The organism is Ruegeria sp. CRTD044, from assembly GCF_059613485.1.
This window is the reverse complement of record NZ_JBXWSP010000004.1, coordinates 170,029-225,959: the sequence shown is the minus strand read 5'-3', so window position 1 is coordinate 225,959 and position 55,931 is coordinate 170,029. Positions and strand designations below refer to the sequence as shown.

Here is a 55,931-nt window from a genome sequence, read left to right as displayed (position 1 = left end):
CAGGTGCGGGTGGCGGTGGCTATCAGGTCACCGTCGGCCTTGTTCACAAGGATCATGTCGGCCATCTCCATGATGCCGCGCTTGACGCCCTGCAGCTCGTCGCCGCCGGCCGGCGCCAGCAGCAGCAGGAACAGGTCGGACATTTCCGATACCACGGTCTCCGACTGGCCCACGCCCACCGTTTCGATCAGAACCACGTCGAACTCGGCCGCCTCGCACAGGGCGATGGCCTCGCGCGTACGGCGGGCGACGCCGCCCAGATGGCTCTGGCTGGGCGAGGGGCGGATGAAGGCGTTCGGCTCGCGGCTGAGGCGTTCCATCCGGGTCTTGTCGCCCAGGATCGAGCCGCCCGACCGGGCCGAGCTGGGATCGACCGCAAGAACCGCCACCCGCAGCCCCTGCCCGATCAGCATCATGCCGAAACTCTCGATGAAGGTTGATTTGCCCACCCCCGGCGTTCCCGACAGGCCGATGCGCAGAGCCTGCCGCCCGGCGCCTGACAGCGCGTCGAGCAGCTGTGCCGTCTGGGCGCGGTGATCGGCGCGGGTGCTTTCGACAAGGGTGATCGCGCGGGCCAACGCCCGGCGGTCGCCCTTGAGGATCCTGGCGGCAAGCTCGGCTGTGGTCATGGGCGGGGTCCTTCGTCGAAATCTGCCCTAGATGACGGGGATGGGCCGGGTTTGTCCAGTACCGCTACGCGCGGGATTTGACGCAGGCGTTCTGGACCTTGGCCGGAGCTTTGGCGATAAGGCGGCATGACCCGTCTACCGATCGACGATGCCCTGCCCGACCTGATCGCCGCGCTGCGCGCGCGCGGCCGCGCCGTGCTGCAGGCTCCGCCCGGCGCCGGCAAGACCACGCGCGTGCCGCTGGCTATGCGCGACGCCGGCCTGTGCGACGGGCGGATCGTGATGCTGGAACCGCGGCGGCTGGCTGCCCGCGCCGCTGCCGAACGCATGGCCGAGACACTGGGCGAACGTGCGGGCGAGACCGTCGGCTATCGCGTGCGGGGCGAGGCGAAAGTGTCGAAAGCCACCCAGATCGAGGTGGTGACCGAAGGCATCCTGACCCGGATGCTGCAATCCGAACCCGACCTGCCCGGTGTGGGTGCGGTGATCTTCGACGAATTCCACGAACGCTCTTTGAACGCCGATCTGGGGCTGGCCCTGTGCCTTGAGGTCGCCGGTGCGCTGCGCGACGACCTGATCCTGCTGGCGATGTCGGCCACGCTGGATGCCAATCCGGTGGCCCGGTTGATGGACGCGCCGCTGGTGACATCCGAGGGGCGCAGTTTTCCGGTTCAGACCCGCTGGCTGGACCGCCCGCTGGGCCCGCAGGCGCGGCGGCTGGACGCGTTGGTCGACCTGGTGGTTCAGGCCGAGCGCGAGACCCGCGCCACCGGCGGCGGCATTCTGGTGTTCCTGCCGGGCGAGGGCGAGATCCGCCGGGCCGAGGCCGCGCTGGCCGGCCGGCTGCCCGGCGATTGCGCGATCCGGCCGCTGTTCGGCGCCCTGCCCTTCGCCGCCCAGCGCGCCGCCCTTGCGCCGGCCGAGGCCGGGCGCAAGGTGGTGCTGGCCACCTCGATCGCCGAGACCTCGCTGACCATTCCGGACATCCGGGTGGTGGTGGACATGGGTCAGGCCCGCCGCGCGCGGTTCGATCCGGGCTCGGGCATGTCGCGGCTGGTGACCGAGCGCGTCACCCGCGCCGAGGCGACCCAGCGCGCGGGCCGCGCGGGCCGCGTGGCCGAAGGGCTATGCTATCGCCTGTGGTCGAAGGGTGAGGAAGGCGCCCTACCCGCCTTTCCACCCGCCGAGATCGAGGCCGCCGACCTGACCGGACTTGCGCTGGAACTGGCCCTGTGGGGGGCCGAGCCACAGGATCTGGCCTTTCTGACACCGCCGCCCGAGGGGGCGCTGGCCGAGGCGCGCGCGCTGCTGCGGATGCTGGGCGCGCTGGACGGCAAGGGCCGGATCACCGAACATGGCTGCACACTGGCTGGTCTGCCGCTGCATCCGCGGCTGGGGCACATGCTGGTCACGGCAGGCGCGCAGGCCGCCCCGCTTGCCGCGCTGATGGCCGAGCGCGACCCGCTGAAGGGCGCGCCGGTTGACCTGTCGCTGCGGCTCGAGGCGCTGCGCGATCCGCGCACTTATCAGCGCAACCGGGTCTGGCCCGCTAATCCCGGTGTTCTGGACCGAATCCGGTCTGAGGCGAAACGGCTGCGCGGCCAGATCAAGACCGAAGGCGACCCGCTGAGCCCGGCGGCGATGGCCGCGCTGGCCTATCCCGACCGGGTCGGCCAGCGGCGCAAGGGCGACGCGCCGCGCTATGTGCTGTCGGGCGGCAAGGGTGTGGTGATGGACCCCGGCGATCCGCTGGCCGCGGCGCCGTATCTGGTGGCCATCGATACTTACGGCAACCCGCGCGAGGCCCGGCTGCGCATGGCCGCGCAGATCACCGAGGCCGAGATCCGCGCGCTGTTCGCCGACCAGATCGAATGGGTTGAGACCTGCGCCTGGTCGAAACGGGACCGCCGGGTGGTGGCCCGGCGGCAGGAACGGTTCGGTGCGCTGGTGCTGGATGACCGCATCTGGAAGGACGTGCCCGACGAGTCCGTGGCCCGCGCGATGCTGGACGGCGTGCGCGATCTGGGCTTGCGGCTGGAGGGCAAAGCGGCGCGACTGGCAGCGCGGGTCGAGCTGGTGCGGGCGGCGGGCGTCGACCTGCCTGATTTCTCGGACAGCGGGCTGATGGACACGCTTGAGGATTGGCTGCTGCCGATGCTGACGGGCGTGCGCAGTGCCGAGGATTGGAAGCGGTTCGACCTGCTGCCCGCCCTTCAGGCGCGGCTGAGTTGGGACCAGATGCAGGAACTGGACCGCCGCGCGCCCCCGGCCTTCGTCACGCCGCTGGGGCGCAAAGTCCCGATCGACTATGGCAAGGCGGTGCCCGAAATCGCCGTTCGCCTTCAGGAGATGTTCGGGGTCACGCGGCACCCGATGGTGGGCGGCGAGCCGCTGAAGATCACCCTTCTGTCCCCCGCGCAACGCCCGATCCAGATCACCCGCGACCTGCCGGGGTTCTGGGCCGGGTCCTATGCCGATGTGCGCAAGGACATGCGCGCGCAATATCCCAAGCACCCCTGGCCCGAGGACCCGACCCAGGCCGACCCGACCCTGCGGGCCAAACGCAGGGGTGCTTGAATACCGTCTGTCAGATTGATATCTCTCGCCGTCTGGAAGGCAGAACAACAAAAAACGGCAGGCACCCGCAATGACATGGCTGCACAAATTCTGGGAGGGGGTTCTGAAACCCCTATTTCAGCGTCCGCGCCTCGTGCAGTTCGCGGCTCTGTGTACCCGTGGCGATGGCCCCGATACGCAGGTGCTGCTGGTTACCAGCCGTGACACCGGGCGGTGGATCATCCCCAAGGGCTGGCCGATTGACGGGCTGAACGGGGCCGAGGCGGCAGCGCAGGAGGCTTGGGAAGAGGCCGGCGTGCGCAAAGCCGAGGTCGATCCAGAGCCGGTCGGCAGCTACTGCTACGGCAAGGTCCGCAAAAGCGGCGCGATCGATCCGGTCTGCACCACGGTCTATCGGCTGCGGGTGACCGACCTGGCCGATGAGTTTCCCGAAATTCACGAACGCACCCGCGAGTGGGTCTCGCCGCAAGAGGCGTCTGAACGCGTCCACGAACCAGAGCTGAAAAAGCTGCTGTTGCGGATCTAACCGCCGGGACCGTGCAGCCCTGCGCGGATCTGATCAGGAGACAGCGGACCCGTCTCGCCCTGCGTGATCAGCGCTGCCACCCGGTCGCAGATAGGGGTCGGTGTGCCGGTTTCGCGGCCCAGACGGATGATCTCGCCCTGCAGGCTGTCGATTTCGGTCGGGCGGCCGGCATCCAGATCATAGGCCATCGAGGTCCGCGCGGCGGGGTCAATCGTCAGCATCCGCGCCGCGATGCGCGAAAACAGCGGCGTGGGCAGGCGCAGGATATGCGGCGTCATCCAGGCCGGCAGCGGCGTGGTCGAGGCCACGGGGCGTCCGGAGGCGGCCAGAACCGCCAGCGCCTCGGCCATCTGATCGGCCATCAGACGGCGCCAGTCGCGGTTCAAAAGCTGGTCGCGCAGGGTCAGGCCCGACAGCGCGTTCAGCGCATTGTTGAGGTTGATGACCAGCTTGCCCCATTGCACCGCCTCGATCCCGTCGGTTTCGGTGACGGGCAGATCGGGCAAGGACAGGCGGCGGGCCAGCGCGCCGGGTCCGGACTGGATCACGATGTCGCCGGATGTCGCGCGATGCCAGGTGGCCGGACCGGCAGGCACCACGTTGAACGGCACCATCCCGGCGCGCACGTCCCGCCCGGGCAGCGCGGTACGCAGAGTGCGGGCGTTTTCCATTCCGTTCTGCCACGAAATGACCGGGGCCGCGGCCGGGGCGTGCGCGGCGATCAGGCGGGCCATCTCGGCGGTGGCGCCGGTTTTCACCGCGACCAGGACCAGATCGGCGTTGGACAGGCAGGCAGGATCTTCAGACAGGGTCAGACGGTCGGCGGGGATCGTTTTGCGCATGCCGGAATAGTCGGTGACGGTCAGCACGTTCTGCCGCATCGGGTCCAGCACCCGCGCCCGGCCCAGCAGCGTGACCTCGTGACCGGCATCGGCCAGTACCCCCCCACAATAGCATCCGATGCTGCCCGCGCCAGCGATCACGAGTTTCATGCCGTCCCCTTCCCGTTTGCCACCAAGGATCGCCGGGATCGCGCGGGTGGGCAAGCCGGGCGGGCGCTGACGTCGCGTTCAGCGCGCGCGCCGGGGCTTGGTGCGTTCCAGCTCCGGGGTGATCGGAATGAACTCGTCCTCGTCCCCCGGCGGCAGGTGGAAGGCGCCGTTGGCCCAATCGGCGGATTTCCATTCGCGGATCGCGGTTTCGATCTTGTCCTTCGAAGACGAGACGAAGTTCCACCAGATATACCGATCCTCATTCATGGTGGCCCCGCCCAGCAGCATCAGCCGCGCACCCGCCGGCCCGGCGGTCACCGACAGGCGGTCACCCGGGCGGAAGACCATCATGCGGCCTTCCTCAAACCGGTCACCTGCGATCTCGACCGAGCCCTGAGTGACGTAGACGCCCCGATCCTCGTGATCGTCGGGCAACGGGAAGGCGGTGCCGGGGTCCAGTTGCACGTCCAGATAGAAGGTTTCCGACAGCATCGTGACCGGACTGGTTTCCCCATAGGCCGAGCCGAGGATCAGCCGGGCGCTGACACCGGCATCCTGAATATGCGGCAGTGCGGTCTGCTTGTGATGTTCGAAATCGGGGGCCATGTCTTCGTGCGCTTCGGGCAGCGCAATCCAGGTCTGGATACCGAACAGGCTGTGCCGCTTGGCGCGGGTTTCGGCGCTGGTGCGTTCGGAATGGGTAACGCCGCGGCCCGCGACCATCCAGTTGACCTCACCGGGATAGATCATCTGATGGGTGCCGAGGCTGTCGCGATGTTCAAATTCGCCTTGGTACAGGTAGGTGACCGTGCCCAGCCCGATATGCGGATGCGGGCGTACGTCGATGCCGCCATCGGTGATGAACTCGGCCGGTCCCATCTGGTCGAAGAAGATGAAGGGCCCCACCAACTGGCGCTTGACCGAGGGCAGCGCGCGCCGCACCTCGAACCCGCCCAGATCGCGGGCGCGCGGGATGATCAGGGTTTCCAGCGCCGCACCTTCGGTGACGCATTCGGGGCTGTGGGTGGGGTTCCAGCTCATGTCGGCCTCCAATCCGGTGCGGCGGGATGTTCACTCCTGTCAATCTAGCGCAAAATACCGGCGGACAAAGTGCATCTGCGCACAGAAAGGCTGCGGCCCGGATCAGCCCTGTGCACGGGGCCAGAGCTGCGGGAAAAACGGGCCGGCGATCCGGTCGCCCTCGGCATAGCCGGCGGCCCCGAATTGCGCCCGTTCCTCCTTGGCCCAATCGCCGCGATACCGGATCACCCCGTCCGGCCCGGTCATGCGCAGGGTGAAGCGGCGCACGGTTTCCGTGGGCGTGACCGAGGACAGCCCCCCGTGCAGCGTGCGCATGTCGAAATAGATGCAGTCGCCCAGATCCATATCCCATTGCAGCAGGTCATAGGTGCCGGGGTCGGCATTCACGTCCGGTGGCGGGTGATAGGTGCGGCCTGCAACCTGCGTGGGTTCATAGCTGGGGTGCCCGTCGGCGAACCGCACCCGCATGAACAGCTTGTCCCACAGGTGCGAGCCGCGCACGAAGGCGATCCCGTTGTCCTTGCTGACCGGTTCAAGCGGTAGCCACAGCACGCACATCGAGCCTTCGAAATCGAAATAGGACAGGTCCTGATGGAATGGCGGGCGCGAGGTCGATCCGGCCTCGCGCAGGAACCAGTTGTCCATCACCAGATTGATCGACGCGGCGCCCAGCAATTCGGAAGCGATTGGCGCACAGGGCGAGTTGCGAACGAATTCCTCGAACTGGGGGATCTTGCTCCAGGCCCAGTAGTCCTCGAGATAGGCCGGCGCGTCCGGGTCCTTGGTGTGGCGGGTGAAGTTCTCGGTCGGGGCCCGCAGATCGGCGTCGATGCCCGCGCGCAGCAACTCGAGCCAGTCGGCGCTGAATTTCTGGCGCAGCACCACCGCACCATCGCGGCGGAAGGCGGAGATTTCATCCTTGGTCAGCAGGCTGGCATCTGTCATCGGCTCCCCCCTTGGTGACGCAGGGAAAAGGATCGCACCCGAATGGCGCAGGCGTCAAAGACTTTTGCGGCCCCGGTACGTTTCACGCGCTTTTGTCCGCAGGTCGGCCGGATTTTGCCCGGAACGCTCGGAATGAACCGCGATCGTGCTATTCTTCCACAGTGGCGGTTGGAACAGCTGCCGGGTCAGCACAGGAGAGGTTTCGATGCCCGGAGATTCACTGAACCGAAGAACCCTTTTGGTGACCGGCACCGCGCTGGTGGCCACGGCCGGCAGCGGGCTGATCCTGCCCGCGCGGGCCAGTGGGTTGGCGCCGACCCCGTCGATGCGCGGCGGATCGAACAACTACCGCCCGGGCGCGCCGATCGTCGACCGGATCGGCGGCGGCGGCTTCTGGATGACCGGCACAGTACGGCGGGCCGGCGACGGCGCGCCCCTGCCCGGTCAGCGCATCCAGGTCTGGGCGCACACAACCGAAGGCCACGAGCGCGACCCGCAAAGCCACGGTGCCACCCTGACCGATGCGAACGGAGAATTCCGGCTGGAGATGCCGCAGATCGTGCCGGCCTTTGGTCAGCCGCACGGACATCTGGCCTATGACAGCGGCGAATTCGAGACCGTTTTCCTGCGGCCGATCATGTCCAGTGCGCGCGACAAGACCCTCGCCGCGCATTTCGTTCTGCAACCGGTCTGAACCACGTGCCGCGCCCGGGCGTCCTTGCGGTCTGGCTGGCGCTGATCGCGGCCATCGCGGTGCCCGTGGTGGTGGCGGGGTTCAGCCCGTATCTGGCCTGGCGCAGCCCGATCTATATCGCTGCAGGCTTCGCCGGGATCATCGGGTTGGGATTGCTGCTGATACAGCCGCTGCTGGCTGCGCGCGTGTTGCCGGGACTGACCGCGATGAACAACCGTATAGTGCACCGCTGGGTCGGGATCACCCTGACAGCCATGATTGTCCTACATGTGGGCGGACTGTGGATCACCAGCCCCCCGGATGTGGTGGATGCCCTGCTGTTCCGGTCCCCTACCCCCTTTTCTGCCTGGGGCGTGGTGGCCATGTGGGCAGCGTTCGCCGCCGTGGCACTGGCCGCACTGCGCAGCCGGCTGGTTTGGCGGTTCCGCCTTTGGCGTTTGGCCCATGCCAGTCTTGCGCTGGTGACCATTCTGGGCACCGTCGTACATGCCCTGCTGATCGAGGGCGCAATGGAAACCGTCACCAAGGCCGCATTGTGTGGGCTTGTATTGTTCGCCTGCGTCGGGGCCTTGATCAGATTGCAGGTCTGGGACGTGAAACCGCGGGGCTAGGCGACGGGCGCACGTCAGGTCGCCAGGCGCTTGGCATAAGTGGCGCGGTTCATCTCTACATCCCGCACGGTGATGCTGCCGACCGCCGGCGCAGCGGCGGCCAGAACATCCAGAATGATCGCGTTCAGCTCGGCTCGCGTCCGTTCATCCCGTCCCTGCATCAGCAACAGTGAGGCATGGATGAAGGTCTGCGGCTCGGTCCCGATGAAGGAATACGGGATCGACATCGCGCGGATTTTCAGCGTTGGTGCGTCAAATTCCTCATGCACGTCGAGGACCGTATAGAGTTCTTCGCATATGGCTTGAAAATCGTGCGATTGCTCAAGCCCGGCGGAAAATTCCAGAACGACGTGCGGCATGGGAGCCTCCAAGAATGAAAGAGAACCAGAGGCTCCCATTGAATTTCTGAGGGGGCGTCAGACCCCTAAACACCAACGCATCACCGCCTTCTGTGCGTGCAGGCGGTTTTCGGCCTCGTCAAAGATCACCGAGTTCGGCCCGTCCATAACTTCGGAGGTCGCTTCCTCCTCGCGGTGGGCGGGCAGGCAGTGCATGAACAGGGCGTCGGGCTTGGCATGGGCCATCAGTTCGGCGTTGACCTGATAGGGCCGCAGCAGGTTGTGCCGACGCTCTTTCGCGGATTGGGAATCGTGCATCGAAACCCAGGTGTCGGCCACAACCAGATCAGCGCCGTCGACGGCCTTGTACGGGTCGCGTTCGACCACGATCTTCGAGCCCTTCTGGCGGGCGAAGCCCATGAACTCTTCCTCGGGGTCGAACTGGGCGGGGCCGGTAAAGGTCAGGTCAAAACCGAACTGACCCGCCGCATGCAGGAACGAGGCGCAGACATTGTTGCCGTCACCCGTCCAGACCACCTTTTTTCCGGCGATGGGGCCGCGGTGTTCCTCGTAGGTCAGCACGTCGGCCATTATCTGGCAGGGATGGGTGCGGTCGGTCAGGCCGTTGATCACCGGCACGTCCGAGTATTCGGCCATCTCGGTCAGGATGGTTTCGTCGAATGTGCGGATCATGATCATGTCGACATAGCGCGACAGCACGCGGGCGGTGTCAGCGATGGTTTCGCCATGGCCCAGCTGCATGTCCTTGCCCGACAGCACCATGGTCTGACCGCCCATCTGGCGCACGCCCACATCGAACGAAACGCGGGTCCGGGTCGAGGGTTTTTCGAAGATCAGCGCAACCATGCGGCCGGCCAGCGGCTGTTCATCGTCGGGTGCGGCCTTGGGACGGCCCAACCGGGCCTGCTTCATAGCGCCGGCCTGGTCGATCATCGACCGCAGCGCGGCGGCGTCGGTTTTGTGGATATCAAGGAAATGGTTCATGTCGGTTCACTTTTTTCACTGTCGGTTGCCGGAGAGCCTCCGGCGCATTCGGGAATAGGGGGCGTCAGGCCGAGGCGAGTTGGCCTTGAACCTGCTGGGCGGCTTTCTCGAGACGGATCTGGGCCTGGGCGATGTCATCCTCGGTCAGGGTCAGCGGCGGCAGCAGGCGAATCACGTTGTCGGCCGCGGGCACTGTGATGACTTCGTTGTCATAACCGGCCGCGACCACGTCGGCGTTGGGCGCCTTGCATTTCAGGCCCAGCATCAGGCCAGATCCGCGGACCTCTTCGAAAACGTCGGGGTGATCGGCGACTAGGCCCTCGAGCTTTTGGCGCAGCAGTCCCGCCTTGCGGTTGACGCCGTCCAGGAAGGCCGGGGTTGCCACATGGTCCAGGACCGCGCAGCCCACTGCGCAGCCCAGCGGGTTGCCGCCATAGGTCGACCCATGGGTGCCCGCGGTCATGCCGCTGGCGGCCGCTTCGGTGGCCAGCACCGCACCCAGAGGAAAGCCCCCGCCGATGCCCTTGGCCACCATCATGATGTCGGGCGTAATGCCCGCCCATTCGTGGGCGAAGAGTTTCCCGGTCCGGCCGACGCCGCACTGCACCTCGTCGAGGATCAGCAGCAGCCCGTTGTCGTCGCAGATCTGGCGCAGAGCCTTGAGCTCGACATCGGGGACGGGGCGGATGCCGCCCTCGCCTTGGATCGGCTCGATCATGATCGCGGCGGTCTTGTCGCTGATCGCGTTGGTCACACCGTCCAGATCGCCGAATGCGACATGCACGAACCCGGGTAGAAGCGGGCCGAACCCCTTGGTCATCTTCTCGGACCCGGCAGCGGCGATGCCCGCCGATGAGCGCCCGTGGAATGACCCATCAAACGTGATGATCTCTACCCGCTCGGGTTGCCCCTGATCGTAGAAGTATTTGCGGGCCATCTTGACCGCCAATTCGCAGGACTCGGTTCCGGAATTGGTGAAGAACACCGTGTCGGCAAAGGTCAGATCCACCAGCTTGTCGGCCAGCGCCTGCTGCTGCGGAATATGGTACAGGTTCGAAACATGCCACAGCGCGTGCGCCTGTTCGGTCAAGGCGCCGACCAGTGCCGGGTGTGCATGGCCCAGCGCATTCACCGCGATACCCGCGCCCAGATCAAGGAAACGTCGGCCGTCCGCCTCGGTCAGCCAGGCGCCCTCGCCCTTCACGAAGGTCAGCGGAGCACGATTGTAGGTCGGCAGAACGGACGGGATCATCGGATCATCCTTTTTGGAAAACTTGAACCCAGTGACTGAAACACTGAGACAGGGTTCGTCAACAGATTTGGTGAGAGATGCGCGGATTTGGTTCGCGCGCACAGGATCAAACGGGCCGGTTACGCAATGATGCGTCGACGTCGGAGCGGCAGGATATGCACGAGTTTGATCATGGGCGCCCGTATAGCGGGGCAAGCCCAGTGTGGAAAGGCAAAATGCGTCCGCCCATGGATTTTTTGCGGGCGCGGGTCGGACCCCTTGCAATTCGGGCTTGTCATTTCTCTTACGCTGGCGCACCGATGGCCCATGTTCTCACCACAAGCCCACAACCCTGCCCTGGCAGCCGTGCTTATCTTCTGCGCCAGCGCTTTCATCGCGGGCACGACATTGCTGGCCAAAGCTCTGGGCACCGAGACACTGGGCCCGCCCCTGCACCCGATGCAGATCAGCCATGGCCGGTTCCTGTTCGCATTTGTGGTCATCGTGGCAGCGGTTGGCGTTCTGCGTCCCCAACTCCGGCATCCGCATTGGGGTCTGCATATCGGACGCACCAGTTTCGGGTGGACTGGCATTACTCTGATGTTCGCGTCGGTCGCCTATATCCCAATAGCCGATGCCACGGCGATATCGTTTCTGAACCCTGTTTTCGCGATGGTTCTGGCCATTCCTCTGCTGAAAGAGACCGTGGGGCCTTGGCGCTGGCTCGCTGCGGCGGTCGCTTTGACTGGGGCGATCATCCTGCTGCGTCCCACACCCGACAGCTTTCAACCTGCGGCCCTGCTGGCCTTGGCGGCGGCGGCGGTGATCGGGATGGAACTGATCTTCATCAAAAAGCTGTCCGGCCGCGAGAGCCCCATCCAGATCCTGCTCATCAACAATGCCATGGGCTTGACGATTGCCAGCATTGCGGTCGCAACCGTCTGGCAGCCACCATCGCCCGCTCAGTGGGCGGCTTTGGCCGGCATTGGTTTTCTGATGGCTTGCGCGCAGGCCTGCTTCGTCAATGGAATGGCCCGGGCAGATGCCTCGTTCGTAGCGCCAATCAGCTATGCAACGCTGATATTCGCAGCGCTTTATGACTATGGGGTGTTCCGGGTCGTTCCGGATTGGGTCAGTCTGCTGGGCTCAGGGGTCATTCTGACCGGAGCGCTGATCCTTGTCTGGCGCGAGGCCCGGGCCAGACGCCGCTAGGATTTTTTTCTACGGCCTTGTCCGCAGGCGACCCCGATGTCGCAAACTCTCATGAAACCGACACCGCATGACGCACCCTGAACGCGGTTGGTTAGAGAGATTGCCCGATGCACGAACGCCGAATCCCGGAATGGGTCCGTCATGCGCCCGCGCCCTCCGTTCGCAAGTTCGGAGTACTAGCCGGGTTCGAGGCTGTCGTTCGCGGCATCCTGATTTCCGTATTCCCCTTGGTGATGTACCGCGCCATGGGCGACGCCGGGTCCGTCTCGCTCGTTTACTTTCTGGTCGGCCTCGTTTCGTTATTGGCCGGACTGATGGTGCCGTTCCTGATCCGATATGTCCCGCGGCGATGGGCTTACACCGCTGGCTGCGTTATGTTCATCACCGGCGCTCTGCTGGCCATCGACGGCAGCCCCAAGGCCGTGATCGGCGCACTTGCGCTGAACACCGTGGCCGCGGTGGTGACTTTCATCTGCTTCAACGCCTACGTTTTGGACTACATCAGCAAGATCGAGCTCGGCCGCTGCGAAACGAGCCGGATGTTCTACAGCGCGCTGGGTTGGACAGCGGGGCCGATGGCAGGCGTGATGCTGATGGAATTATGGGCCCCTGCCCCTTTCGTCATCAGCGCGGCCGCCGCCACTGGGATGCTGATCATGTTCTGGGCCATGCGTCTGGGCAACGGCAAACTGATTACCAAGGCCAGAGGTGCGACGAAGAATCCGCTGTCATTTCTGCGACGGTTCTTTGCCCAACCGCGGCTGGTGGCCGGGTATCTGTTTGCCATGATCCGGTCCTGTGGCTGGTGGATCTATGTGGTCTACCTTCCGATTTTCGCCATCGAAAACGGGTTGGGTGAGCAATTGGGCGGCACGCTTTTGTCCGCCACGAACGCCATGCTGTTTGCTGCCCCCCTGATTCTGCGCTGGGTCCAGAACCGGTCACTGCGCAGCGCCGTGCGAACAGGCTTTGCCGCCTGCGCCACATGTTTTCTGTTGGCTGCATTTCTCTCGGGCTGGCCGGTGGCATCGGTCGTCGCACTGGTCATGGGGTCAATCTGGTTGATCGTGCTGGACATTTGTGCCGGTCTGCCATTCCTGATGGCGGTGAAGCCGTCCGAGCGGACAGAGATGTCTGCAATCTATTCCAGCTATCGCGATGTTTCGGGAATTCTGACACCGGGCGTTGCCGCCTTGGTGTTGCTGGCGACACCGGTGGCTGGTGTTTTTGCGGCAGGTGGGCTTGCAATGCTGGGAGCCTGGTCCGTGGCCGCACGACTGCACCCGCGGCTGGGACGCCCTCGCGTACCGCTGCAGCCCGGTTCGTTGTCCGAAGCAGCCTAGGCCTTCAGACGGTAACCGGTCCGCAGCATTTGCCAGATGACGGCGCAGATCAGCAGGGTCGACAGCAAACAGACGGCCATCCCCAACATCGGGTTGCTGTCCGACACACCGATCATGCCGTATCGCAATCCGTCGATCAGGTAGAAAACGGGGTTCACGTGACTGATCCTGTTCAGCAACGGCGGCAACGCGTCGACCGAGTAGAAGGTGCCGGACAGAAACGCCAGCGGGGTAACGATGAAGTTGGTGATTGCGGCCATCTGATCGAACTTGTTGGCAAAAACCCCTGCCAGCAGGCCCAGCGCGCCCATGAACGCACCCCCAAGAATGACAAAAACCAAGGCCAGCACGGGATGCTGCGGCATCAGCCCCAAGCCAAGCGCCAGCGCAGCGGCCAGCATCAACGCGATCAGCACACCCCGTGCGATGCCGCCCGCCAGATAGCCCAGCAAGATCTCGAGTGGGGACAACGGCGGCATCAGCGTGTCCACGATGTTGCCCTGCACTTTCGAGATCACCATCGAGGACGAAGTGTTGGCAAAGGCGTTCTGAATCACCGTCATCATCATGATCCCGGGCGCCAGGAATGTCAGGAAGGGCACGCCCATCACATCCGGTCGCCCTGGGCCGACGGCGATGTTGAAGATCAGCAGGAACAGGCCCGCCGTAACCAGAGGCGCCAGCAGGGTCTGCGTCCAGACCGCCAGAAAGCGCAGGGTTTCGCGCTGGGCCAGTGTCCACAGCCCCATCCAGTTGACCGCTCCGAAACGGCGCATGTCCTGATCCGCGAGATTCTGCATTCCTGCCCCCAATCTGATTCGATGACCGCTTGTAACTCGGCCCGCAGTGATTAGAATAGGGCGCTGAGACGAATTCCGAAGGCGGCCCGTGACCGAGGCCGCTTTCCCGCTTTTGAAAGGCTACCCATGTCCTGGACAGACGAGCGCGTAGAACTGCTCAAGAAAATGTGGGGCGAAGGCCAGTCGGCCAGCCAGATCGCCAAGGAACTGGGCGGGGTCACCCGCAATGCGGTGATCGGCAAGGTCCATCGCCTGGGCCTGTCGAACCGGACCACCGGCGCCGCTCCGGCCAAGGCCGAGCCCAAGGAAAAACCGGCCCCCGCACCCAAGGCCGAGGCCAAGCCCAAACCCGCCCCCAAGACAGAACCGGCCCGCCCTGCAGCAGCCGCACCGGCCGCCGAGGCAAAGCCGGCCACGCCGCCGCGCCGCCAGATCATTCCGGCTGGCCAGCCGCTGCCGCCGCAGCCTTCGGCCAATGAGATTAGCCCCGAGGCGCTGGCCAAGGTCAACGAGGTCGAGAAGAAGGCCAAGAAGCTGACCCTGATGGAACTGACCGAGAAGACCTGCAAATGGCCCGTGGGCGATCCGGCCACGGATGATTTCTGGTTCTGCGGTCTGCCGGCCGAGCCGGGCAAACCCTATTGCGAGGCGCATGTGGGCGTCGCCTTCCAACCCATGAGCTCGCGCCGCGACCGGCGTCGCTGAGGCCCATGCGCCAGGATCCGACAGCGATGGAGGATACCTGGCTGGCCCGGGCCAAACGGCTTTTGGCGCTGGCCGAAACCGGCCAGCATTTCACCACCGATCCGTTCGACCGCGAACGCTATGACGAGATCGTCGGAATGGCCCGCGCGATGCTGTCCGATCTGGGTCGGGTGCCTTTGTCACAGATCGAAATGACGATGCCTGCCCATACGGGCGGATACGCAACACCCAGCATCGACATCCGCGCCGCCGTAATTCGCAACGGCGGTATCCTGCTGGTACGGGAACGCAGCGACGGGTTGTGGGCGATGCCTGGCGGTTTTGCCGATATCGGCAGCTCTCCGGCGGAGAACATCGAACGCGAAGTCTTGGAGGAAGCCGGTCTGCGTGTCACGGCGCAGACACTCTATTCCGTACGCCACAAGGCACAGCATCCCTACCCGGCAGATCCACGGGACTTCTACAAACTGTTCTTCCTGTGTAGCTCTCTGGATGCCGCCACCCCGACCCCGGGCACCGAAACCAGTGAAGCGGTGTTTTTCGCCCCGGATGCGTTGCCGGACCTGTCCCTGACACGCAATCTGGAAAAAGACATCCACGATGCGTTTCAAGCGAACGCCAAGTCACCCAGCCCGGCGATGTTTGACTGACCGTTACTGCGCCGGATGTGAATGCGGCCCTGCCGGCAAATGAACCCATTTGGGCAGTTCGCTGGGCGAAACCGAGACATGCAGGCGTTCGGACGGGTCCTGACCTACGGTGCGATGCTTGCGTAGCAGGAAGATCTTGCCCCAACCCCGCCACGTCCCGACTGATGGCGCATGCGGATCAGTGGGAAAGCGGGTGCGCCAATCTTCAGGCAGCGGCAGACCATGCAACTCGGCCTTGTCGAGTATCCACACCAGCGAAATATTGGCCAGCGGTCGCGCGGGCTCGAATCCGCTGAGTTGCCCCCCGACGTCACCATGCGTGCCGCGGAACCAGACCTGTTCGCAATGGCCGCGGAAATCCGCTGGGGTCGCCCAAAGGACTGGCGTGAAGACCTCTCGCGTTTCATCCAGCGCCAGCGCATGATACCCGTGCCGGGCGGACGGCCCAAGGTGGTGGTTGTGAAATGAATGCCGCTCTTCGGCCATGCGCCACAGTAATGGCAGGCGCAGTCCCAATGCCTTTACAGTGTCCCAGACGCCGATCATCTCAACTTCGACGCCTTCGTGGCAGAAGTTCCGGCGAAAGTCCTGTGCGGCCTGCCCGCCCGGATTGCACTCATAATGTCGGTAGGCCTGCTTGATGTTGCGCTCGGTGGCATGCTCGGCACGCAACAGCCCGATCATATCGATGACGCCGGCAAGGCTGCGTACACCATAAGCGCCGCGGGAATAGCCGATGAAGTAGATCCGATCGCCGGGCTTGTACCGCGAGGCAAGGTAGCCGTAGGCCCTGCGGATCTGGCGGTTGATCCCCCGCCCCATCATCACATCCAGCGTGGATTTCCAGCTCTCCCATTGCACGCCCGCTTCATAGAAGACCGAGACCTGATTGCCCATTTCACAGCACAACCGAAAGGTTTGGCCAGCATGGGTCTCGAAGCCGGGCTCCAGGGTAGACATCGTTCCGTCCAGGATGATGACATGACTGATGGGTTCGCGGTGGCGCGTTTCGGCAGAATGCTCCGACCGCAGGGGGCGGCCGAGCCATCCAAGTATCTTTTTACCGAACCGCGACAGTACCATTCGACAACAATTCCCAAACCTTGACCGGAGTGAACGGCATGTCCGCCTGCCGCACCCCATGATCCCAGAGCGCATCCTGCACCGCATTTGCAACCGCGGCCAATGCGCCAACGGTGCCTGCCTCGCCGCATCCTTTCATTCCCATGGGGTTGGCGGTCGACGGAACCGGCGCCGAGGTAAACCTAATCATGGGTATGTCAGCGGCGCGCGGCAAGGCGTAATCCATGAACGTTGCCGTGAGCAACTGCCCCTCACCATCATGCACCACGTGCTCGCACAGCGCCTGGCCGATACCCTGAGCCACCCCGCCATGCACCTGCCCTTCGGCCAGCATGGGGTTGATGAGATTGCCGAAATCATCGACGACCGTATAGCGGTCGACCGTCGTCGTGCCGGTTTCCGGGTCGATCACGATCTCGGCAACATGGGCGCCGTTGGGATAGCTGCGCGCCTCAAGCCGCGTGCGGGCCTCGTGCTGCAGCAGGTCGGTGCGGGCATCCGCGCGGGCCATCTCGGCCGCTTCGATCAGCGTGGGCGTCAGGTTCGACCCCGGCGCGCGAAAGGTTTCATGGTCGAAGGTCACATTACTTTCCTCGACCCCCATTTTATCCGCCAGATAGGGCGTGAATGCGGCAATCATCTGGTCAATCGTGACCAGCGTCGCCGCGCTTTGTACCGTGACCGAGCGCGACCCGCCGGTACCGCCGCCCTGCGCCAGACGGTCGCTGTCACCCTGTACGACACGGATCCGGTCGGCCGGAATTCCCGTCTGGTCCGACAGGAACTGGGCATAGACCGTCTCATGCCCCTGCCCGTTCGATTGCGTCCCAACATAAAGGTTCACGGTGCCATCCTGACCGAATTCGATTTTTGCGCCTTCGGAAGGGTCGCCCAGAATGCTTTCGATATAGTAACAAAGCCCCTGCCCCCGGATCAGGCCGCGTTCGGCGTCGGCGGCCTTGCGCGCGGCGAAACCATCGGTCTGTTCGGCGGCGCGGGACAGGACCATTCCGAAATCGCCCACGTCATAGGTTTCACCGGTCGCCGAGACATAGGGAAAGGCCTCGGGCCGGATGAAGTTGCGGCGGCGCAGCTCCCACGGGTCGACGCCCAGCTCGCGCGCGGCGCGGTCCATCGCGCGTTCCAGCACATATATCGCCTCGGGGCGGCCGGCACCGCGATAGGCATCGACCTGAGTGGTGTTGGTATAAAACCCCTCGACCCGCAGATAGGTTTTCTGCACGTCATAGACGCCGGGCAGCACGCATTTGAACAGTTTGGTCTGGATCGCCTGGCCGAAATGGCTGTTGTAGGCGCCCAGGTTGCAGCGGCTGTGGACCCGGTAGGCGGTGATGCGAAGATCCTCGTCAAAGGCCAGTTCGGCCAGCGAGGTCAGGTCGCGCCCGTGGTGGTCGGACAGCATCGCCTCGGTCCGGTCCGATATCCAGTGCACGGGCTGGCCCAGTTGCATCGCCGCCACCGCGACCGAGAAATACTCGGGATACGGCATCGCCTTCATGCCGAACCCGCCGCCCACATCGGGCGTGGTGACATGGACGGCCTGCGGATCCAGCCGCAGCTTGTCGGCCAGCTGCGCCTTCATCCCCCAGACACCCTGACCGCCATAGCTGAAATGCAGCCGCCCATCGGACCAGACCGCATTGCAGCCGCGCGGCTCGATCGAGTTCACGATCACCCGGTTGTCGGCCAACTGCAGCGACACGACATGGGCGGCGGCGTCAAAGGCGGCCCGGGTCGCGGCCTCGTCGCCCACGGCCCAGTCAAAGGCGCGGTTGTCGGGGGCCTCGGAGTGCAGCGGCTCGCCACCCGGCGCAAGGTCCAGCTTGGCGGGGCGGTCGGCGGTGTCCATCCAGATCAGCTCGGCGGCGTCACGGGCCTGCGCCAGGGTCTCTGCCACGACCATCGCCACCGGCTCGCCGACGAAGCGCACCCGGTCGCGGGCCAGCATGTGGCGCGGGGGATTGGCGGCGCGGGTGCCGTCGCGGTTGACAAGGATCGTGGCGCTCAGCACCGGGTCGATTCCGGCGGCGATCAGGTCATCGATGGTCAGCACCAGCCGCACGCCGGGCGCGGCGCGGGCAGCGTTGAGGTCCAGCCCGGTGATGTCTCCATGCGCCACCGGGCTGCGAAAGAACACCGCATGCAGCGCGCCGGGTGGCACCGTATCGTCCATGTAGCGCCCATGCCCGGTCAGGAACCGCTGATCCTCGGTCCGGGTGACCGGTTGGCTCTTGCCGAACTTTTCCATGACGCGCCCCTTTCACTGCCTCAGACCGCGACCCTAGCCTTGATGCGGCGGATGTCCAGTGCGCGGGGTGCTTGGCCCTTTCCCTTCCCGCCGCCATTCGCTATTGCAGGCGCTGACCCAAGATCGATGACGCAGGACGCACCCGATGGCGATGGACAAGACATTCAACGCGGCCGAGGCCGAGGCCCGGATCTACAAGGCCTGGGAACAGGCCGGAGCCTTCAAGGCAGGCGCGAACAAGTCGCGCGACGAGAGCTTTTGCATCATGATCCCGCCGCCAAACGTTACCGGCGCGCTGCATGTAGGCCATGCGTTCAACAACACCCTGCAGGACATCCTGACGCGCTGGCACCGGATGCGCGGGTTCGACACGTTGTGGCAGCCTGGGCAGGACCATGCCGGCATCGCCACGCAGATGCAGGTCGAGAAGATGCTCGCCGCCACGCAACAACCCAGCCGGAACGAACTGGGCCGTGAGAAGTTTCTCGAGAAGGTCTGGGAGTGGAAGGGCGAATACGGCGGCACCATCATCGAGCAGCTGAAACGCCTCGGCTCTTCGTGCGACTGGTCGCGCAACGCCTTCACCATGGCCGGTGCGGCCGGCGACCCGCGCACGGGCCACGAAAACAGCCCCAACTTCCATGACGCGGTCATCAAGGTCTTTGTCGACATGTACGACAAGGGCCTGATCTACCGCGGCAAGCGGCTGGTCAACTGGGACCCGCATTTCGAGACCGCGATTTCGGACCTCGAGGTCGAGAATATCGAGGTCGCCGGCCATATGTGGCACTTCAAGTACCCGCTGGCCGGGGGCGAGACTTACACCTACGTCGAAAAGGACGAGGACGGGAACGTCATCCTCGAGGAAGAGCGCGACTACATCTCGATCGCCACGACCCGCCCCGAAACCATGCTGGGCGACGGCGCGGTTGCGGTGCACCCGTCGGACGAACGCTATGCGCCCATCGTCGGCAAGCTGTGCGAAATCCCGGTGGGCCCGAAAGAGCATCGCCGCCAGATCCCGATCATCACCGACGAATACCCCGACCCGAATTTTGGCTCGGGCGCGGTGAAGATCACCGGCGCGCATGACTTCAACGATTACCAAGTGGCCAAGCGCGGCAAGATCCCGATGTACCGCCTGATGGACACGCGCGGCCACATGCGGGCCGACGGCGCGCCCTACGCAGACGAAGCCGCCAAGGCCCAGGAATATGCCCGCGGGCGCGAATTCACCGAGAACGAGATCGACGCGATCAACCTGGTGCCCGACCATCTGCGCGGCCTGGACCGGTTCGAGGCGCGCGCCAAGGTGGTCGAAGAGATCACCGCCGAAGGCCTGGCCGTGATGACCCGCGCGGATGACCCGCGCCTGGGATCGACCGCGCTGAAACCCGATGCCGAGGGCGCCGACGCGCTGGTGCCGCTGGTCGAGAGCAAACCGATCATGCAGCCCTTCGGCGACCGCTCGAAGGTAGTGATCGAACCGATGCTGACCGACCAGTGGTTCGTCGAGACGTCAAAGATCGTGGGTCCCGCGCTGGACGCGGTACGCGATGGCCGGGTCAAGATCATCCCGGAATCGGGTGAAAAGACCTATTACCACTGGCTGGAAAACATCGAGCCCTGGTGCATCAGCCGCCAGCTGTGGTGGGGCCATCAGATTCCGGTCTGGTACGGGCTGGACCTGTCCGCCGAGGATTTCAAGGATGACGAAAACGACGGCGAGCTGGACCTGGTCGAACTGGGCCGGCTGCTGAACGAAGGCGGCATGCTGCACCGGGGCGCGGTCATGGAGTGCGCCGCCAGCTTCGAGGACGTCACCGGGAAGTTCCTGGATGACAATGCCGACATTCCCAGCCCGCTCAGCCACGCCACGGTTATCGAGGTGGCCGACAAGCACGAGGCGATCCACCGGTTCGCCGAAAGCCTGGCACAATACGCCATCGACCGCGACCCGACCAAGCTGGTCTATCCAGTCTGGCGTGACCCGGATGTGCTGGACACCTGGTTCTCGTCCGGCCTGTGGCCCATCGGCACGCTGGGCTGGCCCGAACAGACCGAGGAGTTGCAGCGCTACTTCCCCACCGATGTCCTGATCACCGGGTTCGACATCCTGTTCTTCTGGATCGCCCGGATGATGATGATGCAGCTGGCCGTGGTGAACGAAATCCCATTCCACACCGTCTATCTGCACCAGCTCGTCCGCGACGAGAAGGGCAAGAAGATGTCCAAGACCACCGGCAACGTCATCGACCCGCTGGAAATCGTGGACGAGTTCGGCGCCGACGCGCTGCGCTTTACCAACGCCTCGATGGCGGCGATCGGCGGCGTGCTGAAACTGTCGCGCGAGCGGATCACCGGTTATCGCAACTTTGGCACCAAGCTGTGGAACGCCGTCCGCTTTGCCGAAATGAACGAGGTCTTCACCGACGCCGTCCCGCAACTGGACGTGGCCGACCTGCAGCCCAAGGCCGCCGTGAACCGCTGGATCATCGGCGAAACCGCCCGCGTGCGCGAAGAGGTCGACGCGGCGCTGGAGAGCTATCGCTTCAATGACGCGGCCAATGCGCTTTATGCCTTCGTCTGGGGCAAGGTCTGTGACTGGTACGTGGAACTGTCCAAACCGCTGCTGCAGGGCGACGATGCCGAGGCCCAGGCCGAGACCCGCGCCACCATGCGCTGGGTTCTGGACCAGTGCCTGATCCTGCTGCACCCGATCATGCCCTTCATCACCGAAGAGCTGTGGGGCCTAACCGGCACCCGCGCCAAGATGCTGGTGCATGCCGACTGGCCAACCTATGCCGCCGCCGATCTGGTCGATGCCGACGCGGACCGCGAAATGAACTGGGTGATCTCGGTGATCGAGAACACCCGCTCGGCCCGCGCCCAGATGCGCGTTCCGGCGGGCCTGTACGTGCCGATGCTGGTGACCGAGATCGACGCCCACGGCCAGGCCGCCTGGGACCGGAACGAGGCACTGATCAAGCGGCTGGCGCGGATTGACAGCCTGACCAAGACCGACACGCTGCCCAAGGGCACGATCTCGATCGCGGCGCCCGGCGCGTCCTTTGGCCTGCCGCTGGCCGACATCATCGACATCGGCGCCGAAAAGGAACGGCTGGAAAAAGCCAAGGGCAAACTGGCCAAGGAACTGGGCGGTCTGCGCGGGCGTCTCAACAACCCCAAATTCGTGGCCTCGGCCCCGGAAGAGGTGGTGGAAGAGGCCAAGGCAAACCTCGCCGCCCGTGAAGAGGAAGAGGCCCGCATCAACGAGGCGCTGGCCCGACTGGCCGAGATCGCCTGATCCGTCAGCCCCTCGCACACGCTTGACGAAACCCCGCCGCGCACGCCCGGCGGGGTTTTTTGCACCCGGCCCTGTTCACCGGGCCAAACGGTTGCTAGCAATCTCGGGACCAATCCACCGAGGCCCCCATGTCCAGACCCTTTCCGCCGATGCAGACCGTTTCAACCGGGCTGGTCGTGGCCGTAGTCGGCTTTTTCAGCTCGTTTCCGATTGTCCTGCAGGGGCTGGACGCCATGGGCGCCTCGGGGCCGCAGGCGGCATCGGGGCTGATGATGGCCGCCCTTGCCATGGGGCTGGCGGCGATCGTGCTCAGCCTGTGGTACCGCCAACCGATCAGCGTGGCCTGGTCCACGCCCGGCGCGGCGCTGCTGGCGGTTTCGGCCGCGCCGGCTGCGGGATTCTCGGGTGCCATCGGCGCGTTCCTGTTTGCGGGTGCGCTGACCGTGCTGGCCGGTATGTGGCGCCCGCTGGGGCGGTTGGCGGCGGCGATTCCCACCACGCTGGCACAGGCGATGCTGGGCGGAGTGCTGCTGCCGCTGTGCATCATCCCGTTTCAGGCCGCGGTCGAGATCCCCTGGCAGGCCCTGCCGGTGATCCTGACCTGGTTCATCGCCGGACGTGTACACAGACTGCTGGCCGTCCCCGCCGCCGTGCTGGCCGCCGCGCTGGTCGTCGTTCTGTTCTCTGACGGCCCGTCGGTCCGCCCCGACCACCTGCTGGCCGCGCCGGTCTGGACCACTCCCACCTTTTCGGTGCCGTCGATGATCGGCATCGGGGTGCCGCTGTTCGTGGTCACGATGGCCACTCAGAACATCCCTGGCATCGCGGTCATGCGCAGCTTTGGCTATGCCCCGATCGCAGGACGGCTGTTCTCGGCCGTGGGCGGGGCCAGCATCCTGTCGGCCCCCTTCGGCGCGCCGGCGACCTGCCTCGCGGCCATCACCGCCGCCATGTGCTCGAACGAGGACAGCCACCCCGACCGGGATCAGCGCTATTGGTCTGCGGTCATGGCCGGGGTGTTCTATTGCCTGTTCGGGGTGTTCGCCGTGGCCATCACCGGGTTTGCCGCCCATGCCGATCCGATGCTGATGGGCACGTTGACCGGTGTGGCGCTGATCGGGGTCATGGCCAATGCCACCTTCGCCGCTCTCGAGGTTCCGGCCGAGCGCGAAGCCGCGATCCTGACCTTTGCCATCACCGCCTCGGGCATCACCGTGTTCGGCCTGGGCGCGGCGGTCTGGGGCCTGCTGGCCGGCGGCATCGCCTATGGGGTGACGACGCGCCTGCGGGGCTGAGATCGATCTGGCCGCTGCCCGCGAGGTTTACTTGAACTCGGGCTTGCGGCCCTGCATCTGGGCCATCACCACTTCCATCTGGTCGGGTTTGCCGATCAGCTGGACCTGTTCGGCGGACTCTGCCAACAGAACCTCGGCGCGCGACTTGGATTCGGCCACCTCAATCAGACGTTTCGCGGCGCGGATGGCCGAGGGGCTCTTGCCCGCAATATCCTCGGCCAGTGCGATGGCTTCGGTCAGCGGATCATCCGACAGGCTGGTGACCAACCCCCAGTCGGCGGCCTGGGCGGCACCGATGGGCCGCGCGGTATAGGTCAACATGCGCAGCACGTCGGACCGCACCAGTTTCGGCAACAGGACCATGCCGCCCATGTCGGGGATGATGCCCCATTTCATCTCCATCACGGCCAGCTTGGCGTCGGGATTGGCAATGCGGATATCGGCGCCCAGCGCGATCTGCAGGCCACCGCCATAGGCCACGCCCTGAATGGCGCAGATCACCGGCACCTGCACGCGGCGCCAGATCAGCGCCAGTTCCTGCATCTCATTCGCGTCGTCATGGCTGCGGGTCATTAGCCACTCGGTCGGGTCCTTGTGCGCCATGGCCGCGAAACTGGCCATGTCGAGCCCCGCGCAGAAGCTTTTGCCCTCGCCCGACAGCACCACGGCACGGGCGTCCGAGGCGGCGACCTCTTGCCCCGCCGCCAGGATCGCCTTGATCATCGCATCGTCCAGCGCGTTCATCTTGTCGCCGCGGGTCAGGGTGACATGGGCGATGTGGTTCCTGTATTCGACTGATACGCGCGCCATCTGGGCCTCCGGGTTTGATGTTTCGGGCAAACAATGCCCCGAAACCCGCAGCCGACGCCAGCCCGACGTGAGGGCAGATCGGTGCGGACGCCCCGGCCCCATGCAAGGCTTGCCCCGGCCATGCCCTTGGGATTATCTGCGCCCATGACCGGACCCAGATACACCCCGCTTACCCAATCCCTGCCCGCAACCGTGCCCTTCGTCGGCCCCGAGACGCAGGAGCGCCAGCGCGGCGCGCCCTTCGTGGCCCGGCTGGGCGCAAACGAGAGCGTGTTCGGCCCCTCGCCCCGCGCGATCGAGGCGATGCGGCAGGCCGCTGACGGCATCTGGATGTATGGCGACCCCGAGAACCACGATCTGCGCCATGCGCTGGCCGATCATCACGGGATCAGCCCCGACAACATCGTGGTCGGCGAAGGCATCGACGGGCTGCTGGGCTACCTGGTGCGCCTGATGGTCGGTCCGGGCGATGCGGTCGTGACCTCGGACGGGGCCTATCCCACCTTCAACTACCACGTCGCGGGCTATGGCGGGGCGGTCCACAAGGTGCCTTATACCAACGATCTCGAGGACCCGGCCGCCCTGTTCGCCAAGGCGGCCGAGGTCGGGGCCAAGCTGGTCTATCTGGCCAATCCGGACAACCCGATGGGCAGCTGGCATCGCGGCGCGGACATCGTCGCGGCGCTGGACGCCCTGCCGGACGGCTGTTTGCTGGTTTTGGACGAGGCTTACGTGGAATGTGCACCCGACGGCACCGCTGCGCCGGTCGCGGCGGATGATCCGCGCGTGATCCGGATGCGCACCTTTTCCAAGGTTTACGGCATGGCCGGCGCGCGGGTCGGCTATGCGATCGGAGCGCCCGAGCTGATCTCGGCCTTCAACAAGGTGCGCAACCATTTCGGCATGAACCGCATGGCGCAAGCCGGGGCGCTGGCCGCCCTGCTCGATAAGGACTGGCTTGCGCAGGTACAGACACAGATCGCCTCGGCCCGCGACCGGATCGGCGCGATTGCGCGTGACAACGGGCTGAGCCCGCTGCCCTCGGCCACCAATTTCGTGGCGATCAACTGTGGGCGCGACGGGGCGTTTGCCAAGGCGGTGCTGGAGGCGCTGGTGGCGCAGGGGATCTTCGTGCGGATGCCCTTTGCAGCCCCGCAGAACCGCTGCATCCGTGTCAGTTGCGGCACCGAAGCCGACCTGAACGCCTTTGCCGCCGCCCTGCCGCAGGCGCTGGCGGCAGCACGCAGCGCTTAACCCGCCAGAACCGCCGCCGCAGCCTCGAGCGCGCCGGACCCGCGCGGGATCTCCAACGCGGCCATGGCGGTTTCGATGCCGCCCAGCAGACCCATGACCATGTGCCCGTTCAGATGGCCCATGTGGCCCAGCCGGAAGCACGACTCCTCGTCCGCCATGCCCAGCCCGATGCCAAGGGTCAGGCCCAGGTGCCGCTCGGTATAGCTGCGCAGGGGAGTGCCGCGACCTCCGGTTAGACGCAGGGCGGTGACGGCATGGCTGCGATGCGCGCGATCACCGACGTTCAGGTGCAGCGCCCTGCCCTCGGCCCACTTCTCGCAGGCGGCCCAGACGGCCCGGGCCAGCCGCGCATGGCGGGTCCAGACATGCTCAATCCCCTCGGCATGGATCAAGTCCAGGGCGGCGCGCAGACCATACAGGTGGTGCGTCGGCGCGGTGCCGCCGAAATACTGATAGAACCAGTCGGGCTCTGATCGCGGCAGCCAGTCCCAATAGGCCGAAACCCGCGGCATCGCGGCCCGTTTGGCCTTGGCCCGGTCGTTGAAGAACACGAAGGACATGCCCGCCGGGGTCATCAGCCCCTTCTGGCAGGCGGTGACCATGACATCGACGCCCCAGTCATCCATCTCGAACCGGTCGCAGCCCAGCGAGGCGATGCAATCCGCCATCAGCAATGCCGGGTGGTTCAGATCGTCCAGCAGCGCCCGCAGCGCCGGAATGTCGTTACGGATCGAGCTGGACGTGTCCACATGCACCGCAAGAACCGCCTTGATCCGGTGATCGGCATCAGCCCGCAGGGCCTGCGCGATCCGATCCATGTCCCACGGGTCGGACGGGCCGAAATCGATCAGCTCGACCTTCACGCCCAGACGCTCGGCCATTTCCGCCCAGCCATGGGTGAACCGCCCCGAAGCCGGAGCCAGCACGGTTTCCCCCGGCGCCAGAACGTTGGACAGCGCCGCCTCCCACGCGCCGTGGCCGTTGGCGATGTAGATCGCCACCTCGTGCCGTGTACGGGCCACGCGGCGCAGGTCGGCCGTCAGGTCGGGCATCATCTCGACCAGTTCACCGGCATAGATATTGGGCGACGGGCGGTGCATGGCCTGCAGCACCGCGTCCGGAATCACGGAAGGGCCCGGAATGGCCAGATAATTTCGCCCTTGGGCGAGGGACATATTGTCTGTCATGTGGATCAACCTGCCTGTAATGGCGCCCACCCTAGCGCCCAGTTAGGCGAGGTCAATCCATCAGGGCGGCGGCCTCACGCGCGAGGGTTTCGATCCCCGCCCAGTTACCCTGTGTAACCATCTGTTTCGGCGCAACCCAGCTGCCGCCCGCGCAGATCACGTTGGGCAGGGACAGGTAGTCGCGCGCGTTGGCGGGCGACACACCGCCAGTCGGGCAGAAGGTGATCTGCGGCAGCGGCGCGCCGATCGCCTTGAGCGCAGGCGCCCCGCCCGAGGCTTCGGCCGGGAAGAATTTCAGCATGTCATAGCCCTGCTCAAGCAGGCGCATCGCCTCGGTCGCAGTGGCCGCGCCGGGCAGCAGCGGCAGGCCCTCGGCCTCGCAGGCGGCGATCAGGGCGTCGGTGGCACCGGGCGATACCCCGAATTGCGCGCCCGCCTCTTTTGCGGCGCGGACATCGTCGGGCGTGACCAGCGTGCCGGCCCCCACGACCCCGCCGGGCACCTGCGCCATGGCGCGGATCGCGTCCAGCGCCGCGGGCGTGCGCAAGGTGACCTCGAGCGCGGGCAGACCACCGGCCACCAGTGCCTCGGCCAGCGGGCGGGCATGGGTGGCGTCATCGACGACCAGAACCGGGACGATAGGCGCCAATTCGCAGATCTCGCGGGTGCGTTGGGTTTTTGCGGACATAGGCTCAGGCTCCGAAAATGCTGGCACCGGCATCGGCCGAGCCGACGGCGTTGCGGAACGTGGTAAACAGGTCGCGGCCGACCCCGTATTGATGCGCCGAAAGATCGGCGGTGGTGGCGGGGCGGTCCAGCACGCCGGGGGTCAGGATTTCAAGTTGACCCCGCACCGCGTCGACGCGCAGCAGGTCGCCATCGCGCAGCTTGGCGATCGGGCCGCCGTCCAGCGCCTCGGGGCAGACATGGATCGCCGCGGGCACTTTGCCCGAGGCCCCCGACATGCGGCCATCGGTCACCAACGCCACCTTCTGCCCGCGCCCCTGCAGGATCGACAGCAGCGGCGTCAGCGAGTGCAGTTCGGGCATGCCGTTGGCCTTGGGCCCCTGAAAACGGACCACGACGATGACATCGTCGGTGAACTCGCCCGCCTTGAACGCGGCCTTGACCTCGTCCTGGTCGTGGAAGACGCGCACCGGGGCCTCGACCACCTGGTGTTCGGGCGCCACGGCCGAGACCTTCATTACTCCTGTACCCAGGTTGCCGCTCAGCCGCGACAGGCCTCCGGTGGGCTGGAACGGGTCACAGGCCGGGCGCAGGATTTTTTCGTTCAGACTGTGGCCGGCGCCGTCCTCCCAGACCAGCGCGCCATCGATCAGCTTGGGCTCCTGCGTATAGTGGTGCAGCCCCTGCCCCGCCACGGTCAGCGTATCGGGATGCAGCAAGCCTTCATCCAGCAGCGTGCCGATGGTATACCCCAGACCGCCCGCGGCGTGGAAATGGTTCACGTCGGCCAAACCGTTGGGATAGACCCGCGCGACCAGGGGCACAACGCCCGAGATTTCCGAGAAGTCCTGCCAGTCCAGCACGATGCCCCCGGCACGGGCCATGGCGATCAGGTGGATCAGCAGGTTAGTCGACCCGCCCGTGGCCATCAGCCCCACGATACCGTTCACGAAAGCCCGCTCGTCGAGGATCTGGCACACTGGCGTGTAGTTGTTGCCCAGCGCGCTGAGCGACAGGGCACGGCGGGCGCCTTCCTCGGTCAACGCATCGCGCAGCGGCGTGTTGGGGTTGACGAAGCTGGAGCCCGGCAGGTGCAGGCCCATGAACTCCATCAACATCTGGTTGGTGTTGGCGGTGCCGTAGAAGGTGCAAGTGCCCGGCCCGTGATAGGCGGCCATCTCGGCGGCCATCAGTTCTTCGCGCGTGGCTTCGCCGGCGGCGAATTTCTGGCGCACCTTGGCCTTTTCGTCGTTGGGCAGGCCGCTGGTCATGGGACCGGCGGGCAGGAACACCGCCGGCAGGTGGCCAAAACTCTGCGCTGCGATCACCAGCCCCGGCACGATCTTGTCGCAGACCCCCAGGAACACCGCTGCGTCAAAGGTATTGTGGCTGAGCGCCACCGCCGCCGCCAGCGCGATCACGTCGCGCGAGAACAGCGACAGCTCCATCCCGGCCTCACCTTGCGTGACCCCGTCGCACATGGCCGGCACCCCGCCCGCCACCTGCGCGGTGCCGCCCGCGGCACGGGCCGCGCGACGGATCAGTTCGGGATAGCGCTCGAACGGCTGATGCGCCGACAGCATGTCGTTATAGGCGGTGACGATGCCCAGATTGCCCACGCTGGTCGTGGCCATCGTTTGCTGATCGGCCCCTGCACCGGCATAGGCATGGGCCTGGCCGCTGCACGACAAGTGCGCGCGCGCCGGCCCTTCGGACCGGGCCTGCTCCATCCGCTGCAGATAGGTGCGGCGGGGATCGGCGCTTCGCTCGATTATCCTTTGGGTGACATCGGTGATGACGTTGTGAACCATCTCAACCTCCGATCTGGCGCCAGCGGCGTCCGTCGCGATGCATCAGCATCAATGCGTCTTCTGGGCCGGAACTGCCCTGATCATAGCGCGAAGGACGGTCGCCGCGCTCTTCCCAGCCCTTGATGATGGGATCGACCCAGGCCCATGCGGCCTCGACCTCGTCGCCGCGCATGAACAGAGTCTGGTCGCCACGGATCACGTCCATCACCAGCCGTTCATATGCGTCCTGCGCGCGCACATCGGCACCCAGTGCCTCGGCAAAGCTCATGTCCAGCGCCACGTCCGTCAGGCGGAAGCCGCCCGGGCCGGGGTCCTTGATCGTGGTGCGCAGTGTGATGCCCTCGTCGGGCTGCAGGCGGATCACCAGAACGTTGCCGTGCAGCGGGCCGACATTGGGAAAGATCGTGTGCGGCGGGTCGCGGAAAAACACCGCGATTTCGGATTCACGCGCGCGCAAACGCTTGCCCGTGCGCAGATAGAACGGAACCCCCGACCAGCGCCAGTTGCCCACGCGCACCTTCAGCGCGATGTAGCTTTCGGTCAGGCTGTCGGGGTTGCCCACATGATCAACATAGCCGTCGCCGCCCTTGTCCGCCCGGTACTGGCCGCGGGCGATGTCGGTCGGGGCGACAGGTTCCAGTGCCTCGATCACCTTAACCTTTTCACTGCGCACCGCGTTGGGCGAGAAGGTCGAAGGCGGCTCCATCGCGGTCAGGCACAAAAGCTGCACCAGGTGGTTCTGCACCATGTCCCGCATCGCGCCGGACTGGTCGTAATAGGCGCCGCGCCCTTCGACCCCGACGGTTTCGGCCACGGTGATCTGGACATGATCCACATGGGTCGCGTTCCACAGCGGCTCGAACAGCGAGTTGGCGAAGCGCAGCGCCATCAGATTCTGCACCGTTTCCTTGCCCAGGTAATGGTCGATCCGATAGATCTGATGCTCTTCGAAACAGGCGCGCAGACCTTCGTTCAGCGCCTTGGCCGAGGCCAGATCATGGCCGAAGGGTTTCTCGACCACGATGCGGCTGTCGGGGGTGGCAAGCCCGTGATCATGCAGGCGCTGCGCGATGCCGGGAAACAGTTTCGGACCAACCGACAAATAAAAGGCGCGCACCACGTCAGGGCGCAGCGATTTGGCCAGCTTGTCCCAGCCGTTTTCGCCCAGCGCATCCACAGGCACGTACTCGACCCGGGCCAGAAACCGATCCAGCACGTCCTTTTTGAAGGACGGCGCGAATTCCTTCATCGACTTGCGCACCTGTGCGCGGAACCCGTCATCGTCCATATCCGACCGCGCGGTCCCGATGATGCGCGCAGCTTCGGGCACCTGCCCCACTTCAAAGCGATGGTAGAGGCCCGGCAGGATCTTGCGCTGGGCCAGATCTCCGGTCGCGCCGAACAGGACCAGATCGAACGGATCTACCGGGATTACGCGTGAAACCATGGCTGGCTCCCTTCTTCGGACAATCCGGCGCGGTCTGCAGCCAGACATCCTGTTACCGCTAACATTCGTGGCTTGGATAGAAAGACCAAGCCCAAAAAGCAAGCCCGGATTTCGGAATCGGGCCTTTTTTCGCGGTCACGCAGGCCTCAGCCGTTGTCGCGCAGATACTCCATGATCGCCGGACGCACCGATTGTTCGCCGCGATGACGGGCGTCGGCGATGATCTTGCGGACATCCTGCAGGTTTGACCGCAACAGCAGGCTTTTGACCGGGCCGATCGAGGCCGGGCGCATCGACAAGGTGCGGATGCCCATCGCCGCCAGGCACAGCGCCTCGATCGGGCGGCCGGCATCCTCGCCGCAGAAACTCAGCGGCGTGTCGGAAATTCCGCACCGTTCGACGATGCGCTCGATCAGGCTGAGGAAGCTGACATTCAAGGTGTCATAGCGGCGGCGCACCAGCTCGTTCTCTCGGTCGGCGGCGAAGAAGAACTGTTTCAGGTCGTTGCCACCGATCGAGATGAAATCGACCTCGTCAAAGAACTTCTGGGGGGCAAAGGCCAATGACGGTGTTTCCAGCATCGCCCCAACTTCCAGCGTTTCTGGCAGGACATGACCCAAGCGCTTTTCGCGCTCCAGCGTCTTGTTCACTTCCCATCGGGCCTCGCGGTATTCGTCGGCCTGGGCGACAAACGGGAACATGACCGTCAGAGGGCGGCCATCCGCCGCGCGCAACAGGGCCTGCAGCTGCATGCGCATGACTCCGCGCTTGTCCAGGCCCACACGAATGGCGCGCCAGCCCAGCGCCGGATTGGGCTCGGCGACATGCTTCATATAGGGTAGAACTTTGTCCGAACCGATATCCAGCGTACGGAAAACCACGCGCTTGCCATCGGCAGAATCGAGAACGCGTTTGTACTGCGCTACCAGTTCGGACCGCTTGGGCATCTGGTTGCGGATCAGGAACTGCAATTCGGTGCGGAACAGTCCCACGCCCTCGGCCCCCGACGTCTTGAGCGACGGCAAGTCGGCCATCAGGCCGGCATTCATCACCAGATTGATCCGCTCGCCATCCTTGGTCACCGTCGGGGTTTCACGGATCGAGGCATAGCGTTTCTGCGCCTCGGCCTGCATGGCCATCTTGTCGCGGAAGGCGCTGACGACGGTATCCTCGGGGCGCAGATGCACGACACCCTCATCCCCGTCGACCAGAATATGGTCGCCGTTCAGCGCCTCGGTCGTGATCCGTCCGACATGCACCACCAGCGGTATCGCCAACGCCCGCGCGACGATGGTCGCATGACTGCCGACCGAGCCTTCCTCGAGCACGACACCTTTCAGCGAACGGCCATACTCCAGCAGGTCACCCGGGCCGATATTGCGCGCCACAAGGATCGGATCGGGCGGCAGCTCTTTACCGTTCGACCCGCCCTGCCCGGTCAGGATGCGCAGCAGACGGTTGGACAGATCGTCCAGATCCGCCAGACGCTCGCGCAAATAGGGATCCGTAACCTGGCTCATCCGGGCGCGGGCCTGCGACTGTTCCTTTTCCACCGCCGCTTCGGCGCTGAGACCGCGGGCGATGTCCTCTTCCATCCGGCGCATCCAGCCCTTGGAATTGGCGAACATCCGGTAGGCTTCCAGAACCTGCAGCTGTTCGGTGTCACCGCCCCGCGAGATTTCAAGCATCTTGTCGACGCCCACGCGCAGCTCTTCGACCGCCTCGTTCAGCCGCTCCAGCTCGCGATGCGGATCGTCGGCGATCGGGTTGGTGACGACGACGCGCGGCTCGTGCAGCCAGACATGCCCCTCGGCCGAGCCCTCCTGTGCCGGGCCACCGCGCAGCAAAATGGATTGCTGATGCAACGGTGAAAGGGCGGCACCTTCGCCCACAAACGCACCCAACTCGGCCATTTCCGCAAGGACCATTGCCACAACTTCAAGCGCATAGACCTCATCCGCGGAAAACTCGCGTTGAGCGCGGGACTGGACCACAAGAACCCCAAGCTTCTGCCCCAGCCGCTGAATGGGCACACCCAAGAACGACGAAAAACGCTCCTCGCCCGTTTCCGGCATGTACCGAAAACCTTTCTCGGAGGGCGCATCGGCGGCGTTGACGACCTTGCCGAACTTGGCCACCCGGCCAACAAGACCTTCGCCCAGACGCATCCGGGTCTGGTGAACGGCCTCGGGAGCAAGACCTTCGGTGGCACACAGCTCCAGGGTTTCGTCGTCGCGGAACAGGTAGATCGAACATACCTCGCACCGCATGCTGTCGGCGATCAGATGCGTGATCCGGTCAAGACGCTCCTGACCGGCCGCCTCGCTTGCCATCTCCTCGCGCAGCCGCCCCAGCAGCTTGCGGGATTCTGTTTCCATTCCGTCTGCCATCGCCCGATCTACTCTGCGGTGTCAGGCGGGACCTTGGCCGAGATGCTCAGGCCGCCTTTTCCAGTTCAAAGGCATCATGCAGCGCCTGAACGGCAAGTTCCATGTATTTCCGGTCGACGAGGACGGAAATTTTGATCTCGGAGGTTGTAATGACCTTGATGTTGATCCCCTCATCCGAGAGTATCTTGAACATCTTGGCCGCCACGCCCGACTGCGAGCGCATGCCGATGCCCACCACCGAAACCTTGGCCACATCGGTGTCGGCGACCAGCTCGGCATAGTTCAACTCGCCACGCTCCTTGACTGCCAACAGCGCCTTTTCGGCGCGCGCCACCTGGTTGGTGGGGCAGGAAAAGGTCATGTCCGTGCGCCCCTCGTCCGAGATGTTCTGCACGATCATGTCGACGTTGATCCCCTCATCGCTGAGCGCGTTGAAGATGATCGCGGCGATGCCGGGGCGGTCGGCAACCGACACGACGGTCATCTTGGCCTCGTCCCGCGAATAGGCCACACCCGAGACTACATTGGATTCCATGATTTCCTCCTCGTCGACGACCAGGGTTCCGGCCTCGTCGGACTGTTCCTCGAAGCTCGAGAGAACACGCAGTTTCACCTTGTACCGCATCGCCAGCTCGACCGAGCGGGTTTGCAGCACCTTGGCCCCCAACGAGGCCAGTTCGAGCATTTCCTCGAACGAGATCTTGTCCAGCTTACGCGCCTTCTCGCAGATGCGCGGATCGGTGGTATAGACGCCGTCCACATCCGTATAGATGTCGCAGCGCTCGGCGTCGAAGGCGGCGGCAAAGGCCACGGCAGTGGTGTCCGAACCGCCGCGGCCCAAAGTGGTGATCCGCCCTTCGGGGCTGAGGCCCTGAAAGCCTGCCACCACGGCGACCTTCATCCCCTCGCCGAACTTCTGGTTGATGTTGTCGGTCGGGATATCCTGGATCCGCGCCGCCGAATGGGCGCCATCGGTCAGCAGCGGTACCTGCCAGCCCTGCCAGCTGCGGGCGGGAATGTCCATTTCCTGCAGCGTCAGTGCCATCAGACCGGCGGTGACATTCTCGCCCGAGGATACCACGGCATCATATTCGCGTGCGTCGTACAGCGGCGAGATCTCGTCGACCCAACCCACCAGTTCGTTGGTCTTGCCTGACATGGCCGACACGATGACGATGACGTCATAACCCTTGGCCACTTCGACGCCGATGCGCTTGGCCGCGCGGCGGATGCGGTCGAGGTTGGCGACGGATGTGCCGCCGAATTTCATCACGAGTACGGGCATGGGGGCAAATGTCTCCGCGCCTTGGATTTCCGGTCCCGTGCGTCTTATGCGAGGCAACACGCAAGAGCAAGGGTACATAGAAAGTCGGGACACTGCAGCGCAACGCTTTACAAGGACCGGCAGCAATGTCAGCGTATCGTCAAGGATTTAAACCATGAGGAAAACCATGCTGCGTTTTGTTTTCGCCTGTGTGCTGATGTCCGGCCCGGCTATGGCCCAGGTGGCTTCACTGTCCGGAACGGACGGCCAGAACGCGTTGGGAACGGTCCCCTGCGCCGCGTTGGCGGGCCAGCCGTTGAAAAATTGCCCTGCCGAGTTGCGGCGCAAGGATGATGGCACTGCAACTTTGGCGGTTCAGTTGGATACTGGGGAGGTACGCCGCATCTATTTCACCGATGGAAAGCCGGATTCCAGCAGCTCGACGTCGAAGATCACTTCGGAAACGCGGGGCGAAATTCTGGTGATTTTCATCGATCCCGGTGAAGTCTACGAGATCCCCAAGGCAGCGCTAGCCGCTCAGTAAGGATGTGCCTGCCCGTCCCAGGTTTCAAAGCAGCCGGTGGAGTCCAAACTCAGCGCATCGAAACGCTCGGTCAACCCGGCAACGGCCTGTGACACGGTGATATCGGCGGCCTGGCCGCCCATGTCCGTCTGCACCCATCCCGGGTGATAAATCCCGACGGCGATGCCATCGTCCTTGAGATCCACCGCGAGGTTGCGCCCAAGGTTCAGCACAGCCGCCTTGGAGGCCCGATAGATATAGCTGCCCCCGGGCGCCCGCGTGTGCGAGGCCATCTGCGACGAGATGATCGCGATCTTGCCGCGCGCCGCACGCAAGTTGGGCAACAAGGCCTGAATGGTTAGAAACACCCCGGTGACGTTGGCAGAAAAGGTCTGGCCCCACATCTCGGCCGGGTAGCCATCGATTGTCTGGCCTTTGTCCAGATAGACACCTGCGTTGCAGATCAACAGATCTACAGGCTGGCCATCCAACTTGCGCGCCATCTGCGCCTGTTGCGCCGGGTCGGTAACGTCCAGACGAATATCGGCGGAATCGTCCCGTGCGGTGCGGGTGACAGTATCGCCTCGGCCACGATAGCATTCAGCAAGAGCACGCCCAATGCCGCGATTGGCGCCGGTTATGACAAGATGCACGGTTCAGTTCGTCTTTCGGCTTGGAATGAACGGTAGAGGGGCCACCGGAACGCCGTCTTCGATCAGGGCCTTGGCCTCTTCCGGCTTGGCCTCGCCATAGATGGCACGCTCCGGGGCCTCGCCCAGATGTATCTTGCGGGCCTCGCGCGCAAATTCGCGGCCGACATAGTCGGAATTCGCCTCGACTTTGGCGCGCAAGGCGTTGAGAACACGCTCTATCTCGGCCTTGGTCGGTTGGCGCTGGGCTTCGGGTCGATCACTGTTCTCCGTGCGCGGCATTGCAGCAGACGAGCGCGCAGACTGGACCCGCGGCGTCATGATCGCCTTTTCGACCTGGGTGCTGCCGCAAGTCGCGCAAGAGACCATTCCAGCCTTGGACAGCTTGTCGTAAGCGTCCGCAGACTGGAACCAACTGTCAAACGCATGACCATTGCAGCATTTCAGTGAATATTGAATCATCTGTCGCCCAAAATGTCGGTGGGCCAATAGATACTGACAGACATGGCAATATCAAGTCTTTACAGAGGCGGTTCAATGAGGATTGAGCGCATTTGACCGCAACAGCCCGGAAAGCCCGCCGATCGAAACCGCTTGTGCTGCTTTTTCCGGCAGCATCCATCTACGCCGCCGCTCGGCAACTTCGGGGAACCGATCCGCCGTCTTGGTAACAAGCAACGGGTAGACATCAACGACACATGTCACCCGCCCCAGATCCCGGTGATGTTTGTCGAAAGAGAACTGCCCGATACTGCGCGTCTCACAGCGGCCCGTCACACCGGCCTCTTCCCAGGCCTCCTGTGCTGCGGTCTCAGACCCGCTTAGGCCGTCGATCATGCGGCCTTTGGGGATGATCCACCGCCCCGACCCCCGGGTCGTGATCAACAATATCTCAGGCACCCCGCGCCGAAGCCGGTAGCATAGAGCCGCAGATTGCGGCAGAACCGGAAATGCCCCGGTTTCGGACAGAATGTCTGGTGACAGCCCTGCGCTTTTCACGCTGCCCCGCCTCTTGTTTTGTTCTTCTTGCCTGTTTTCGGCCACTTATCTTGCGGGCCGATTAGGTGCAGGATACCACATTCTGCGGTTCTGTCCAATTTTGAAACTGAGGATCAGGCCAACATGCGACGTTGCAGACGCTGCACAAGCTCGTCATGCGGAATATCGGCATCGATCGCCAGACGCCGCAGGCCGAAATGCACACGGGCAATCTGCTGATAGTACCGGGCGTAGAGGTAGTTCGCGCCGCCTCCGGCCAAGGCCCCCAATACCGGAACGGTCTGTGCCGCCAGCTTCTGCCCCAAAACGACCGACAACCTCGGAGCGACGGCAGCAATGATCTTTTGCAGAGCGGGGCCCGTCACGGTCAGTCGGACCGAAAAGAACCCCATGTCTGCGCCGTCGTCATGCGCCAAGGGACCTGCCGCCGACAAAACACGGATGCAATCGAACTGCACGTTCCTTGCCGAGGGGTCAAAACCTTCACGCGATGCGGCCCCTTGGATTGCCCGCAACAACATGGCCGTGGTCGCCGGAAGCTCGATCAACGCCGTCGTCAGGCCGCCAGCCCCACCTGCGGCGCCCATCGTGGTCGATATGGCGGTGTTGACCCACGGTTTCTGGTCGGGAACCGCGCGGCGCGATCCGTCAGCGGCACGAACTGCAAGCCACAAGGCCTGCTCGGTTGCACCGGTCAGCCCATCGCGCACCGAACCGGGCAGCTGTTCCAGCAGCGACTCAGCCGATCCACCCAGACGATTGAGCAACCGGATGCCGCAGCCGCACGCGCTGCGGTAGTGGCTTGCCAACCGGTCCAACTCAGCGTCGGGATCAATTTTTCCGACGAGAACGACGTCATTCATTCGGTGTCCTCCTGACCCTGAAACATTGGCATTTCACAACGCCGTTTCAATAGATCAGCGCGTCCAGCGGGTCACCAAACCACTCACTCCGTGCCATGCGCCGGGGGTCAAATCCAGCCCGAGAACCCGATCCGGGTTGGTTGGCGGCGGCATCTCTACCCCCTCGAGCCGGGCAAACCCAAAGCGTGAATAATAGGGCGCATCACCAACCAGCATGACCCGGTCCCACCCTTTAGCCCGCCCGGCTTCGATACCTTCGTGGATCAGAAAACCACCCAACCCTTCCCCCTGGTGGGTCGGGTGAACCGCAACGGGCCCCAGCAAGAGCGCATCGTGTGCGCCAACATGAACCGGCCAAAATCGGATAGCCCCAGCCAAAATCCCCTGCGCGTCGCGGGCCACCATCGACAGGCCTGATACCGGCGGAACATCGTCACGCAAGCGGTAGGACGACAGCGCCTCGCGCCCCGGCGCAAAGCACAGGTCATAGAGGGCTTCGACTTCCCACCAATCCTCCGGCTCTTCCGGCCTGATCCCGAACTGCTGCACCGCGGCCCTCTTTTCGACTCTGGCAATCGCCCTAGCACTTCGCTAGGCCTTGAGCAAACGCTTGGAGATCAGATGTTCTATCGCCCCGAAGACGGTCACGGTTTGCCGCACAACCCGTTCAACGCCATCATCACGCCGCGCCCGATCGGATGGATCTCGACCCGCGGCGCGGATGGGATCAACAACCTGGCGCCCTATTCATTCTTCAACGGGGTCGCCTATACGCCGCCTCAGGTGATGTTTGCCTCAACCGGCACAAAGCACGACCAGGACCGCGGAAAGGACAGCATCGCCAATATCGAGGCGACCGGCGTCTTTTGCGTCAACGTGGTGGCCCACGCCCATCGGGATGCGATGAACGCAAGCTCGGCCAGCCTTCCGAAAGAGGTGGACGAGTTCGCCCACGCCGGCCTGACACCGGTGGAATGCGAAACCATCCCATGCGCCCGCATCGAAGGCGCCCCCGCCGTGCTGGAATGCAAACTGACCCAAATCGTCACGCTGCCCGGCCAAGCCAACCGGGTGGTGTTCGGAGAGGTCGTCGGCGTGCACCTGCGCGATGACTGCCTGAAGGACGGCAAGTTCGACGTCACCACCTTTCAACCATTGTCGCGGCTTGGGTATCGCGACTACTCGGTGGTGACGGAGTTGTTTTCCCTCAATCGCCCAGACGATTGAGCCGGGTTTGGGGGCTCTGCCCCGCCGCGCGGTGCGAGGCAGGGCCACGCATTGCTTCAGTGGCCGCCCAGAATGCCGGTTCGGACCGAATAGTCTACCGCGAGGCCGTAGTCGGGATCATCGTCACTATCGACCATCAGGTGGCCTGCTTTCTTGAGAAGTTTGTGACAATCACGGCTGAGGTGGCGCAACATGACCTTCTTGCCTGCAGCCTCGTATTTCCCAGCAATGTTCTCGATGGCTTGAAGCGCCGATTGATCGACGACGCGACTGTCGGCGAAATCCACGATCACGGTATCGGGGTCGTTCTGGACATCGAACAGTTCGACAAACCCCTCGGACGAGCCGAAGAACAGGGGGCCATTGATCTCGTAGACCTTGGCGCCTTTCTCGGTTTCCGAGTCGCGGGTGACCGCGTGGATGCGCTTGGCGTTGTTCCAGGCATAGGCCAGCGCCGAAACGATCACGCCGACCACGACGGCCACGGCGAGGTCTTCCATCACGGTGACGACGGTGACCAGAACGATGACGAAGGCGTCCGTCAGCGGCACCTTGCGCAGGATGTTGAACGAATTCCAGGCAAAGGTGCCGATCACCACCATGAACATCACGCCAACCAGCGCGGCCAGCGGGATCTGTTCGATCAAAGGCGAGCCGACAAGGATGAACACCAGCAAGAACAGAGCCGCGGCGATCCCGGCTACTCGGGTGCGGCCGCCGGATTTCACATTGATCATTGACTGCCCGATCATCGCACAGCCGCCCATCCCGCCGAAAAAGCCCGTGACGACGTTGGCGGTGCCCTGCGCGATGCATTCCTGCGAAGCGCCGCCGCGCTTGCCGGTAATCTCGCCCACCAGGTTCAGGGTCAGCAGGGATTCGATCAGGCCGATGGCGGCCAGGATCACGGCGTAGGGCAGGATGATCTGGAAGGTCTCCCAGTTCAGCGGAACCATTGGGATGTGGAATTTCGGCAATCCGCCCTCGATCGAGGCCAGATCACCCACACGCGGAACCTCCAGCCCCATGCCGATCACCAACGCGGCTACCACGACGATGCCCGCCAGCGGCGCCGGCACGATGCGCGTGATGCGCGGCATCACCCAGATCACCGCCATGGTCAGCGCGACCAGCCCCAGCATCGTATAAAGCTGCATGCCCGACAGCCATTCGCCGCCGCTCAGGCCGTGGCCGGTGTTTTCCATAGTGCCCGGCACCTTGAACTGGCCCAGTTGCGCCAGAAAGATCACGATCGCCAGGCCATTGACAAAGCCCAGCATCACTGGATGCGGCACCAAGCGGATGAACCGGCCCCAATGCATGGCCCCGGCGATGATTTGCAGGATCCCCATCAGGACCACAGTGGCGAACAGGTATTCGACCCCGTGCTGCGCCACCAGCGCCACCATGACGACCGCCAGCGCACCGGTTGCGCCCGAGATCATACCCGGACGGCCGCCGATCAGCGCGGTGATCAGCCCCACCAGGAACGCCGCATACAGCCCCACCAGAGGGTGAACCCCGGCAACGAAGGCAAAGGCCACCGCTTCGGGCACCAAGGCCAGGGCGACGGTCAGGCCCGACAAAAGCTCGATCCGCAAGCGCGCGGGGGTCAGCTTTTCGTCCGGCATCCAACTCAGATCGGGAATGGCGAGGCGATTGGCAAAGCTTGCCAGCAAAGCTCGGGGCATGAATTGGTCCTGTGGGTCAGAATGTTCGCGCGAAGGCGGTCGTATACCCGCCTTCGGCGCTGTCTGCTAGCCCATCGATGGCAGGCTGTCATGCAAAAACTGCAAGGCCACGCCCATTGTCGCCCCTGTGCGGCGCAAAAACACCGGCAAGCCTTGCCAAAAGCCCGACAAGCCCGCAGAAATTCCCGCAGGCAGGTATCGCAGCGGAGAACGAACGTGGCCCAGACAAAGATTGCCGTCATCGGCGGATCGGGGATTTATGACATCGATGGGCTGGAAACGCCGCAATGGGTTACCGTGGAAACGCCCTGGGGCGCGCCGTCCGACCAGATCCTGACCGGGACACTGGACGGCATCGAGATGGCCTTTCTGCCCCGCCACGGGCGCGGGCATGTGCATTCGCCGACCGAAGTGCCCTATCGCGCCAATATCGACGCGCTGAAACGGTTGGGGGTCACCGATGTGATCTCGGTTTCGGCCTGCGGCTCCTTCCGCGAGCACATGGCCCCAGGCGATTTCGTGGTCGTCGATCAGTTCATCGACCGCACCTTCGCCCGCGAGAAAAGCTTTTACGGCACCGGTTGCGTCGCCCATGTCAGCGTAGCCCATCCGACCTGCCCGCGCCTGGGCGATGCCTGTGAATCCGCCGCCCGGGCGGCCGGCATCACCGTGCATCGCGATGGCACCTATCTGGCGATGGAAGGGCCGCAATTCTCGACGCTGGCGGAATCGAAGATGTACCGCGAGCAGTGGGGTTGCGACGTGATCGGCATGACCAACATGCCCGAGGCCAAACTGGCCCGCGAGGCCGAGCTTTGCTATGCCTCGGTCGCGATGGTCACCGACTATGACAGCTGGCACCCCGATCACGGCGAAGTGGACGTGACCGCGATCATCGCGACGCTGACCGGCAACGCTGAGAAGGCGCGCGCGTTGGTCAAAGGCCTGCCCGCCCTTCTGGCAGCAGACCGCGCGCCCTGCCCGCATGGCTGCGACCGGGCGCTGGACCACGCGATTTTGACGGCCCCGGAAAAGCGCGACCCGCAAATGCTGGCCAAGCTGGATGCGGTGGCGGGCCGGGTATTGTAAGCGGCCTTGACGGCCAAGTGTTTTTTCAGGCTTGCTGCGGCGGATCTGGCGGAGGGGTGTAATGGATTTTGAACTTTGGCTGGCTTTTGTCGCCGCCTCGACCGCCCTTCTGCTGATCCCGGGTCCGACGGTACTGTTGGTGCTCAGCTATGCGCTGTCGAAAGGGCGCAGCGTGGCCGTCGCCTCGGCCACAGGGGTTGCGCTGGGGGACCTGATCGCCATGACGGCTTCTCTGCTGGGGCTTGGGGCGCTGGTGCTGGCGTCGGCCACGTTGTTTTCGGTGCTGAAATGGGTAGGCGCCGCCTATCTGGTCTGGCTGGGCATCAAGCTGCTGCGCAGTGCGCCGTCCAGCGGGATGCAGGCGGTGGCCACCGGGCGCGACGTCACCGCGCGCGGCGTGTTCGGCCATGCGGCCGCAGTCACCGCGCTGAACCCGAAATCCATCGCCTTCTTCATCGCCTTCGTGCCGCAATTCCTGCGCCCGGCCGAGCCGCTGGGCCCGCAATTCGCGATCCTGATTGCCACTTTCGTGGGATTGGCCGGGCTGAACGCGCTGGCCTATGCGCTGCTGGCCGACCGGCTGCGCCGCGTAATCGGCCGCCCCGGCATCATCACCGGCATGACCCGTATCGGAGGGTTGACCCTGATCGGAATGGGCGTAGCCACGGCGGTACTGCGCCGCCCGGCCTAAATTCAGTCAGGTCCCGGCATTCTCGGCCATGAACGCGCGGATGAAGCGGCGGATCTCGCGCGCGGCCGAGGTGTCGAGATCGCGGCACAGCGCGACAAATGCGTCGCGTTCGTCCTTGTCCAGGCGCAGAACCAGCTGGCTGTTCTTTTTGGTGGATCCCTTGAGGTCGGCCTTGGCCACGGCTGTCATCCTTGTTCTGGGCCTGCATCAGCGCGTGGCACCTTGTATAGACAAAGCGCATCGCTTGTCGATACCCGCAGCCCCCCAAGGGCAGGTGTTCCGGACGCATCTGTCCCGCAGCAAATACGCGCAGGCAGGCAACCGTGGCTTGCATGACTGGCCGTGATACGCCAAACACCGCCGTGTTTTGACGCAAGAAGGGTTGCCCCATGTCCAGAAGCAAAACGGTCAAGGATTACATTCGGACCATCGTCGATTTCCCCCACGAAGGGATCATGTTCCGCGACGTGACGACCCTGTTTGCCGATCCCCGCGGGTTTCGCATGGCCATCGACCAGATGCTGCACCCCTATGCCGGCGAGCGCATCGACAAGGTCGTGGGGCTCGAGGCGCGCGGTTTCATCCTGGGGGGCGCAATCGCGCACCAACTGAGCGTGGGCTTTGTCCCGATCCGCAAGAAGGGCAAACTGCCGGGCACCACGATCAGCGAGGAATACAAGCTGGAATACGGCGAGGCCATCGTCGAGATCCACGATGACGCGATCCAGCCCGGCGAAAAGGTTCTGGTGGTCGATGACCTGCTGGCCACCGGCGGCACTGCCGCAGCAGGCATCAAGCTGATCGAACGTCTGGGCGGTGAGATCGTCAGCTGCGCCTTCATCATCGACCTGCCCGAGCTGGGTGGCCGGAAGGTGCTCGAGGACATGGGCATGGACGTCCATGTCCTGTGCGAATTCGAAGGACTGTGAACAGACAACGGTCACGATTTCGTGACTTGCCGCTGGAAACGCCGCGCGCTTAGCGCGGCGTTGTTCGTTTTCCAGTCGGTTTTTTGCCCCCGACGCGTGATCTCTTTCCGGCATGTCGCCGTATCGCCAATGATGTCGCCGATGACATCCTCAACAAGGGAAGTAGATCATGTTTCGCAAATTCGCTGTTGCCGGTGTCGCCAGTATCCTGTTTTCGACCGCTGCCATGGCCGACGGCCACGGCAAGGACATTGTGGACACCGCTGCCGGAGCCGGCAGCTTCAACACTCTGGTTGCAGCCGTACAGGCCGCCGAGTTGGTTGACACGCTGAAGGGCGAAGGCCCATTCACCGTTTTCGCGCCCACGGATGAAGCCTTTGCCGCGCTGCCCGAAGGCACCGTGGAAACGCTGCTGAAGCCCGAGAACAAGGACCAGCTTGTGGCGATCCTCACCTATCACGTGGTTCCGGGCAAGGTGATGTCGGGTGATCTGTCCGACGACATGACCGCCGCCACCGTTCAGGGTGGAGAGATCACAATCGACCTCGACAACGGTGTCATGGTCAATGACGCAAATGTCGTTCAGGCAGATATCGAAACCAGCAATGGCGTGATCCACGTCATCGACAAGGTTATCCTGCCCGAGTCGTAAAGAACGCATCACTGCGGCCCGGAGCGTCCGGGCCGCACTCACACATCTGACAGGACGGCGCCCGGGTTCATTATCCCGAGCGGGTCCAAAGCAGCCTTTATGGCGCGCATGGCCGACAGTTTGGCTGGATCACCATAGCGTTCCAGATCATCGGTCTTCAGACGGCCCACCCCATGCTCGGCACTGACCGATCCTTCGAATTCATGCACCAGGTCATGGACCGCGCGCTTGATCGCGGCGCGCCGGTCATCGAACTCGCCCCGGTCGTGGCCTTTGGGCGGGAAGACGTTGTAGTGCAGGTTGCCGTCCCCCAGATGACCAAAGCAGTTCACCCGGAACGGTCCAAGGGCGGCAATCGCCTTGCCGCCTTGCCGGATGAAATCGGGGATCCGCGAAATCGGAACCGAGATATCGTGGCTGGACACCGAACCGATCAACCGGTTTGCCTCGGGGATGCGTTCGCGCACCGACCACAGCGCGTCGCGTTGCGCGGCGCTCTGGGCGATGACGCCGTCCGACACCAGACCACGGGCCTCGGCAGCCACGAACAAGGATTCCAGCGCCGCCTCGGGCTCGTGCCCCGCCGGCAATCCCAGCTCGATCAGGACCGACCATTCCGGCGGTGTGTCAAAGGGTTGCCGCACGTCCGGCAAGACCTCGGCCAGAAAATCCAGCCCCTGTCTGTGGATCAGTTCGAACGCGCTGACGGTTTCGCCCAGATGGTCCCGGGCCAGGGCCAGCAGGTCGATTGCCGCTTCGGGGCTGGCCACCTGAAAGATCGCCGTGCCCAGCCCGGCAGGACGCGGGAACAGTTTGAGCGAAGCGGCGGTGATGACCCCTAGCGTACCCTCGGACCCGATCAGCAGGTTGCGCAGGTCATAGCCGGTGTTGTCCTTTCGCAGCCGCCCCAGCCCGTGCCAGATGTCCCCGTTGGGCAGAACCGCCTCGAGCCCCAGGCACAGATCCCGGGCATTGCCATAACGCAGGACGTTGACGCCCCCGGCATTGGTAGCCAGGTTTCCCCCGATCCGGCAGGATCCTTGCGCCGCCAGCGACAGCGGAAACAGCCGATTGGCCGCCTCGGCCGCAGCCTGAATGTCGGCCAGAACCGCGCCGGCCTCGGCGATCAGGATGTTTTCGGTCGGATAGACGGCCCGGATCGCGCGCATCCGCTCGAGCGACAGGATCAGGGGCGCGGGGCCCTCCGCCATGACCTGCCCGCCCACAAGACCAGTGCCGCCACCGTATGGCACCACCGGGACGCGGGCCTCGGACGCCAAACGCACCAAGGCTGCGACCTGCTCAACCGTGCGGGGCAAGGCCAGCAGACCCGCCTGCCCGGCGAAGCGGCGGCGCGGCTCTTCCAGATAGCGCGGCTCGACCGGGCGCAGAATATCGTCACCCAGGCGGGCGCGGATGGTTTCGGCAAAGGTTTTGTCGGCCGGGTTCAAATGCATGCCCTCTGCATGCCCAAGCCCGCGGCGCACGGCAAGGCTTATTCCAGTTCCATCAGGTATTGCGGCTCGAGCACTACCACCGTCGGGCGGTCCGGGAGGGTCCGCAGGGATACTTCGATCTCCGAAACCCCATCCCGGCGCACCGGGAAGTCGGATCGGATATCGGCCAGGAACCGGTCCAGCGAATAGCCCGAGAACCAGTGCATCGGAATGATGACCGAGCTTTTCAGCCGCTGCAGGACCGAGATCATCTCGGGCAAGGGCATGGTCGTGCCCCCGTCTACCGCCGCCATGACCACGTCCAGCCGCCCAAGGGCGGCGAATTGCGCGTCGGACGGCACATGGTGCAGATGTCCCAGATGGCCGATGCACAGGCCTTCGACCTCGAACACGAAGATCGAGTTTCCGCGCTCTTCCACCCCACCGTAAGCAGACCGGATGTCGGTCGAGACGTTGCGCACCAGCAATTCGCCCAGATCCAGATAGTGTTCGATGCCCTGCCCGAACTCACCCCACCCCGGCAGCACATGCGGGATGGCCGGATCGGGATAGGCGGTCCAATGGGTGTCATGGGCGTGGTTCATCGTCACGATGTCGGGGATCAGGTCCGCGCCGCCGATGAACCCGGTGAAATCAGTCACGGCATTCAGCCCGCCGGGTGTCTGGATCAGAAAGGACGCATGCGCGACATAGCTGATCCGGACCGAGAATTCGGGCACCGGATCCTGCCACGCCGCCTTGTGCAGATATTCGATGCCGGGGGTGTTCTGGGCGATGGCGATGCAATGACTCGGCCGACGCTCCTGCGCCGCCGCCGTCCCTGCCAGAAAGATCAAACCCGCCATAATACTCCGCATGTCGGGAAGTCTAGCGCATCCGCGCCTCGAGTCACGTCACGGGGCCCAGATTTCGGAAACAGGCCCGCCCGGATCAGGGCCGAACGGGCGCCCTAGCCCGCGTCCGTCCGCCCGCGCCGGTCCGATCGCAGCGACGCATAGAGCACATGCGTCCGCCAACGCCCGTTGATCTGCAGATAGGATTGCGCCACGCCCTCGTATTTGAAGCCTGAGCTTTCCAATAGCCCGCGAGAGGCGGCGTTTTCCGGCAGACAGGCGGCCTCGATCCGGCTCAGGTCCAGCCGGGTAAAGGCGTAATGCACCACGGCGCCGATGGCCTCGCGCATGTAACCCTGCCGGGCAAAGGCCTGCCCGGTCCAATAGCCCAGCGTTCCGGCCTGCGCCGGCCCCCGGCGGATGTTGTCCAACGTGATGGCGCCCACCAGCATGTCATCGGTTCTGCGGAACAGGAACAGCGGAACCGCCGTGCCATTGGCCACCGAGCGTTGCGCCCAGTAGACACGGTTGGTGAAGGATTTGCGGGTCAGATGGTCCTTGGCCCAGATCGGCTCCCACGGGGTCAGATACTCGCGCGAGGCCAGCCGCAGCGCGGCCCAGTCGTTGAAGTCGGAATGCACGGGCGGGCGCAAGCTCAACCGCTCGGTCTCGAGTTTCAGCCTGCGTCTGCCCAACAGCATCACGCCGCGCGCCTCTCCTGCAGCCTCTCCAGTGTCGGCGCACCCGCCACAGGCCCGTAAAGCGCCAGCGCCGCCGGGGCCTGAACCGCCATCTTTTCGGCAAAGGCGCGGACGTCGGCGGTGCTGACCGCGTCGATCTTGGCCACGGTTTCCTCAAGCGGCGGAACACGGCCCCAGATCTGCACCAGCCGGGCCAGACGCTCGGCCCGGTTCGAGGGGCTTTCCAGCCCCATCAGCATCCCGGCCTTCATCTGCGCCCGGGCACGGGCAACTTCCTCGGGGCTCATGTCCTCGGCGGCACGCTTCATCTCGTCGATGGTGATGGTGGCCAGTTCGCCCACCTGATCGGCCGAGGTGCCGGCATAGATCGTGGTCGTTCCCGTGTCGGCATAGGCGCCGGTCTGGGCAAAGATCGTATAGCACAGCCCGCGGGTCTCGCGCACTTCCTGGAACAGGCGCGAGGACATGCCGCCACCCAGCGCGGTCGAATAGATCTGCGCGGTATAGATCTCGTCATCGCGATAGCCCGGGCTTTCCAGCGCCAGCGCGAAATGCGCCTGTTCCAGCGCCTTGTCCCGCCGTGCCTCGCCGCCGGTGAACCGGGCGGGTTCCGGCAGCAGCCCCTTGCGGGGTTGCAGATGGCCGAACATCTCTTCGGCCAGTTTCATCAGCTGGTCATGATCGACCGCGCCCGCCGCCGACAGGATCATCTGGTCGGGCGCATAGTGCTCGGCCACGAAGGCCGACAGGTCGTCGCGCGAAAAGGCGCTGACCCGTTCGGATGGGCCAAGGATGGGGCGGCCCAGCGGTTGGTCGTGATAGCTCTGTTCCTGCAGCCAGTCAAAGATCACGTCATCGGGCGTGTCATGCGCCTGGCCGATTTCCTGCAGGATCACGCCGCGCTCGACTTCGATTTCGCGCGGATCGAAGACGGGGTTCAGAACGATGTCGCCGATCACGTCCATCGCCAGTGCCACGTCATCCTTCAGCACCCGGGCGTAATAGGCCGTCACCTCGCGCGAGGTATAGGCGTTGATATATCCCCCCACATCCTCGATGGCCTCGGCGATTTGCAGGGCAGAGCGCCGCTCGGTGCCCTTAAAGGCCATATGCTCGAGGAAATGCGCGATGCCGTTCTGTTCGATCCGCTCGTGCCGCCCGCCGGCGGTCACCCAGATTCCGATGGCGGCCGATTGCAGCCCCGGCATCTGCTCGCTGACGATCCGAAAGCCGTTCGTTAGTTGGTCCAGTCTGACAGTCACTCAGCAATGTGCCTTTTGATATGATCCTCGATGGCGCCCAGATCGTTGGCGATGCGGGTCACCCGTTCCGGACGTTCATACAGATCGGACATGCGCGAGGGAAGAGGCGGATGCACACCGCTGGCCTGCTCGACCGCGGCGGGGAATTTCGCCGGGTGCGCAGTGGCCAGCGTAACCATCGGCACATCGGCGGCGCGGGTGTCCTCGGCCACCTTGATGCCCACGGCAGTGTGCGGGCAGACCAGCTCGGCGCTGTGTTCCAGCGTGGATTTGATCGTGGCGAGGGTTTCCTCTTCGGACACACGGCCCGAGTCGAAACTTTCGCGCAGGGCCTCCATCGCGCCTTGGCTGACGTGGAAGCCGCCCTGTTTCAGCTCGTCCATCAACTGCGCCACGGCCCGCCCGTCCTCGCCATAGGCATAGTACAGCGCGCGTTCAAAGTTCGAGCTGACCTGAATGTCCATCGACGGGCTGATCGAGGGGATGGTGTCGCCCTTGAAGTAGCCCTGCCCCGACAAGCAGCGATGCAGGATGTCGTTCTGGTTGGTCGCCACCACCAGACGGTCGATGGGCAGACCCATCCGCTTGGCGACATAGCCGGCGAAGATGTCGCCGAAATTGCCGGTGGGCACCGTGAAGCTGACCTTGCGATGCGGCGCGCCCAGGCTGGTGGCAGCCGAGAAATAATAGACCACCTGCGCCAGCACGCGGGCAAAGTTGATCGAGTTCACTCCGGCCAGTTTCACCCCGTCGCGGAAGTCGAAATCGTTGAACATGTCCTTCACGGCGGCCTGACAGTCGTCGAAATCGCCATCGACGGCCAGCGCGTGCACGTTGCTGTCGGCGGGTGTGGTCATCTGCCGGCGCTGCACCTCGGACACGCGACCGTGCGGGAACAGGATGAACACATCGACCGCATCCAGCCCCCGGAACGCCTCGATCGCGGCTGATCCGGTATCGCCGCTGGTGGCGCCCACGATGGTCACACGCTCACCCCGCCGCTTCAGCGCCACCTGGAACAGCTGGCCGATCAGTTGCATGGCGAAATCCTTGAAGGCCAGCGTGGGCCCGTGGAACAGCTCCAGCAGAAAGTGGTTCTCGTTCAGCTGCTTCAACGGCGCGCGGGCATCATGACCGAACCCGGCGTAGGCGCGGGCAATGATCTCTTTGAATTCGTCCCCGGCGAACGAGCCGCTGACATAGGGCCACATGACGCGGAACGCGATCTCTTCATAGGGCAGCCCGGCCATCGCGGCGATCTCGTCCTGGCTCAGAACCGGGATCTCGGCAGGCAGGTACAGGCCGCCGTCGCGGGCAAGACCGGTCAGCATCGCCTCTTCAAAGCTCAGTTCGGGCGCCTGCCCGCGGGTCGAGATATATTTCATTGCGCGTCACTTTCTGATGGGGCGCGGCCGCGCCACAGGAAATATCCGGTCATTGCGGCCCAGACCAGCGCCAGGCCGAACCATGTCACCGCGTATTGCAGATGGTCATTGGGAATACCCGCCGTATCCACCGGCAGAGGCGTGATGGCGGGATCGGTCTGGCTGCGGGCAACCAGAAGGATCGGCTCGGCGCCAAGCGCATCGGCCAGCGCGGGCACATCGCGCGCAAACCAAATGTTGCCCGCCCGGTCCGGTTCGGGGGTATAGCCGTCGATCTCATCGGGCCAATGCAGATTTCCGACAACCTGCATAGGGCCGATCTGGCGTTCGGCCTGCTTGGCCGTCGTGTGCACAAAGCCCCGGTCCACCAGGATCGTGCGACCACCGGTTCGGAACGGCGCGATGATCCGATAGCCCGGCCCGACCTGTTTGACCGAAACCAGTACATGGATTTCGCCGGGCAGCATCTCGCCCGATACCTCGACCGGCAGATAGCGGTCGGCTTCGGGATCGACCGCCTCGGGCAGCGGCACCGGATCGGCGGCGATCCGGGCTTCGATATCGGCCAGAATGCCCTCTTTCCACGCCAAACGCTGAACCTGCCAAGTGCCCAGAGACACAAGGACCGCCAGCCCGGCGAGCCCGAAAATCAGCAGAAACAGGATGCGGCGCATGTGTGGCCCTTGTTGCGTGTCATAGCGGCTCGGGGTCAAGCCGGCGTCTTGTTACGGTCTGTGCGCAAGGAAATGCAACCTTGCAATTGTACGGGGCGCAATCCCTTGCGCCCCTGATCGAGAAAAAGCCGCCCCGAGGGGCGGCTTTTGCAATTCGACAGCCTCGCGGGGCGTTACATCAGCGGTGCCTGACCCCAGATGTAGACTGCGAAGAACAGGAACAGCCAGACAACGTCGACAAAGTGCCAGTACCATGCGGCCGCCTCGAACCCGACGTGTTTCTCCGGGGTAAAGTCGCCACGCAGCGCGCGGATCAGACAGACCGTCAGGAAGATGGTGCCGATGATCACATGTGCGCCGTGGAAGCCGGTTGCCATGAAGAAGTTCGAGTAGAACTGATCGCCGCCGAACTCCCACCCTTCGTGGGCCAGCAGTTCGTAGTATTCGAAGGCCTGCAGGAAGGTGAAGGCGATACCCAGGACGATGCCGATCGCGAGACCCTGAATCAGCGCCTTGCGGTCGTTGTCGTGGACCAGCGCGTGGTGCGCCCAAGTGATCGCACAGCCCGACAGCAACAGAACCAGAGTGTTGATCAGCGGCAGGTGGAACGGGTCCACCGCGTGGATGTCAGGCTGGATGTATTCAGTGCCGGCATAGTCGTACATCGGATACATGCGATGTTTGAAGAACGACCAGAACCAGGCGAAGAAGAACATCACCTCGGACATGACGAACAGGATGAAGCCGTAGCGCAGTCCGATCCGGACGACCGGAGTGTGATCACCCGCGCGGCTTTCGGCCACGACCTCGGACCACCAGGCAAACATCGTGTAGAGTACCGCCACAAGACCACCCCAGAACACGAAGGAGGTCATGCCGTGCATCCACAAGACGGCTCCGAACAGCATGACGAAGCCACCGATCGCGCCGATCAGCGGCCAGATCGAAGGTGCCAGAATGTGGTAATCGTGGTTTTTTGCGTGTGCCATCAGCGTCCCTCACCTACAGGCGTTAGTTCGTGTTTGTTTCTGCCTGCGCATCCAGGGCTGCATAGCCCTCGGGCAGGTCTATTTCATAGAATGTATACGACAGCGTGATCGTATGAACATACTGTGCTTCGGGGTCTTCCACCATTTCGGGGTCGACGAAGAAAGTTACGGGCATCTCGACCCGTTCGCCGGGCTCCAGAACCTGCTCCTCAAAGCAGAAACATGCGATCTTCTGGAAGTATCCGCCGGCGGAATATGGCGTCACGTTGTACGATGCCTGCCCCGCAACCGGCTTGTCCGTCGGGTTGTATGCTTCGTAGAAGGCCAGACCGGTCTCGCCGATGCGTACCTTCATCTCGCGCTCGACGGGTTTGAATTCCCACGGCATGTCTTTGGCCTTGGACGCGTCGAAGCGAACCGTCACCACCCGGTCGAGGATATCGTCGGGCGTGGCCTCGGCCACGCCGGTGGTGCCCCCGAACCCGGTGACCCGGCAGAACCAGTCGTAGAACGGCACAGCCGCCCAGGCCAGGCTGCCCATCAGAACAACCAGACCAACGGTCTGCGCGACGGTCTTCTGCGGTCCGCTCAAAGCCATCAGTTCTGAACCTCCTCAGTGGACACACCGAAATCGCTGCCCGAAACCTTTACGATGGTCAGGCCGAAGATAATCACGATGAACGCCGCCAGAGTCAGCCCAACACCCAGGTTGCGGCCGAAACGACGCTGGTGCAGTTCATGGCTTTTGCGCAGGCTCATGACCAGCCTCCCAACCCGTAGGGTTGCAGCAGCGCCTCGGCGAGGATTGCGCCAAAATGCAGGAACAGGTACAGCAGCGACAGCTTGAAAAAGCTGCGCTCAACCTTGAAATTGTCCGCCTCCGCGTCGTCCTCGGTGCGGCGCGAGATGGCCCATGCCCCCCGCAGGAACAGAGCGTTCAACACCACGGCCACAGCCAAGTAAATCGGCCCACCGATACCCGAGAACGCGGTGCCCACGGCCAGCAGAGCCAGCAATGCGGTATAGACCAGGATATGGGTCCGCGTGGCGCGGCGTCCATGCGTTACGGTCAGCATCGGCACGCCCGCGTCGTCATAGTCCGAGCGCATGAACAGCGCCAGCGCCCAGAAATGCGGCGGGGTCCACATGAAGGTCAGAGCAAACATCAGCCACGGCTCGAGCGTCATCGATCCCGTGGCCGCCACCCATCCGATTACCGGCGGGAAGGCGCCCGCAGCGCCACCGATCACGATGTTCTGCGGCGTCAGGCGTTTGAGCCACATCGTGTAGATCACGACATAGAAAAAGATGGTAAAGGCCAGAAACGCGCCCGCGAACCAGTTGGTCGCCAAGCCCAGCATGATCACCGACAGGCCCGACAGGGCCAGGCCCAGCGCCATCGCCTCGCCGGGCTCAACCTTGCCCGATGGGATCGGACGGCCCTTGGTGCGCTTCATCACCTTGTCGATATCCGCGTCCCACCACATGTTCAGCGCACCCGAGGCGCCGCCGCCGATGGCGATGAACAGGATGGCGCAGAAGCCGACGAACGGATGTACCGGCACAGGGGCGGCCAGCAGACCCACCAACGCGGTGAACACGACAAGCGACATCACCCGCGGCTTGAGCAGGGCGAAATAGTCGCCAAAGCCGGCCTCGTCCGCACGGGATTGTGCGGCAAGTGTGCTGGCATTGATGCTCGCGTCGGTCATGTCAGGTCCTTGTGGTGCGAAAGCTGCGCGATACCCGCGCAGCCTGTCCTTGGTTTCTATCGGGCCTCAGGCCCCGGGATCGTCAGTTCGAGGCGATCTGGAACGACGCCGGCTGGCCGGCGTATTCGTCCAACGCGCCCTGCAGCCATTCCTGATAGGCTTCTTCGCTGACGACTTTGACGGTGATCGGCATGTAGGCGTGGTCCTTGCCGCACAGCTCGGAGCACTGGCCAAAGTAGATGCCTTCCTTGTCGGCCTGGAACCACAGCTCGGCCAGACGGCCGGGAACGCCGTCCTGCTTGACGCCAAACGCGGGGATCGTCCACGAGTGGATCACGTCAGCCGCGGTGACCTGCATCACAACCACCTTGTTGACGGGAACCACGACAGCTGTGTCGGTGGCCAGCAGCCACTCATCCTCGCTGTAGCCGGCATCGGCCAGCTTGGCGCGCATCGCATCGTCCAGAACGAACGGGGTTACATCCGCATCGGCGGGGCGTGCACCCTCGTCCAGAGTGGCAGGGTGACCCAGCAGATAGCTGTCGAACGCAAAGTCGTGATCAACATATTCATAGGTCCAGTACCACTGGTTGCCGATCACCTTGATGACGACATCACCCTCGGGGATTTCCTGCTGCTTGAACAGCACCGGCAGCGAGAACGCACCGATGAAGACCAGGATCAGGATCGGGCCGATGGTCCAGGCGATCTCGACCGGGGTGTAGTGCGAGAACCGCGCCGGGGTCGGGTTTACACGCTGGTTGTAGCGCACGATGCAGTATACCAGCAGGCCTGCGACCAGCAGACAGATCGCGGTGATGATAACCAGAATCATACCATCAAGGCGGTGAATCCCTTCGGCCAGGCTGGTGGCCGCCGGCTGGAAACCCATGCCGCCGTCGACCGGCTTGCCGATAATCTCAAGATCCTGAGCCATGGCGGGAAGGCTGGAGAGGGCTGCGAACACCCCCGAAAGCATCAAAGCATTCTTCATTTTCTGTCCTGATCGTTTGATCTTTGCGTCTCTGGCGAACAGGTGTGAATCGGTCACACCTCTCCCGTTGTCTTTGGCCGCGTTAAAAACCATATTCCGGGAGGTAGATAAAGCAAAATGCTTGCGTCAAACAGACGCTATTTTTGATCTGGATCAAACGCGAAAGGCCGCAACCCATGACTCAAGCCCCGTTTCGCCCGTTCGAGACCGCATTGCCGCATGACGAGGCACTGGCCGTACTGCGCTCGGCCACCGCCGGGGCCGAAGACGGCGAGCTATTTGTAGAGCGTCGGAAATCCGAAACACTTGCCTTTGACGATGGGCGCCTGCGCACCGCATCCTACGATGCCTCCGAGGGATTAGGGCTGCGTGCCGTGCAGGGTGATGTGGCCGGTTATGCCCACTCGACCGATGTATCAATGCCCTCGCTGAAACGTGCTGCGGAAACCGCCCGGCTGGCGGTTGGTGACGGCGGCGGCACTTTGGCCGACGCGCCAAGGCGCACAAACAAGCAGCTTTATACGGATGCAGACCCGATCGAATCCGCCAGCTTCCCGGTCAAGGTCGAGACTCTGCGCGAAATCGACGGATTTGCGCGCGATCTGGACCCCAGGGTGGTCCAGGTCAGCGCCGTGATCGCCGCGTCCGTGCAAGAGGTCGAGATCCTCCGCCCCGATGGCACCATGGTACGCGACGTTCGTCCGATGACCCGCCTGAACGTGTCGGTCATCGTCGAACAGAACGGCCGACGCGAAAGCGGATCGGCCGGCGGTGGCGGCCGCGTTGGTCTGGACGGCCTGATTGACCCGTCCGATTGGCAGGATAAGGTCCGAGAGGCGCTGCGCATTGCTTTGGTCAACCTTGATGCCGTTCCCGCTCCGGCCGGCGTGATGGAAGTTGCACTGGGCCCCGGCTGGCCCGGCATTTTGCTGCACGAGGCCATCGGGCATGGCTTGGAAGGAGACTTTAACCGCAAGGGGAGTTCGGCCTTTGCCGGGCTGATGGGGCAGCGGATCGCCTCCAAGGGCGTGACCGTGGTGGATGACGGAACGATCCCGGATCGTCGCGGATCGATCACCGTGGATGACGAGGGAACGCCCAGCTCGCGCACCGTGCTGATCGAAGACGGCATCCTGACCGGCTACATGCAGGACCGCCAGAATGCGCGCCTGATGGGAGTATCCCCCACCGGTAACGGGCGGCGGCAAAGCTATGCGCACAAACCTATGCCGCGCATGACCAACACGATCATGCTGGGCGGCGATGCTAAGCCGGCGGACCTTGTTGCCGAAATCAAGGATGGCATCTGGGCCGTAGGTTTCGGCGGCGGCCAGGTCGACATCACCAACGGCAAATTCGTGTTCAGCTGTACCGAGGCCTACCGGGTCGTGAACGGCAAGATCGGCGCGCCGGTCAAGGGCGCAACGCTGATCGGCGACGGTCCTTCAGCGCTGAAACGTATCCGGGGCCTGGGCAACGACATGGCTCTGGATCCCGGCATGGGAACCTGCGGCAAGGACGGTCAGTGGGTGCCTGTGGGTGTGGGGCAGCCTACGGTGCTGATGGAGGGGCTGACGGTCGGAGGATCCGCCGCCTGATGCGAATCGCGCGCTTTCGGCCGGCACCATGGTTAATCCGTGCTGCCGGCCCGGCGGGAAAGAACCGTAGCGCATCAAAAATGACAGTCTGAGAAAAGTTATTACTTTCAAATGTTTGCGCGCCTATTTCGCGAAGCCCACGCTGGAACACGCTAAAATTTTCTGCGATTCACAAGCTGTTAACCCGTCACGCCGTAAACCAGTTCTGCAATCAGGCGGAGCGACGGATGACCGAAGAGCAGCTTTCTTCCAATCACCCCCCACTCCCACCCACCACGGAAGAGGACCGGTTTTCCTGGCTTCGCCTGTTGCGCTCGCGCAAGGTTGGCCCGGCAACGTTCCGGCGCCTGATGCACGAACATGGCTCGGCGCAGAATGCGCTGGCCGCGTTGCCGGAATTGGCACGCGCTGCCGGAATTGAAGGGTATGAAATATGCCCGCCCGGCGTCATCGAGGCGGAACTCAAGGCCGCAAAAACCGCCAAAGCGCGGCTTTTGTGCCTTGGGGCCGCCGACTATCCAACCGCGCTGACCGATCTGAACGATGCCCCTCCTTTGCTTTGGGCAATAGGCGACGTGTCGGTGCTTCAGCGCCCGATGATCTCGCTTGTCGGCGCCCGCAACTGTTCGTCCTTGGGAACCAGGATGGCTCGGGCTCTGGCAGGTGGTCTGGGTGAGAGTGGCTACGTAGTCGTCTCCGGCTTGGCCCGCGGTGTTGACACCGCCGCGCATCTGGCCACGCTGCAAACGGGAACCGTTGCAGTCATGGCCGGTGGCGTCGACATCATCTATCCAGCGGAAAACAAGGAGCTGGCGCGCGACATCGCGACCAGAGGGCTGCGCATCTCCGAACAACCAATGGGCGTGACCCCGCAGGCCCGCCACTTTCCTCGCCGCAACCGGATCATAT

At 64.1% G+C, this 55,931-nt stretch carries 54 protein-coding genes (2 of these 54 only partly in view); 19 read left to right on the top strand and 35 right to left on the bottom strand.

Translation table 11 applies throughout. The features are described 5' to 3' along the window. On the bottom strand, positions 1-629 hold the 5' portion of the coding sequence (gene meaB, locus AC2FNL_RS03980) for a methylmalonyl Co-A mutase-associated GTPase MeaB (RefSeq protein WP_496832551.1). The gene continues 349 nt to the left of window position 1, outside the view; the window shows 629 of its 978 coding nt (coding positions 1-629); its start codon is at positions 627-629; its stop codon lies off the left edge, out of view. A gap of 126 nt (positions 630-755) precedes the next feature. Between meaB and hrpB the strand changes: the two genes are divergently transcribed. Then, positions 756-3,206 (top strand): ATP-dependent helicase HrpB, encoded by a 2,451-nt coding sequence (gene hrpB, locus AC2FNL_RS03975; protein ID WP_496832549.1) that lies wholly within the window; start codon positions 756-758, stop codon positions 3,204-3,206. A gap of 70 nt (positions 3,207-3,276) precedes the next feature. Then, positions 3,277-3,732, top strand: coding sequence for an NUDIX hydrolase (locus tag AC2FNL_RS03970; protein WP_093962707.1), 456 nt, complete (start codon positions 3,277-3,279; stop codon positions 3,730-3,732). Here the strand turns inward: AC2FNL_RS03970 and AC2FNL_RS03965 are convergent. The 3 genes from AC2FNL_RS03965 to AC2FNL_RS03955 all read right to left on the bottom strand — a co-directional run bounded on the left by AC2FNL_RS03965 (position 3,729) and on the right by AC2FNL_RS03955 (position 6,710). Next, positions 3,729-4,724, bottom strand: a complete 996-nt coding sequence (locus AC2FNL_RS03965; protein WP_093962708.1) for a 2-dehydropantoate 2-reductase — start codon at positions 4,722-4,724, stop codon at positions 3,729-3,731. The two genes, AC2FNL_RS03970 and AC2FNL_RS03965, sit on opposite strands and share 4 nt — an antisense overlap. A 78-nt stretch (positions 4,725-4,802) precedes the next feature. Continuing rightward, positions 4,803-5,765 (bottom strand): pirin family protein, encoded by a 963-nt coding sequence (locus tag AC2FNL_RS03960; RefSeq protein ID WP_496832546.1) that lies wholly within the window; start codon positions 5,763-5,765, stop codon positions 4,803-4,805. 102 nt (positions 5,766-5,867) lie between these two features. Continuing rightward, positions 5,868-6,710: a phytanoyl-CoA dioxygenase family protein gene (locus AC2FNL_RS03955; RefSeq protein WP_496832544.1), complete on the bottom strand. Its 843-nt coding sequence runs from the start codon at positions 6,708-6,710 to the stop codon at positions 5,868-5,870. Between the two features lie 205 nt (positions 6,711-6,915). Between AC2FNL_RS03955 and AC2FNL_RS03950 the strand changes: the two genes are divergently transcribed. Then, a complete protein-coding gene (locus AC2FNL_RS03950) occupies positions 6,916-7,404 on the top strand; it encodes a twin-arginine translocation pathway signal (protein WP_496832542.1) in 489 nt (162 codons plus the stop codon). Between the two features lie 5 nt (positions 7,405-7,409). After that, a complete protein-coding gene (locus AC2FNL_RS03945; protein WP_496832540.1) occupies positions 7,410-8,015 on the top strand; it encodes a ferric reductase-like transmembrane domain-containing protein in 606 nt (201 codons plus the stop codon). Positions 8,016-8,029: 14 nt separating this feature from the next. Here the strand turns inward: AC2FNL_RS03945 and AC2FNL_RS03940 are convergent, their stop codons facing one another. The 3 genes from AC2FNL_RS03940 to AC2FNL_RS03930 form a co-directional block, all read right to left on the bottom strand. After that, on the bottom strand, positions 8,030-8,374 hold the full coding sequence (locus tag AC2FNL_RS03940; protein ID WP_496832538.1) for a 5-carboxymethyl-2-hydroxymuconate Delta-isomerase: 345 nt from the start codon (positions 8,372-8,374) through the stop codon (positions 8,030-8,032). Positions 8,375-8,431: 57 nt separating this feature from the next. After that, positions 8,432-9,358, bottom strand: coding sequence for an ornithine carbamoyltransferase (gene argF / locus AC2FNL_RS03935; protein ID WP_093963032.1), 927 nt, complete (start codon positions 9,356-9,358; stop codon positions 8,432-8,434). Between the two features lie 64 nt (positions 9,359-9,422). Next, positions 9,423-10,610, bottom strand: coding sequence for an aspartate aminotransferase family protein (locus AC2FNL_RS03930; protein WP_170587624.1), 1,188 nt, complete (start codon positions 10,608-10,610; stop codon positions 9,423-9,425). 306 nt (positions 10,611-10,916) lie between these two features. Here AC2FNL_RS03930 and AC2FNL_RS03925 point away from each other — a divergent pair, with 306 nt between their 5' ends. Then, the gene (locus AC2FNL_RS03925; RefSeq protein WP_496832535.1) at positions 10,917-11,801 is read left to right on the top strand and encodes a DMT family transporter; all 885 of its coding nucleotides are present in this window, start codon (positions 10,917-10,919) and stop codon (positions 11,799-11,801) included. A 107-nt stretch (positions 11,802-11,908) separates the two neighbouring features. Continuing rightward, a complete protein-coding gene (locus AC2FNL_RS03920; protein ID WP_496832533.1) occupies positions 11,909-13,144 on the top strand; it encodes an MFS transporter in 1,236 nt (411 codons plus the stop codon). Here AC2FNL_RS03920 and AC2FNL_RS03915 read toward each other — a convergent pair. Further along, complete coding sequence (locus tag AC2FNL_RS03915) at positions 13,141-13,944, bottom strand: ABC transporter permease (RefSeq protein WP_170337564.1); 804 nt, start codon at positions 13,942-13,944, stop codon at positions 13,141-13,143. The genes AC2FNL_RS03920 and AC2FNL_RS03915 overlap by 4 nt on opposite strands. A 126-nt stretch (positions 13,945-14,070) precedes the next feature. Here AC2FNL_RS03915 and AC2FNL_RS03910 point away from each other — a divergent pair, with 126 nt between their 5' ends. Both AC2FNL_RS03910 and AC2FNL_RS03905 read left to right on the top strand, forming a co-directional pair. Beyond that, positions 14,071-14,649: a GcrA family cell cycle regulator gene (locus tag AC2FNL_RS03910; protein WP_093962717.1), complete on the top strand. Its 579-nt coding sequence runs from the start codon at positions 14,071-14,073 to the stop codon at positions 14,647-14,649. 5 nt (positions 14,650-14,654) lie between these two features. Continuing rightward, positions 14,655-15,299: an NUDIX hydrolase gene (locus AC2FNL_RS03905; protein WP_496832530.1), complete on the top strand. Its 645-nt coding sequence runs from the start codon at positions 14,655-14,657 to the stop codon at positions 15,297-15,299. Between the two features lie 3 nt (positions 15,300-15,302). On the opposite strand, the gene AC2FNL_RS03900 is transcribed toward AC2FNL_RS03905, so the two are convergent. After that, positions 15,303-16,382, bottom strand: a complete 1,080-nt coding sequence (locus AC2FNL_RS03900; protein ID WP_496832528.1) for a T6SS phospholipase effector Tle1-like catalytic domain-containing protein — start codon at positions 16,380-16,382, stop codon at positions 15,303-15,305. After that, complete coding sequence (locus AC2FNL_RS03895; protein ID WP_496832526.1) at positions 16,360-18,651, bottom strand: xanthine dehydrogenase family protein molybdopterin-binding subunit; 2,292 nt, start codon at positions 18,649-18,651, stop codon at positions 16,360-16,362. Before AC2FNL_RS03895 ends, AC2FNL_RS03900 begins: the two co-directional genes overlap by 23 nt. A 145-nt stretch (positions 18,652-18,796) precedes the next feature. Between AC2FNL_RS03895 and AC2FNL_RS03890 the strand changes: the two genes are divergently transcribed. Beyond that, on the top strand, positions 18,797-21,958 hold the full coding sequence (locus tag AC2FNL_RS03890; protein ID WP_496832524.1) for a valine--tRNA ligase: 3,162 nt from the start codon (positions 18,797-18,799) through the stop codon (positions 21,956-21,958). A 128-nt stretch (positions 21,959-22,086) separates the two neighbouring features. Continuing rightward, complete coding sequence (locus tag AC2FNL_RS03885; RefSeq protein WP_496832522.1) at positions 22,087-23,253, top strand: benzoate/H(+) symporter BenE family transporter; 1,167 nt, start codon at positions 22,087-22,089, stop codon at positions 23,251-23,253. A 27-nt stretch (positions 23,254-23,280) separates the two neighbouring features. Here AC2FNL_RS03885 and AC2FNL_RS03880 read toward each other — a convergent pair whose 3' ends face one another. Continuing rightward, on the bottom strand, positions 23,281-24,063 hold the full coding sequence (locus tag AC2FNL_RS03880) for a crotonase/enoyl-CoA hydratase family protein (protein WP_496832520.1): 783 nt from the start codon (positions 24,061-24,063) through the stop codon (positions 23,281-23,283). Positions 24,064-24,207: 144 nt separating this feature from the next. Between AC2FNL_RS03880 and AC2FNL_RS03875 the strand changes: the two genes are divergently transcribed. After that, the gene (locus AC2FNL_RS03875) at positions 24,208-25,317 is read left to right on the top strand and encodes a pyridoxal phosphate-dependent aminotransferase (protein ID WP_496832518.1); all 1,110 of its coding nucleotides are present in this window, start codon (positions 24,208-24,210) and stop codon (positions 25,315-25,317) included. On the opposite strand, the gene AC2FNL_RS03870 is transcribed toward AC2FNL_RS03875, so the two are convergent. From AC2FNL_RS03870 to AC2FNL_RS03845, 6 genes are all read right to left on the bottom strand, one after another. Further along, complete coding sequence (locus tag AC2FNL_RS03870; protein WP_496832516.1) at positions 25,314-26,504, bottom strand: pyridoxal-phosphate-dependent aminotransferase family protein; 1,191 nt, start codon at positions 26,502-26,504, stop codon at positions 25,314-25,316. The genes AC2FNL_RS03875 and AC2FNL_RS03870 overlap by 4 nt on opposite strands. A 52-nt stretch (positions 26,505-26,556) precedes the next feature. Then, positions 26,557-27,192, bottom strand: a complete 636-nt coding sequence (locus tag AC2FNL_RS03865) for a bifunctional 4-hydroxy-2-oxoglutarate aldolase/2-dehydro-3-deoxy-phosphogluconate aldolase (RefSeq protein ID WP_496832514.1) — start codon at positions 27,190-27,192, stop codon at positions 26,557-26,559. Between the two features lie 4 nt (positions 27,193-27,196). Next, complete coding sequence (edd, locus tag AC2FNL_RS03860) at positions 27,197-29,002, bottom strand: phosphogluconate dehydratase (protein ID WP_496832512.1); 1,806 nt, start codon at positions 29,000-29,002, stop codon at positions 27,197-27,199. 1 nt (position 29,003) lies between these two features. Further along, entirely contained in the window at positions 29,004-30,449 is a 1,446-nt protein-coding gene (zwf, locus tag AC2FNL_RS03855; RefSeq protein ID WP_496832510.1) for a glucose-6-phosphate dehydrogenase, read from the bottom strand. A gap of 146 nt (positions 30,450-30,595) precedes the next feature. Then, a complete protein-coding gene (gene ptsP, locus AC2FNL_RS03850) occupies positions 30,596-32,839 on the bottom strand; it encodes a phosphoenolpyruvate--protein phosphotransferase (protein WP_093962727.1) in 2,244 nt (747 codons plus the stop codon). Positions 32,840-32,885: 46 nt separating this feature from the next. Then, the gene (locus AC2FNL_RS03845; protein ID WP_093962728.1) at positions 32,886-34,124 is read right to left on the bottom strand and encodes an aspartate kinase; all 1,239 of its coding nucleotides are present in this window, start codon (positions 34,122-34,124) and stop codon (positions 32,886-32,888) included. Positions 34,125-34,290: 166 nt separating this feature from the next. Here AC2FNL_RS03845 and AC2FNL_RS03840 point away from each other — a divergent pair, with 166 nt between their 5' ends. Beyond that, positions 34,291-34,647, top strand: a complete 357-nt coding sequence (locus AC2FNL_RS03840; protein WP_093962729.1) for a hypothetical protein — start codon at positions 34,291-34,293, stop codon at positions 34,645-34,647. Here AC2FNL_RS03840 and AC2FNL_RS03835 read toward each other — a convergent pair. From AC2FNL_RS03835 to AC2FNL_RS03815, 5 genes are all read right to left on the bottom strand, one after another. Beyond that, the gene (locus AC2FNL_RS03835; RefSeq protein ID WP_496832507.1) at positions 34,641-35,279 is read right to left on the bottom strand and encodes an SDR family oxidoreductase; all 639 of its coding nucleotides are present in this window, start codon (positions 35,277-35,279) and stop codon (positions 34,641-34,643) included. The two genes, AC2FNL_RS03840 and AC2FNL_RS03835, sit on opposite strands and share 7 nt — an antisense overlap. Positions 35,280-35,282: 3 nt before the next feature. Next, positions 35,283-35,738 carry a DUF1178 family protein gene (locus AC2FNL_RS03830; RefSeq protein WP_093962731.1) on the bottom strand — a complete coding sequence of 152 codons (456 nt, stop codon included), beginning with the start codon at positions 35,736-35,738 and terminating at the stop codon, positions 35,283-35,285. Positions 35,739-35,810: 72 nt separating this feature from the next. Beyond that, complete coding sequence (locus tag AC2FNL_RS03825; protein ID WP_170337953.1) at positions 35,811-36,275, bottom strand: NUDIX hydrolase; 465 nt, start codon at positions 36,273-36,275, stop codon at positions 35,811-35,813. Positions 36,276-36,388: 113 nt separating this feature from the next. After that, the gene (locus tag AC2FNL_RS03820) at positions 36,389-37,138 is read right to left on the bottom strand and encodes an EcsC family protein (RefSeq protein ID WP_496832504.1); all 750 of its coding nucleotides are present in this window, start codon (positions 37,136-37,138) and stop codon (positions 36,389-36,391) included. A 54-nt stretch (positions 37,139-37,192) separates the two neighbouring features. After that, positions 37,193-37,687: a GNAT family N-acetyltransferase gene (locus AC2FNL_RS03815; protein WP_093962733.1), complete on the bottom strand. Its 495-nt coding sequence runs from the start codon at positions 37,685-37,687 to the stop codon at positions 37,193-37,195. A 72-nt stretch (positions 37,688-37,759) separates the two neighbouring features. Between AC2FNL_RS03815 and AC2FNL_RS03810 the strand changes: the two genes are divergently transcribed. Beyond that, entirely contained in the window at positions 37,760-38,365 is a 606-nt protein-coding gene (locus AC2FNL_RS03810) for a flavin reductase family protein (RefSeq protein WP_496832502.1), read from the top strand. A gap of 56 nt (positions 38,366-38,421) precedes the next feature. Here AC2FNL_RS03810 and AC2FNL_RS03805 read toward each other — a convergent pair whose 3' ends face one another. Continuing rightward, on the bottom strand, positions 38,422-40,056 hold the full coding sequence (locus tag AC2FNL_RS03805; protein WP_496832500.1) for a SulP family inorganic anion transporter: 1,635 nt from the start codon (positions 40,054-40,056) through the stop codon (positions 38,422-38,424). A gap of 216 nt (positions 40,057-40,272) precedes the next feature. Between AC2FNL_RS03805 and AC2FNL_RS03800 the strand changes: the two genes are divergently transcribed. Both AC2FNL_RS03800 and AC2FNL_RS03795 read left to right on the top strand, forming a co-directional pair. Beyond that, positions 40,273-41,145 (top strand): S-methyl-5'-thioadenosine phosphorylase, encoded by an 873-nt coding sequence (locus tag AC2FNL_RS03800; protein ID WP_496832498.1) that lies wholly within the window; start codon positions 40,273-40,275, stop codon positions 41,143-41,145. 61 nt (positions 41,146-41,206) lie between these two features. Then, positions 41,207-41,836 carry a LysE family translocator gene (locus tag AC2FNL_RS03795; RefSeq protein WP_496832496.1) on the top strand — a complete coding sequence of 210 codons (630 nt, stop codon included), beginning with the start codon at positions 41,207-41,209 and terminating at the stop codon, positions 41,834-41,836. Positions 41,837-41,842: 6 nt separating this feature from the next. Here AC2FNL_RS03795 and AC2FNL_RS03790 read toward each other — a convergent pair whose 3' ends face one another. Continuing rightward, entirely contained in the window at positions 41,843-42,025 is a 183-nt protein-coding gene (locus AC2FNL_RS03790) for a hypothetical protein (protein WP_093962738.1), read from the bottom strand. A gap of 200 nt (positions 42,026-42,225) precedes the next feature. Here AC2FNL_RS03790 and AC2FNL_RS03785 point away from each other — a divergent pair, with 200 nt between their 5' ends. Together AC2FNL_RS03785 and AC2FNL_RS03780 are read left to right on the top strand one after the other, a co-directional pair. Next, a complete protein-coding gene (locus AC2FNL_RS03785) occupies positions 42,226-42,765 on the top strand; it encodes an adenine phosphoribosyltransferase (RefSeq protein WP_093962739.1) in 540 nt (179 codons plus the stop codon). A gap of 169 nt (positions 42,766-42,934) precedes the next feature. Continuing rightward, a complete protein-coding gene (locus tag AC2FNL_RS03780; protein ID WP_496832493.1) occupies positions 42,935-43,417 on the top strand; it encodes a fasciclin domain-containing protein in 483 nt (160 codons plus the stop codon). A gap of 38 nt (positions 43,418-43,455) precedes the next feature. Here the strand turns inward: AC2FNL_RS03780 and AC2FNL_RS03775 are convergent, their stop codons facing one another. The 11 genes from AC2FNL_RS03775 to coxB form a co-directional block, all read right to left on the bottom strand. Further along, positions 43,456-44,874 carry an FAD-binding oxidoreductase gene (locus tag AC2FNL_RS03775; RefSeq protein WP_496832491.1) on the bottom strand — a complete coding sequence of 473 codons (1,419 nt, stop codon included), beginning with the start codon at positions 44,872-44,874 and terminating at the stop codon, positions 43,456-43,458. A gap of 38 nt (positions 44,875-44,912) precedes the next feature. Further along, the gene (locus tag AC2FNL_RS03770) at positions 44,913-45,719 is read right to left on the bottom strand and encodes an MBL fold metallo-hydrolase (protein ID WP_496832489.1); all 807 of its coding nucleotides are present in this window, start codon (positions 45,717-45,719) and stop codon (positions 44,913-44,915) included. A 104-nt stretch (positions 45,720-45,823) separates the two neighbouring features. Continuing rightward, entirely contained in the window at positions 45,824-46,408 is a 585-nt protein-coding gene (locus AC2FNL_RS03765; RefSeq protein ID WP_093962743.1) for a GNAT family N-acetyltransferase, read from the bottom strand. Then, positions 46,408-47,670 (bottom strand): M16 family metallopeptidase, encoded by a 1,263-nt coding sequence (locus AC2FNL_RS03760; protein ID WP_496832487.1) that lies wholly within the window; start codon positions 47,668-47,670, stop codon positions 46,408-46,410. The genes AC2FNL_RS03765 and AC2FNL_RS03760 overlap by 1 nt, the downstream gene beginning before the upstream one ends. Next, positions 47,667-49,055 (bottom strand): threonine synthase, encoded by a 1,389-nt coding sequence (gene thrC, locus AC2FNL_RS03755; RefSeq protein WP_496832485.1) that lies wholly within the window; start codon positions 49,053-49,055, stop codon positions 47,667-47,669. Before thrC ends, AC2FNL_RS03760 begins: the two co-directional genes overlap by 4 nt. Further along, a complete protein-coding gene (locus AC2FNL_RS03750; RefSeq protein ID WP_496832483.1) occupies positions 49,052-49,729 on the bottom strand; it encodes an SURF1 family protein in 678 nt (225 codons plus the stop codon). Before AC2FNL_RS03750 ends, thrC begins: the two co-directional genes overlap by 4 nt. A gap of 173 nt (positions 49,730-49,902) precedes the next feature. Continuing rightward, positions 49,903-50,718, bottom strand: a complete 816-nt coding sequence (locus AC2FNL_RS03745; RefSeq protein WP_093962747.1) for a cytochrome c oxidase subunit 3 — start codon at positions 50,716-50,718, stop codon at positions 49,903-49,905. Positions 50,719-50,740: 22 nt separating this feature from the next. Beyond that, positions 50,741-51,316 carry a cytochrome c oxidase assembly protein gene (locus AC2FNL_RS03740; protein ID WP_093962748.1) on the bottom strand — a complete coding sequence of 192 codons (576 nt, stop codon included), beginning with the start codon at positions 51,314-51,316 and terminating at the stop codon, positions 50,741-50,743. After that, the gene (locus AC2FNL_RS03735; RefSeq protein ID WP_170587672.1) at positions 51,316-51,477 is read right to left on the bottom strand and encodes a cytochrome c oxidase system small membrane protein; all 162 of its coding nucleotides are present in this window, start codon (positions 51,475-51,477) and stop codon (positions 51,316-51,318) included. The genes AC2FNL_RS03740 and AC2FNL_RS03735 overlap by 1 nt, the downstream gene beginning before the upstream one ends. Continuing rightward, on the bottom strand, positions 51,474-52,430 hold the full coding sequence (gene cyoE / locus AC2FNL_RS03730) for a heme o synthase (RefSeq protein WP_496832480.1): 957 nt from the start codon (positions 52,428-52,430) through the stop codon (positions 51,474-51,476). The genes AC2FNL_RS03735 and cyoE overlap by 4 nt, the downstream gene beginning before the upstream one ends. Positions 52,431-52,512: 82 nt before the next feature. After that, a complete protein-coding gene (coxB, locus tag AC2FNL_RS03725; protein WP_170368823.1) occupies positions 52,513-53,424 on the bottom strand; it encodes a cytochrome c oxidase subunit II in 912 nt (303 codons plus the stop codon). A 176-nt stretch (positions 53,425-53,600) separates the two neighbouring features. On the opposite strand from coxB, the gene tldD reads away from it, so the two are divergent. Both tldD and dprA read left to right on the top strand, forming a co-directional pair. Beyond that, positions 53,601-55,022: a metalloprotease TldD gene (gene tldD / locus AC2FNL_RS03720; RefSeq protein WP_496832478.1), complete on the top strand. Its 1,422-nt coding sequence runs from the start codon at positions 53,601-53,603 to the stop codon at positions 55,020-55,022. Between the two features lie 227 nt (positions 55,023-55,249). Further along, positions 55,250-55,931, top strand: the 5' portion of a protein-coding gene (gene dprA / locus AC2FNL_RS03715) for a DNA-processing protein DprA (protein WP_496832476.1). Its footprint extends 449 nt past the window's final position; only the first 682 of its 1,131 coding nucleotides appear in the window; the start codon lies at positions 55,250-55,252; its stop codon lies beyond the right edge, outside the window.

What these genes read in the sequence shown, in the direction of transcription:
- zwf (WP_496832510.1), bottom strand. Translation starts at nt 30,449, where the DNA reads ATGGTTTCACGCGTAATCCCGGTAGATCCGTTCGATCTGGTCCTGTTC.
- AC2FNL_RS03770 (WP_496832489.1), bottom strand. Translation starts at nt 45,719, where the DNA reads ATGGCGGGTTTGATCTTTCTGGCAGGGACGGCGGCGGCGCAGGAGCGT.
- AC2FNL_RS03970 (WP_093962707.1), top strand. Translation starts at nt 3,277, where the DNA reads ATGACATGGCTGCACAAATTCTGGGAGGGGGTTCTGAAACCCCTATTT.
- AC2FNL_RS03880 (WP_496832520.1), bottom strand. Translation starts at nt 24,063, where the DNA reads ATGGCGCGCGTATCAGTCGAATACAGGAACCACATCGCCCATGTCACC.
- AC2FNL_RS03775 (WP_496832491.1), bottom strand. Translation starts at nt 44,874, where the DNA reads ATGCATTTGAACCCGGCCGACAAAACCTTTGCCGAAACCATCCGCGCC.
- AC2FNL_RS03735 (WP_170587672.1), bottom strand. Translation starts at nt 51,477, where the DNA reads ATGAGCCTGCGCAAAAGCCATGAACTGCACCAGCGTCGTTTCGGCCGC.
- AC2FNL_RS03965 (WP_093962708.1), bottom strand. Translation starts at nt 4,724, where the DNA reads ATGAAACTCGTGATCGCTGGCGCGGGCAGCATCGGATGCTATTGTGGG.
- AC2FNL_RS03940 (WP_496832538.1), bottom strand. Translation starts at nt 8,374, where the DNA reads ATGCCGCACGTCGTTCTGGAATTTTCCGCCGGGCTTGAGCAATCGCAC.
- AC2FNL_RS03745 (WP_093962747.1), bottom strand. Translation starts at nt 50,718, where the DNA reads ATGGCACACGCAAAAAACCACGATTACCACATTCTGGCACCTTCGATC.
- AC2FNL_RS03820 (WP_496832504.1), bottom strand. Translation starts at nt 37,138, where the DNA reads ATGAATGACGTCGTTCTCGTCGGAAAAATTGATCCCGACGCTGAGTTG.
- AC2FNL_RS03805 (WP_496832500.1), bottom strand. Translation starts at nt 40,056, where the DNA reads ATGCCCCGAGCTTTGCTGGCAAGCTTTGCCAATCGCCTCGCCATTCCC.
- argF (WP_093963032.1), bottom strand. Translation starts at nt 9,358, where the DNA reads ATGAACCATTTCCTTGATATCCACAAAACCGACGCCGCCGCGCTGCGG.
- AC2FNL_RS03895 (WP_496832526.1), bottom strand. Translation starts at nt 18,651, where the DNA reads ATGGAAAAGTTCGGCAAGAGCCAACCGGTCACCCGGACCGAGGATCAG.
- AC2FNL_RS03890 (WP_496832524.1), top strand. Translation starts at nt 18,797, where the DNA reads ATGGCGATGGACAAGACATTCAACGCGGCCGAGGCCGAGGCCCGGATC.
- ptsP (WP_093962727.1), bottom strand. Translation starts at nt 32,839, where the DNA reads ATGGCAGACGGAATGGAAACAGAATCCCGCAAGCTGCTGGGGCGGCTG.
- AC2FNL_RS03960 (WP_496832546.1), bottom strand. Translation starts at nt 5,765, where the DNA reads ATGAGCTGGAACCCCACCCACAGCCCCGAATGCGTCACCGAAGGTGCG.
- AC2FNL_RS03885 (WP_496832522.1), top strand. Translation starts at nt 22,087, where the DNA reads ATGTCCAGACCCTTTCCGCCGATGCAGACCGTTTCAACCGGGCTGGTC.
- AC2FNL_RS03955 (WP_496832544.1), bottom strand. Translation starts at nt 6,710, where the DNA reads ATGACAGATGCCAGCCTGCTGACCAAGGATGAAATCTCCGCCTTCCGC.
- AC2FNL_RS03785 (WP_093962739.1), top strand. Translation starts at nt 42,226, where the DNA reads ATGTCCAGAAGCAAAACGGTCAAGGATTACATTCGGACCATCGTCGAT.
- AC2FNL_RS03845 (WP_093962728.1), bottom strand. Translation starts at nt 34,124, where the DNA reads ATGCCCGTACTCGTGATGAAATTCGGCGGCACATCCGTCGCCAACCTC.
- AC2FNL_RS03875 (WP_496832518.1), top strand. Translation starts at nt 24,208, where the DNA reads ATGACCGGACCCAGATACACCCCGCTTACCCAATCCCTGCCCGCAACC.
- AC2FNL_RS03915 (WP_170337564.1), bottom strand. Translation starts at nt 13,944, where the DNA reads ATGCAGAATCTCGCGGATCAGGACATGCGCCGTTTCGGAGCGGTCAAC.
- AC2FNL_RS03920 (WP_496832533.1), top strand. Translation starts at nt 11,909, where the DNA reads ATGCACGAACGCCGAATCCCGGAATGGGTCCGTCATGCGCCCGCGCCC.
- AC2FNL_RS03830 (WP_093962731.1), bottom strand. Translation starts at nt 35,738, where the DNA reads ATGATTCAATATTCACTGAAATGCTGCAATGGTCATGCGTTTGACAGT.
- AC2FNL_RS03780 (WP_496832493.1), top strand. Translation starts at nt 42,935, where the DNA reads ATGTTTCGCAAATTCGCTGTTGCCGGTGTCGCCAGTATCCTGTTTTCG.
- AC2FNL_RS03765 (WP_093962743.1), bottom strand. Translation starts at nt 46,408, where the DNA reads ATGCTGTTGGGCAGACGCAGGCTGAAACTCGAGACCGAGCGGTTGAGC.
- AC2FNL_RS03950 (WP_496832542.1), top strand. Translation starts at nt 6,916, where the DNA reads ATGCCCGGAGATTCACTGAACCGAAGAACCCTTTTGGTGACCGGCACC.
- AC2FNL_RS03925 (WP_496832535.1), top strand. Translation starts at nt 10,917, where the DNA reads ATGTTCTCACCACAAGCCCACAACCCTGCCCTGGCAGCCGTGCTTATC.
- AC2FNL_RS03795 (WP_496832496.1), top strand. Translation starts at nt 41,207, where the DNA reads ATGGATTTTGAACTTTGGCTGGCTTTTGTCGCCGCCTCGACCGCCCTT.
- edd (WP_496832512.1), bottom strand. Translation starts at nt 29,002, where the DNA reads ATGGTTCACAACGTCATCACCGATGTCACCCAAAGGATAATCGAGCGA.
- tldD (WP_496832478.1), top strand. Translation starts at nt 53,601, where the DNA reads ATGACTCAAGCCCCGTTTCGCCCGTTCGAGACCGCATTGCCGCATGAC.
- AC2FNL_RS03810 (WP_496832502.1), top strand. Translation starts at nt 37,760, where the DNA reads ATGTTCTATCGCCCCGAAGACGGTCACGGTTTGCCGCACAACCCGTTC.
- hrpB (WP_496832549.1), top strand. Translation starts at nt 756, where the DNA reads ATGACCCGTCTACCGATCGACGATGCCCTGCCCGACCTGATCGCCGCG.
- AC2FNL_RS03905 (WP_496832530.1), top strand. Translation starts at nt 14,655, where the DNA reads ATGCGCCAGGATCCGACAGCGATGGAGGATACCTGGCTGGCCCGGGCC.
- AC2FNL_RS03870 (WP_496832516.1), bottom strand. Translation starts at nt 26,504, where the DNA reads ATGACAGACAATATGTCCCTCGCCCAAGGGCGAAATTATCTGGCCATT.
- AC2FNL_RS03840 (WP_093962729.1), top strand. Translation starts at nt 34,291, where the DNA reads ATGCTGCGTTTTGTTTTCGCCTGTGTGCTGATGTCCGGCCCGGCTATG.
- thrC (WP_496832485.1), bottom strand. Translation starts at nt 49,055, where the DNA reads ATGAAATATATCTCGACCCGCGGGCAGGCGCCCGAACTGAGCTTTGAA.
- coxB (WP_170368823.1), bottom strand. Translation starts at nt 53,424, where the DNA reads ATGAAGAATGCTTTGATGCTTTCGGGGGTGTTCGCAGCCCTCTCCAGC.
- AC2FNL_RS03790 (WP_093962738.1), bottom strand. Translation starts at nt 42,025, where the DNA reads ATGACAGCCGTGGCCAAGGCCGACCTCAAGGGATCCACCAAAAAGAAC.
- AC2FNL_RS03740 (WP_093962748.1), bottom strand. Translation starts at nt 51,316, where the DNA reads ATGGCTTTGAGCGGACCGCAGAAGACCGTCGCGCAGACCGTTGGTCTG.
- AC2FNL_RS03900 (WP_496832528.1), bottom strand. Translation starts at nt 16,382, where the DNA reads ATGGTACTGTCGCGGTTCGGTAAAAAGATACTTGGATGGCTCGGCCGC.
- AC2FNL_RS03910 (WP_093962717.1), top strand. Translation starts at nt 14,071, where the DNA reads ATGTCCTGGACAGACGAGCGCGTAGAACTGCTCAAGAAAATGTGGGGC.
- AC2FNL_RS03865 (WP_496832514.1), bottom strand. Translation starts at nt 27,192, where the DNA reads ATGTCCGCAAAAACCCAACGCACCCGCGAGATCTGCGAATTGGCGCCT.
- AC2FNL_RS03750 (WP_496832483.1), bottom strand. Translation starts at nt 49,729, where the DNA reads ATGCGCCGCATCCTGTTTCTGCTGATTTTCGGGCTCGCCGGGCTGGCG.
- cyoE (WP_496832480.1), bottom strand. Translation starts at nt 52,430, where the DNA reads ATGACCGACGCGAGCATCAATGCCAGCACACTTGCCGCACAATCCCGT.
- AC2FNL_RS03930 (WP_170587624.1), bottom strand. Translation starts at nt 10,610, where the DNA reads ATGATCCCGTCCGTTCTGCCGACCTACAATCGTGCTCCGCTGACCTTC.